We start from the raw sequence: 57,671 nt of genomic DNA, 5'->3' as shown, positions 1-57,671 counted from the left end.
ACAACATTCTTGGCTGAGATGGATGAAACCCGCATCGATCTCAGCATTCGCCGACATGACGCAATCCTGAATGCTCTCGAAAAACGCGATGCCTCCAAAGCACGACGCGCTATGGTTGAATATATGCTTGAGAAGGGAGAATTCGTCGTCTCCTGGTTCGAGAATCACGCCAAGATTTAGAGCATTCGATGGGTGATCCGATTTGTGGTATCAAGCAACCTTTGTATACAAATGAAAACGTTTTGGCCGTTTGCTCCCGATATCGGTGATTTTCCTTGATTTTGCCCAAGGAGAGGTCTCTGTAAGGCCTCCAAAAGGGAGATGCGGGGGACGTGCCGGATATAAGCCAGTATGCGTTTTTCGCGCGCATCCTGGATTCCATCGACATCGCTGTATGCCTGTTTGATTCAGAGGAATGTGCCGTCCTCTGGAACAGCGCCTTTTTGCGCTTTTTTCCCGAGCATGACGGCCACGTCCATGCCGGCGAACCCTATCGCGACAACCTCCGCCGCTTCTACAACGACCGCCTGACGGACGACGAGAAGCAGAGCATCGATCATTTCATCGATGAGGGCATCGACCGTCACCGCAACCAGACCCGGCCGTTCGTGTTCAGCCATCGCGGTCGGCGCCTGCGCGTTGCCTCGCTCCCCACCGCAGACGGCGGGCGTATCCGCCTGTGGCAGGATCTGGCGGTGGACCCAACCGGCGCCGAAGCGGCGCCAGCGTGGAAGACCTTTCCCATCGACCTACTGGACCTGATCGCCGACGGCGCCATGGTGCTGGACCAGCATGACAAGATCATCGCGGTCAACAAGGAATTCCACGTTCTCTACAATGTCCGGCCCGGAACCTCGGTCATTGGCGCCACGCTATCGGACGTCGTGAGCGACGCCTGGGTTTCCGCCGGCCGGCCGAAAAACGCCACTCAGGGTCTGCACTTGCAAGAGAGCATGCGTTTTGCCGGCGCGCCGTTCGAGATCGAATTGCCGGGCGACCAGTGGCGCCGGGTGATCGCGCGGCGCATGGAAAACGGCATCAGCTATTTCAGCCACTCCGACATCACCATACTCAAGCGCCAGCAGCATGACATGCTTGCCGCCGAACGGCGCGCGCGCGAGGAGGAATATCGCTACCGCCTGCTGGCCGAGAATTCCAACGACGTCATCATCGCGCTCGGTGCGGACCTGCGGATCTATTTCCTCTCCCCCGCGGCGCATCGGGTGCTCGGCTGGTCGAACGAACAGATGGTCGGGTCATTGCTCGCAAGCATGATCCACGAGAACGACAAGGGGGTGTTCTCGCTGCTGGGACCGGACGGGGGCCGGCCGGGACGACGGCATGCCAACTTCACCTGCCGGGTCCGCAACGCGTCCGGCGGCTGGGTCTGGATGGAGGCGTCAGTGGGCGCCCTGCCAACGGTCTCGAACGATGACCGGGCCATCGCCTTCGTCTGCAGCTTCCGCGATGCCACCGAGCGCGTGCTCGCAGAAACCGCCCTGAAGCTCGCCCACGATGAACTCTCCTCCATCGCGGCCACCGACGGCCTCACCAGCCTCGCCAACCGGCGCCGTTTCGACACGGTGTTCGAACAGGAATGGCGGCGGGCGGGGCGTGAAAAACATCCGGTCGCCTTGCTGCTGATCGACGTCGACCATTTCAAGTCCGTAAACGATGGGCACGGGCATGTGGTGGGCGATGCGTGCCTGCGCCGTGTCGCGCGCCTGATCCAGCTCAGCGTGCACCGCCCCGGCGATCTGGTGGCACGCTATGGCGGCGAAGAATTCGCGGTGCTGCTGCCCAATACACCGGAAACCGGCGCCGCCGCCATCGCCGAGAAGATTCTCGCCGCCATGGAGCAGGAGCCGTGGGGAGCAATCCATCCCGCCTTGGCGCCCATCACGGTCAGTATCGGCGTGTGCAGTACGGAGGCAACCGAGGGCTTCAGCATGACGGAAATGATCCGGGTTGCCGACGAAGCCCTGTATCGCGCCAAGAATAATGGCCGCAACCGCATGGATGTTTGCCGGCTACGCTGAGAAGTGCTGTTTGGCCTCGGGCGAGGGTGTGGTGCCGCCAGGATCACCCACTCTTCACCAAACGGAGAGATGTGCCCCACCCTGCCCTTCTCCTCAAGGACGGAGGAAAATACAGAGAGGGGCACCGAGAAATTGTCTTATTGCAATGGCTTAGATACAAAGTGTACGGCGCACGTTCATCTGCCTGTTATGTTTATGTAGCATTCCTGGGGAGAGCGAGCCGCCGCCGGCCTATCCTGAGACACGGCCGGCTGGGATCCGAGGAGCCATGATGAACCGCCGCCATCTACTTGCCGGGGCCGCAGCCATGGGCGCCCTCTCGGCTTTCGGGGTCTCGCCGGTTCCAGCCCAGGCCCGCACCAATTTCACGTTCTGGCACGCCATGGCCGGCCCGCTCGGCGACGAGGTGAAGAAGGTCTGCGACGCCTTCTCCGCATCGCAGGGCGAATTTTCTGTCGAGCCGGTGTTCAAGGGTTCCTATTCCGAGACCATGACGGCGGCGGTCGCCGCGTTCCGCGCCGGGAAGGCGCCCAATCTGGTTCAGGTGTTCGAGGTTGGCACGGGCTCGATGCTCGGGGCCGGCGCGGCGGTGAAGCAGACTTGGCAGCTCAGCCAGGACACCGGCCTATCCATCGATCCCAATTCCTACATGGCGGCGGTGCGCGGCTATTACAGCCTGCCCGACGGGCGCATGGCGTCGATGCCGTTCAACTCGTCCACCCCGGTGCTGTGGATCAACAAGGACATCTTTGAAAAGGCCGGGCTCGACCCGGAGCGGGCGCCGGCAACCTGGCAGGAGGTCGTGAGCGCGGCAAAAACCATCAAGGCCAAGGGCGCGGCGAAGGTGCCGATGACCACCGCCTGGCCCACCTGGGTGATGATGGAATGCTACGGCGCGATCCACAATCTGCCCTATGCCACCAAGGCCAACGGTTTCGAGGGCCTCGATGCGGACCTGGTGTTCAACACCGCGCCCTATGTGAAGCAGATGCAGCGGCTGCTCGACATGGCCAAGGACGGCACCTTCACCTATGGCGGGCGCGGTGCCAGCGGCGACCAGATTTTCCCGGCGGGGGAGACCGCCATGTCGTTCAACTCCTCCGGTTCCCGCTCGGCCTTCGTGCGCGACGCGCGGTTCCGCTTCTCGGCAGCGCTGCTGCCCTTTGACCCCGAGGTGAAGACGACCCCCAACAATTCCATCATCGGCGGCGCCAGCCTGTGGGCGATGACGGCGCCGAGCCGCCCGGTCGCGGAATACAAGGCGGTGGCCGCCTTCCTCAAATTCATCGCCCAGCCGGAGAACGACGCCAAGTGGTCGCAGGCGACCGGCTATGTGCCCGTCACCCTGGCGGGGGCCGGCGTCTCGCTCGCCCAGGGCTATTATTCCCGCAATCCGGGGGCGGACATCGCCATCCAGCAGCTCAATCGCGGCACCGTCACCGAAAATTCCAAGGGGCTGCGGCTCGGCCGCCTGCCGGAAATCCGCAACATCATCGAGGAAGAGTTCGAGGCCGCGCTCCAGGGCCGGCAGAATGCGCAGGCGGCCCTTGATTCCGCGGTCGCGCGCGGCAACAAGGTCTTGCGGGAATTCGAGAGGTCGATGCGCAGCTGACGCGCGGGCGACCGGCCCGGGCTGGAACCTGCACGGGGTAGAACCTGCACGGGATGGAATGAGCGAGCGGCGGACCACCTTTGCGGGCGTGCGGCTCCCGGTGCTGCTGGTGGCACCGCAATTGCTGCTGACTTTTTTCTTCTTCCTCTGGCCGGCGGCCGGTGCGCTCTATGCCAGCCTGACGCGGGGCGACCCGTTCGGCCTGTCGGTGCGGTTCGTCGGCATCGAGAATTTCACCGACCTGTTCACCGACCCGCTCTATCTCGCCACCATCGGCCGCACGGTCGTGTTCTGCGCGGCGGTCAGCTTCATCTCCATGGCGGTGGCGCTGCTGCTGGCGGTGTGCGCCGACACGCAGATCCGTGGCCGCGCCATCTACCGCACCCTGCTGATCTGGCCCTATGCGGTGGCCCCGGCCGTGGCGGCGGTGGTGTGGATTTTGCTGCTGCATCCGCAGATCGGCTGGCTGTCCGCCGGCCTCGCGCGCCTCGGCATCGCCTGGGATTACCGGCTGAACGGGACGCAGGCGATGGTGGCGGTGATCCTCGCCTCCGCCTGGAAACAGGTGAGCTACAATTTCATCTTCTTCCTCGCCGGGCTCCAGTCGATCCCCCGCGCGGTGGTGGAGGCGGCGCGGATCGACGGCGCCGGGCCGCTGCGGCGCTTCACCACCATCCTGTTCCCGCTGCTCGCCCCCACCACCGCCTTCCTGCTCACGGTGAACATTGCCTATTCCGCGTTCGAGACCTTCGGCACCATCGAGGCGCTGACGCGGGGCGGACCGGGACAGGCGACCCAGACCCTGATGGTGAAGGTGTATCGCGACGGCGTGGTCAATCTCGACCTCGGCTCCTCCGCCGCCCAGTCGGTGGTGCTGATGCTCGGCGTCATCGTGCTGACCAGCCTCCAGTTCCGGTTCCTGCGCGGCCGGGGGGAGACCGCGTGAACCCCGGCCGCCTCTTGACCCATGGGGTGCTGATGCTCGGCTGCGCGCTGTTCGTGCTGCCGGTGTGGCTGGTGTTCGCCGCCTCCACCCAGGAGGTGGGCGCGATCAATCGCGGGGAACTCAGCCTGATCCCGCGCCTGTCCGGCCTCTCCATCTATCCCCAGGTGCTGGCCGGCACCGGCGAGGGCGCGCAGAATGGGGCGGTGTGGCGCATGCTCGCCCTGTCGTTCGCCATGTCGCTCGCCATCGCGCTCGGCAAGATCATGGTCTCGATCCTGTCCGCCTATGCCGTGGCGTTCTTCCGCTTCCCGCTGCGCATGCTGTGCTTCTGGACCATCTTTGCCACCCTGATGCTGCCGGTGGAGGTACGCATCATCCCCACCTTCGAGGTGGTGGCGAACTTCGGCATGATCAACACGTTCGGCGGCCTGGTGGTGCCACTGGTGGCCTCCGCCACCGCCACCCTGCTGTTCCGCCAGACCTTCCTCGCGGTGCCGGACGAACTGATGGAGGCGGCGCGCATGGATGGCGCGGGTCCCTGGCGGTTCCTTAGGGATATTCTCATCCCCACGTCCGCCGCCAACATCGCCGCGCTGTTCGTCATCCTCTTCGTCTATGGCTGGAACCAGTATCTCTGGCCCCTGCTGGTGGCGACCGATCCCGGCCTCGACACCATCACGGTGGGCATCGTCAAGATGATCGGCACCGAGGGAAACACCTATTGGAACCGGGTAATGGCCACCGCCATGCTGGCCATGATCCCGCCGGTCCTGGTGGTGCTCGCCATGCAGCATTGGTTCGTCAAGGGCCTGACGGAAGGCGATAAATGACCGCGACCTTCAAATGACCGCGACTCTCGCCATCGAAGGCCTGCGCAAGAGCTTCGGGCGCACCCCGGTCCTGCACGGCATCGACCTTGCCATGACGCCGGGCGAAATGCTGGTGATCGTCGGCGCCTCCGGCTGCGGCAAGTCCACCCTGCTGCGCCTGGTCGCCGGGCTGGAGACGCCCGATGCCGGCCGCATCCTGATCGCGGGGCGGGACGTGACGCGGCTCGATCCCGCCGCGCGCGACATCGCCATGGTGTTTCAGAACTACGCGCTCTACCCGCACATGAGCGCGTTCGACAACATGGCCTACGGCCTGCGCATCCGGGGCCTGTCGCGCGCCGAGATCGCCGCCAAGGTCGCCGAGACCGCCGCCCTCTTGGGCATTTCCGCGCTTCTGGACCGCAAGCCGCGCCAGTTGTCCGGCGGGCAGCGCCAGCGTGTCGCCATGGGTCGGGCGATCGTGCGCGAGCCCAAGCTGTTCCTGTTCGACGAGCCGCTCTCCAATCTCGATGCCACCCTGCGCCTCAACACCCGCGTCGAGATCAAGCGGCTGCAACGCCGGCTCGGCGTCACCAGCCTGTTCGTGACCCACGACCAGGTGGAGGCGATGACGCTTGGCGATCGCCTGCTGGTGATGCACGAGGGCCGGGCGGTACAGATCGCGACGCCCATGGAGGTGTTCCACCGGCCGGCGAACCTCTATGTCGCCGGCTTCATCGGCGCCTCGCCGATGAATTTCCTGCCCGCGACCCTCTCCCACGACGGCACCGCCGCCACCCTCTCGGACGGCCTCGTCCTGCCGTTCGCGGACGGGCGGCGGCTGGGGAGCGCCGGCCGCGCGCTCACCATCGGCATCCGCCCCGAGCATGTGGAGGCGGCATCCGAGGGACAGATGCTCAGCGTGGAACTGGTCGAGCCGCTGGGGTCGGAATGCGTCGTCATCGGCCGCATGGCGGACGGACAGCTCCTCTCGGTGCGGCTGGCGGGTGCCGCCCCCGAGGGGGATCGCATCACCCTGCGCTTTCCCTCGAAGCATCTTCATGTGTTCGACACGCAAACCGGGCTGCGGATCGATCCCCAATGAGCCGCCGCGTTGATCTCAGGGCGGCATTGGTTTAGTCGAAGCAGCGCACATTCGGGCGCGGCAAAGAACCAGGAGGCGGGCATGACGGGCAAGGTCGCGCTGATCACGGGCGTGACCGGCCAGGACGGCGCGCATCTCACACGGCTGCTGCTCGGCAAGGGCTATGTGGTCCATGGCGTCAAGCGGCGCTCGTCCTCGTTCAACACCGGGCGCCTCGACGATCTCTACGAAGACCCGCACGCCGACAATGTGCGCCTGTTCCTGCACTACGGGGACATGACGGACGCGACCAACCTGATCCGCATCGTGCAGGAGGTCCAGCCGGACGAGATCTATAATCTCGCCGCGCAGAGCCATGTGCAGGTCTCGTTCGAGACCCCGGAATACACCGCCAATTCCGACGCGCTGGGCACCCTGCGCCTGCTGGAGGCGATCCGCATCCTGGGGTTCGAGAAGAAGACCCGCTTCTATCAGGCCTCCACCTCCGAGCTTTACGGCAAGGTCCAGGAAACCCCGCAGTCCGAGACCACGCCGTTCTATCCCCGCTCGCCCTATGCGGCGGCGAAGCTCTACGCCTATTGGATCGTGGTGAATTACCGCGAGGCCTATGGGATGCACGCCTCCAACGGCATCCTGTTCAATCACGAAGGGCCGATGCGCGGAGAGACCTTTGTCACGCGCAAGATCACCCGCGCGGTGGCGGCCATTGCCAAGGGCGTTCAGGACCAGATATTCCTCGGCAACCTCGACGCCAAGCGCGACTGGGGCCACGCCCGCGACTATGTCGAGGGCATGTGGCGGATCGTGCAGCAGGACGTCGCGGACGATTACGTGCTCGCCACCGGGGAAACCCATTCGGTGCGTGAGTTCGCCGAGCTGTCCTTTGCGCAGGTCGGCGTGACGCTGGCGTGGGAAGGCGAAGGCGCCGCGGAAGTCGGCCGCGATGCCGCCACCGGCGCGGTGCGCGTCAGCATCGACCCGCGCTATTTCCGCCCCACCGAGGTCGACCTGCTGCTGGGCGACCCGAGCAAGGCGCACCGTGTTCTGGGCTGGCGCCACACCACGAGCTTCCGCGAGCTTGTGAAGGAAATGGTGGACGCCGACATTCTCGCCCTGGAACAGGAAACCTGGCGCAAGGACCGCTCCGCGCGGTAGGGACACCCCATGACCAGCCTCATCCCCTCCCCCACAATTTATCCGCTTCTCGGCAAGCGGGTGTTCGTCGCCGGGCACCGGGGCATGGTGGGCGCGGCGCTGGTGCGCCGCCTTCAGGCCGAGGGCTGCGAGGTCCTCACCGCCTCCCGCGACCAGGCGGATCTGCGCGATCAGGCCGGTGTGCGCGCCTATTTCGCCGCGGAGAAGCCGGACGCGGTGATCCTCGCCGCCGCCAAGGTCGGCGGCATCCTCGCCAACGACACCTATCCCGCCGATTTTCTCTACGAGAACCTGGTCATCGAGACCAATGTGATCGAGGCGGCGTATCGCTCCGGCGTGGAGAAGCTGCTGTTTCTCGGATCCTCCTGCATCTATCCGCGCCTCGCGACGCAGCCGATCACCGAAGACGCGCTGCTGACCGGCCCGCTCGAAGACACCAACCAATGGTATGCGGTGGCCAAGATCGCCGGCATCAAGCTCTGCCAGGCGTATCGCCGGCAGCATGGCTGCGACTACATCTCCGCCATGCCGACCAATCTCTACGGGCCGGGCGACAATTACGATCTGGAGAAAAGCCACGTCATTCCCGCCATGCTGCGCAAGGCGCATGACGCCCGCGCGCGGGGCGATGCGGCGATGACGATCTGGGGCAGCGGCACGCCGATGCGGGAATTCCTGCATGTGGACGATGCCGCCGACGCCTTGGTTCACCTGCTCAAGACCTATTCGGACCCGACCCATGTCAACGTGGGCTCGGGCACCGACGTGACGATCCTGGAACTCGCCCATCTGGTGGCTGAGACGGTCGGCTTCACCGGCCGCATCGAAACCGACCCGTCCAAGCCGGACGGCACGCCCCGCAAGCTGCTCGATGTCTCGCGCCTGAAGGCCCTGGGCTGGGAGCCGCGCTTCGACCTCAAGACCGGGCTCGCGGACGCCTACGGCTGGTTCCAGGCGCATCTAGCGAGCGGCGACGTCCGGCTTCAGGTGCGCTGACGCACGCCTCTTTTAAGACGACCCATCCCGCGTGGGGGCGCGGGATCGACACCTCCGGTTGGCTGACAACGAAGAAAAGAGACCATCCCATGTCGCTGGACCCGAAAGCCGTTGAAACGCTCCGCGCCATCTCGACGGCGACCATCACCACCATCCTGCTCAAGAAGGGCCTTCGCAACGTGTGGCTGCGCGGCACCCATCCGCTGAAGCCCGGCCAGGGACGCATCGTCGGCCCGGCCTTCACGCTGCGCTTCGTTCCGGCGCGCGAAGACCTCGCGACCCCCGCCTCCTGGGCCTCCCCCATCTCCACCCGCGCCGCCATCGAGGCCATGCCGGAAGGCTGCATCGCGGTGGCTGATGCCATGGGCGTCACCGACGCCGGCATCTTCGGCGATATTCTGTGCGCCCGCATGCAGCAGCGCAAAGTGGCGGCGCTCGTCACCGACGGCGTGCTGCGCGATCTCGAAGGCTGCCTCGGCACCGGCCTGCCGATCTTCTGCCGTGGCGCGGCGGCCCCGCCTTCGGTTGCCGGTTTGACCTTCGTATCGTGGCAGGAGCCGATCGCCTGCGGCGGCGTCGCGGTGTTCCCCGACGATGTGATTGTGGTGGACAACGACGGCGCCGTTCTGATCCCGAAGGCGCTGCTTCCCGAAGTCCTGGCCGAGGCGCCCGAGCAGGAGCGCATGGAAAACTGGATCATGGACCAGGTGCTCGGCGGCGCCTCCCTGCCCGGCCTCTACCCGATGAATGCCGAAACCAAGGCCCGCTACGAAGCCTCAAAGAAGGCCTGAAGCAGCGTGAAGCTTTGAGCCGGCCCGCCGCGCCTCGGCGGGCCGCACCGGCGAGGCGGCTTTCCTTGCACGCGCGCCGTGGTATTGGACACAGTCCTGTGGCGCAGTCACGGTGAGCTTTCTCAGGGGCGTCCGATGCACGGTCTTACCGATCCCAACCCTCTGGTCACGAAGCTCGAAAAGCGCGATGCGATCTCCGAGGACGAGCGCAAGCTGCTCCAGCGCGCCATCAGTCGGGTCAAGGAATACAAGCCCGGCGAGGATGTGATCCGCCAGGGCCATAGGCCCACCGAAAGCGCCTTGGTTCTCTATGGCCTGACGGGGCGCTATCGGATGCTTCCGAGCGGCGCGCACCAGATCACCTCGATCCATGTGCCGGGCGACTTCGTGGACCTGCACGGCTTCCTCCTGAAGCAGATGGATCATTCCGTCACCGCCCTGACGCCCTGCAAGTTCGCCATGGTGCCGCATGAGACGCTGGCTGAGATCACGGAAAAATACCCCCATCTCACGCGCCTGCTCTGGCTCGACACGGTGATCGACGCCGCCATCCATCGCGAATGGCTGGTGGTGCTCGGCCGCCGGCAGGCGATCGGAAAGGTGGCGCACTTCCTGTGCGAAATGTACCTGCGCCTGGGCAGCGTCGGCTTGGCCGACCAGACCTCCTTTCGGCTGGGACTGCGCCAGACCGACCTGGGCGATGTGCTCGGCCTCTCGGTGGTGCATGTGAACCGGGTGGTCCAGTCGCTGCGCAAGCAAGGGCTGATCACCTGGAAAGGCGACGTCGTGACCATCGAGAAATGGGACCAATTGGTCAAAGTCGGCGAGTTCGAGCCCTCCTACCTCAACCTGATCTTCGAGCCCCGTTAAGGGCTTACGCGTCGCGACGTCGCGGCAAACACGTCGTGGAAGCGGTGCTGTGATTAACCTGGATTAATTTGCGCCGCGCAATCGCGCACTAGGCTTTGCCCTCTTGATCAGAGGGAAAGATGGACGAAAAACCGAAATCGCGCCGTGGGTTCGCCTCCATGGACCTCGCCAAGCGGCGCGCGATCGCCAGCCTCGGCGGCAAGAGCGTTCCACCCGAAAAGCGCAGTTTCTCCACCGACAAGAAGCTCGCGGCCGAAGCCGGCTCCACCGGCGGAAAGCATGTGGCGAAGGAAAAGCGCTCGTTTTCCGCCGACCGCGAACTTGCGGTGCGGGCGGGCAGGGAAGGCGGACGACGCGCCAAGCCGCCAGAGGAAACCTGACCTTCACCGGACGCGCGCGCACCGCCCGTGATAGGCTCGCCGCGCCTGGTCCGGAGATCGTCCATGAGCCTAATCGATACGCGGCGACATCAGATGTTCCCGGTGCTGGACACCGCGCAGATGGCGGTCGCGCGGCGCTTCGCCAGTGCTGAGGCCAAGACGTTCCCGGCCGGCGCCACGGTCTATGATGTCGGCGCTTCCGACACCTCCGCCTGGCTGATCCTGGACGGCGCCATCGACGTGGTCCGCCGCGACGGGCTGGGCAACGAGCGGCCGATCGCCCTCATGGGGGTCGGGGAACTCACCGGCGAGATCAGCCAGCTCGCGGGGCGGGCCTCGCTCGCCGCGGGAACGGCGGGGCCGGAGGGGTGCACCGCGATCCCGTTCGACGGGCCGCATCTGCGTGCGCTGGTGATCGGCTCGGCAGAAATCGGCGAGATCATCATGCGCGCGCTGATCCTGCGCCGGGTCGGCCTGATCGAGGGCGACGGCTCGGGTTCGATCCTGGTGGGGCGGCCGGACCACCCCGATCTGGTGCGCCTCCAGGGCTTCCTGGTGCGCAACGGCTATCCCCACACCACGCTCGATTCCACCAGCGACGAAGAGGGCCGCGCCATCGTCGAGCGGCTGGGCATCCACCCGGAGGACCTGCCGCTCATGGTCTGCCCCACCGGCGAGGTGCTGAAATGCCCCACCGATGCGGAAGCCGGCGTGTGCCTCGGCATGATCCCCGACCTCGACCCGGCGAAAATCTATGACGTGGCGGTGGTCGGCGCGGGGCCCGCGGGCCTTGCCACCGCCGTCTATGCCGCGTCCGAAGGGTTGAGCGTTCTGGTGCTGGACCAGCGCGCCATCGGTGGACAGGCGGGCGCGTCGGCGCGCATCGAGAATTACCTCGGCTTTCCCACCGGCATTTCCGGGCAGGCGCTGGCGGGGCGCGCTTATGTCCAGGCGCAGAAATTCGGCGCGGAACTGGCAATCCCCCTGAAGGTGGAGCGGCTCGACTGCGGCCCGGACGCCCAGGCCGACGGCGCGATCCGCCTGCATCTGTCGAACGGCGAGGTGGTCAGAGCCAAGACCACGGTCATCGCCTCCGGCGCCAGCTATCGCCGCCCGGAAATCCCGAACCTCTCGCATTTCGAGGGCAACGGCATCTCCTATTGGGCCTCCCCGGTCGAGGCGAAACTCTGCGCGGGCGAGGAGGTCGCCCTGGTGGGCGGCGGCAATTCCGCCGGGCAGGCGGTGGTGTTCCTGGCGCCCAAGGTGAAGACGCTGCACCTCATCATTCGCGGCCAGAGCCTTGAAGCCTCCATGTCCAGCTATCTGATCGAGCGCATCGCCGCCCTGCCGAACGTGGAAATCCACACCGGCACCGAAGTGTGCGGCGTGGAGGGGGACAAGACCAGCGGACTGAGCGGCGTGGTGTTCCACGACCGCACCTCCAACACCGAGCACACCTGCCCGGTGCGGCACCTGTTTCTGTTCATCGGCGCCGACCCGAATGCCGACTGGCTGGGCGGCTGCGTGAGCGTGGACCCGCACGGCTTCGTTGTGACGGGCGCCGGCGAAGGCCACCGGGAGAGCGGGACCGCCCTGCCGCTCGAGACCGACCGGCCCGGCGTGTTCGCCATCGGCGATGTCCGGGCCGGCTCAACCAAACGCGTGGCGGCCTCCGTCGGCGAGGGTGCGGCCGTGGTCTCGCAGATCCACGCCTACCTCGCCGCACAAGCCTGACGCGGGATCACCCGACGTCGGGCAGCCGGTCGAGATACTTGTCCAGCGTGATCGGGTAGTCGCGCACGCGCACCCCGGTCGCGTTGTAGATGGCGTTGGCGATGGCCGCGCCGACCCCGCACAGGCCGAGTTCGCCCACCCCCTTCGCCTTCATCGGCGAGGAGATCGGGTCGGTCTCTTCCAGGAAGATGACATCCTGGTGCGGGATATCGGCGTGGACCGGCACTTCGTATCCGGCCAGATCGTGGTTGACGAAGAAGCCGCGGGTCTTGTCCACCGCAAGCTCCTCCATCAGCGCCGCCCCGACGCCCATGGTCATCGCGCCGATCACCTGGCTGCGCGCGGACGTGGGATTGAGGATGCGCCCGGCGGCGCACACCGCCAGCATGCGCCGCACGCGGGTTTCCCCGGTCGCGGCGTCTACCGCCACCTCCACGAAATGGCTCGCGAAGGTGGACTGCTGGTATTTCTTGCCGAGATCGCCGTATTCGATCAGATCCTCGGCCACCAGGCCGTCAGGACCCGCCGCCTCGGCCAGGGGAATGGCGCGATTGCCGGAGCGCACCTCGCCGCCGGTGAAGGCGACATCGCCGGAGTTGAAGCCGACCCGCTGGGCCACCGCATCCCGCAGCTTCACGCACGCGGCATAGACGCCGGCGGTGGAATTGTTGGCGCCCCACTGCCCGCCGGAGCCGGCGGAAACCGGGAAGGACGAATCCCCGAGGCGCACCACCACCTTGTCCATGGGCACGCCCATCATCTCCGCCGCCGTCTGGGCGATGATGGTGTAGCTGCCGGTGCCGATGTCCGTCATGTCGGTTTCCACCGTCACGACCCCGCGATTGTCGAGCTTCACGCGGGCGGCGGACTTGGTGAGCAGGTTGTTGCGGAAACCGGCGGCGACGCCCATGCCCACTAGCCAGCGCCCCTGCCGCACCTGTCCGGGCGTCGCGCTGCGCTTGCTCCAGCCGAAGCGATCCGCGCCGGTCCGCATGCACTCGATGAAGTGCCGCATGGAGAACGGGCGCTCGGGGTTCTCCGGATCCACCTGGGTGTCGTTGAGAATGCGGAATTCCACCGGGTCGATCCCCAGCTTTTCCGCCATCTCGTCCATGGCGATTTCAAGCGCCATCAGGCCGGGCGCCTCGCCGGGCGCGCGCATGGCATTGCCCTCGGGCAGATCCAGCGTGGCGAGCCGCGTTGTGGTCATGCGGTTCGCCCCGGCATAGAGCAGGCGTGTCTGCTGCACGGCGGTTTCCGGCTTGCCGCCGGCAAGATCGCCGGACCAGCTTTCATGGCCGATGGCGGTGATCTTCCCGTCCTTGCCCGCGCCGATGCGGATGCGCTGGATGGTCGCCGGGCGATGGGTGGTGTTGTTGAAGATCAGCGGCCGCGTCAGCGCCACCTTCACCGGCCGCCCCGCCGCGCGCGCCCCCAGCGCCGCGAGAACGGCGTCCGAACGCACGAACAGCTTGCCGCCGAAGCCGCCGCCGACGAACGGCGAGATCAGCCGCACATTGTCCTTAGGCAGCCCCAGGGTCTTCGCCACATCCCCGACGCTCCAGGCGATCATCTGGTTGGAGGTCCAGAGCGTGAGCTTGTCGCCGTTCCATGCCGCGATCGAGGCGTGGGGCTCCATCATCGCATGGGCTTGGTCCGGGGTGGTGTAGGTGGCGTCGAACTGCACCGGCGCGGCAGCGAATGCCCCGGCAAAATCGCCAGACGCCGTGTCCGGCCCACCCTTGCTTGGCTTTACCGCAGTGTCTTTTGCCAGCGCCAGATCGTACACGCCCTTGGCCGCTGTATAATCGATGCGCACAAGCTGGGCCGCCGCGCGCGCCTCCTCGAAGCTCTCCGCGACCACCAGCGCAACCGCCTGATGGTAATGCTCGATGTCAGGGCCGCCGAGCAGCCTGGCGGTGTTGTTGTTGCCCTTGGCGAGCTGCCCGGCATTCTCCGCCGTGACGATCGCCAAAACGCCTGGCGCCCGCTTGGCGGCGGAAAGGTCGATGGACGCGATCCGCCCCTTGGCGATGCCGGCGCCGACCACATAGCCATAGGCGGGGTTCGCCCCCACCTCCTGCTGCTCATAGGCGTAGGTGGCACTGCCGGAGGTCTTCTGCGGTCCGTCGATCCGCGGCAAGGCGTGGCCGATGATCTTCAACTGGTCGATGGGATTGGTGGTGGCGGGGGTGTCGAATTTCATGGCGTCAGGCCCTCGCTTCGACGAGCACACTGGCGAGCGTGCGCTCAACCAGGGTCAGCTTGAATGCATTGTCATGGGACGGCTTGGCGCCGGCCAGCAGGCCCTCAGTCACCGCCTTCGCACCGCGCGGCATCTGCGCCTCGGCGGCTTCGACACGCCACGGCTTGGGCGCGACGCCGCCCAGCGCCACCCGTCCGGTGCCGTCCCGCTGCACGATGGCGCCCACCGAAACCAGGGCAAAGGCATAAGAGGCGCGGTCGCGCACCTTGCGATAGATGTGCGTGCCGCCCACCGGCTTGGGCAGGCTGACCGAGGTGATCAGCTCCCCCGCCGCCAGCGCGGTCTCCACCTGCGGAGTGTCTCCCGGCAGGCGGTGGAATTCGGCAATGGGGATGCTGCGCGTGGCGCCATCCGCGCGCACCGTCTCCACCGTCGCATCGAGGGCGCGCATCGCCACCGCCATGTCGCTGGGATTGGTCGCGATGCAGGCATCGCTCACACCCACCACCGCAAGGCTGCGGCTGAAGCCGCCGATGGCAGCGCATCCGCTGCCGGGTTGGCGCTTATTGCAGGGCTGATCGGTGTCGTAAAAATACGGGCAGCGGGTGCGCTGGAGCAGGTTGCCCGCAGTGGTCGCCTTATTGCGCAACTGGCCCGAGGCGCCGGCAAGCAAGGCCCGCGACAGCAATCCGTAATCGCGCCGCACCCGCGGGTCCGCGGCGAGATCGGCGTTGCGCACCAGCGCCCCGATGCGCAGGCCGCCCTCCGGCGTCACCGCGATGGTGTCGAGCGCCAGACCGTTCACGTCGATCAGGTGCGCCGGGGTTTCGATCTGAAGCTTCATCAGGTCCAGCAGATTGGTGCCGCCGGCGATGAATTTCGCGCCCGGCGTGCGGGCAGCAGCGGAAGCGGCCTCGGCCGGGGATTTGGCGCGTTCGTAGGTGAAGGATTTCATGCCTGCCTCCCGGCGACTTCGGTGATCGCTTCGACAATGTTGGAGTAGGCACCGCATCGACAGATGTTGCCGCTCATGCGCTCGCGCACCTCATCCACAGTGACGCCCGCAGAGGCGTTGAGGTCGGCCGTCACATGGCTCGGCATGCCGGACTTGATCTCATCCAGCACCGCCACGGCAGAGCAGATCTGCCCCGGTGTGCAGTAGCCGCACTGATAGCCGTCATGCTTCACGAAGGCGGCCTGCATCGGGTGCAGGTTTTCCGCCGAGCCCAAGCCTTCGATGGTGGTGACGCTGTCCCCCTCGTGCATCACGGCCAGCGTCAGGCAGGAATTGATGCGCCGCCCATCCACCATCACGGTGCAGGCGCCGCACTGGCCGTGGTCGCATCCCTTCTTGGTGCCGGTGAGATGCAGATGCTCGCGCAAAGCGTCGAGCAGCGTGGTGCGCGTATCCAATTCGAGATCGCGGGCCGCCCCGTTCACCTTGAACGAGACTTTGGAAAGAACCGGACTGACTGACATGCTGGATGCGCCTGTGGAAAGGGCCTGCGCCCCCGCAGACCCTGAAACGATCGTTCCCGCAACGGAGGCGGCGCCGACGATCAGCAGATCGCGGCGGGTTATTCTGAAATCGCAGGAGTTTTCCATATGGGGTCCAATCTCGAACGGTTCCAGTCTCAGTTTTGAATGCACGAAGCCGCATCGCGTTCCCCTGGGAACCGCGATCTCTTGGCAACGCGCGTGGAAGTGAACGCTGGCGCCTCAGGCGAAGGGCGCCGGCCCGCCTAGCGGGCGCCGACCTTTGGCGGCTTGGCGCCATATTGCTGGTCGCTGACCTGCTCCAGCCAAACGACGCTGGTGCCGTCGAGCGCCTCGGATATGGCGATATGGGTCATGGCGGATTTGAGGGTGGCGCCATGCCAATGCTTCTCGCCCGGCGGAATCCAGACCACATCGCCGACGTTGATCTCCTGGAGTTCCCCGCCCTCTTTCTGCACCCAGCCGGCGCCTGACGTGACGATCAAGGTCTGGCCGAGGGGATGGGTGTGCCACGCGGTGCGCGCGCCGGCCTCGAAGCTGACGATGCCGCCGCCGATGCGCGCCGGCAGGTCGCGCTGAAAGCGAGAGGCGATGCTGACCTTGCCGGTGAAGTAATCCGCCGAACCGGCGGTCGCGGGTTGCGAACCCTGGCGCAGGATATCCATGGTGTTTTTTCCCTCTGGCTTGGGGGCTGTGGCGACGGGGACGGGAGAGGCCAAGGGCTTGGCCCCATCGGGACCCGCCTCGCGCGCATCAAACACCGCCTTGGCCACCGGGATCGCGGACATGGCCTTGGGCCAGCCGGAATAGAATGCGAGATGGGTGATGATCTCCGACGCCTCGGTGCGGGTCAGCCCATTGTCCATTCCCCGCTTGAGGTGAAACGACAATTGGTCGGCCTGCCCGCCGGCGACGAGGGCACTGATGGTGACGAGGCTGCGATCCCGTGGCGAGAGGTCCGGGCGGCGCCACAAATCCCCGAACAGCACCTCATTGGTGTATCCAGCCAAAGCCGGTGCGATGCCGCCGACCATCGCCGCGACCGCAGCGGAGCGTTCAGCCTCCAACTTCGCGTCGAGGGCAATCGGCGCGCCGCCCTCCGGTGCGATCTGCGCCGGCGCGATCTCGCGCGTCTCGAACACTTCCTTCGCGACCGTCACGGCGGACATGGCGTTCGGCCAGCCGGAATAGAACGCCAGGTGGGTGATGACGGCGGCGATCTCGCTGGGCCGGACACCATTGTCGAGCGCGCGGTTAAAATGTCCGGTCATCTGAGCGGTATGCCCGCCTGCGACCAAGGCAGCGACGGTGACCATGCTGCGGTCGCGCGGCGACAATTCCGGACGCCGCCAGACATCGCCGAACAGCACCTCGTCGGTGTAGGTGCCAAGCGCCGGGGTGGTGGCATAGACGATGGCCGGCGCCACACGCGGAAATGACTTGGCGGGCTCGGCCTCGACCGGCGTGGCCAGAGAAAACACCGCAAGCGTGGCAGCGGGCAACTTCATGGTTCGGATCTCCGGTCTCTGCGCACGGGCAGCCCGGACGCGCGCGCCGCCGGACCGGCAGCGGCAGAGCTTCCCCCTCCCGCTACGTCATGAAGATAAGCCCGGCGGGACACAGAGATTAGAGGCGATAAAGCGCATGAACCTATATCTCAGGTTCATGAATGCGGAGCAGGATCAACTCGGCAGTCCCGGCTGTCGCCGCGAAACATCGGCTGGCCGGCATCTTTGTCGAAAAGCATGTCGTTCAAGGTGCTCGACATGGCGTTCGTCGATACCGCCATGGCGGTAGATCTGCCTGATGTCGGTGCCGATGTCGACTAAACGGCTGGGAAGGACTTGCGCTTTTCGGCGACTGGCCGCACCACCTCCTCGCGCAGCGTTTCGTATCGGCACAGTTCATTGGACGCGTAAATTTCATGTCCCAATCCCCCGCTTCCACCACCCCCTCCCCCTTGCCAAATCAGCGTGGAAACATCGTGCGGCTGGTGATGGCGCAAGCCCTGGCGGGGGCGAATGCGGTGGTCATCTATGCCACCGGCGGGATCGTCGGGAATGTACTGGCGCCCAGCAAAGCATTGGCAACGCTGCCTCTTTCCATTTTCGTCGTGGGCATGGCCGCCTGTACTTTGCCGGCGGGGGCGATCGCTCAGCGCCACGGCCGCCGCGCCGCCTTCATGTTCGGCACCGCCGGCGGTGTGCTGGCGGGACTGCTCGCGACGATCGCCGTTCTGCAAGGTTCCTTCTGGCTGTTCTGCGCCGCAACCTTCCTCGGCGGCGCCTACGCCGCCGTGGTGCTCACCTTCCGCTTCGCGGCCGCCGATTGTGTCCCCCTAAGCCAGCGCCCCCGTGCCCTCTCTTTGGTCATGGGGGGTGGGGTGGTGGCCGGGGTGATCGGCCCGCAGCTCGTCACCCATACGATGAACCTTTGGCAGCCCTACCTTTTCGCGCCCACTTTCCTTGCTCAAGCAGCGGTCGCGGCGCTCTCCGCCCTCGTACTTTTCGGCGTCCGACTGCCCATGCCGACCGCCGCCGACCTCGCCGGAGGCCGCCCGCTGGGGCTCATCGCGCGGCAACCGCGCTTCATTGGAGCGGTCGTCTGCGGCGTCGTCTCCTACCTCTTGATGAACTTCCTGATGACCGCGGCGCCGCTCGCCATGAGGCTTTGCGGCCATTCCCAGGAAACCGCGAACCTCGGCGTGCAATGGCATGTCATCGCCATGTTCGGCCCAAGCTTCGTGACCGGCCGCCTGATTATGCGCTTCGGCGCGATCAGGGTCGTCGGCTGCGGTCTGGCATTGATCGCCGCTGCCGGCGTCGTCGGCCTGGCGGGTGAGGACGTGGCCCACTTCTGGGTGATGCTGGTGTTGCTGGGCGTTGGCTGGAACTTCGGCTTCGTTGGCGCCTCCTCCATGGTTCTGGAATGCCACCGGCCCGAAGAACGCGCGCGGGTTCAATCGCTTAACGACTTCATCGTGTTCGGAACCATGGCCTTCGGCTCCTTCCTTTCGGGAAGCCTACTGACAACCTACGGATGGAACACCGTCCTGTGGCTGTCCTTCGTGCCGCTGGTTCTTGCGGTCACCACCCTCGCCGCTATGGCCACTTCGGCAAGGCGTAAAGCCCTTTAAACCGGCAGGGTCGCGAGAAGGCGTGCGTTGCGGGTAAGCCAGCTGCCGAGATAATCCGCATAGGACGCATCCACCAGCAGGTGGAACCCCTCCGCGCTGCGCCGAAGCAGGATCGCGACCCGGGCGAGCTGCACCGATGCGACGGCCCCAACCGCGAAATGTGCGGGCGAGAGATCGATCGCGATCCCGCAATTGAGCAATTCCGCCGCGCGGCGGCCCGAAAGCCTGAACCACACCCGCCCATCGCCCACGTCATGGACCCTGATAAGTCCCCGCTCGCGCATGGCGGCCAGCTCCACCGTGACCACGGCACGACGCACGGTGCTGCAAGCGATCAGAACGCGGTTGGGCGCGATCAATGCGGCGCCGGGATCATCGCCGTTCCATCGCCCGGGCAACGATGGCCAGACAAGGCCCGGCAATTCCACCTGCCCCGCCGCTTCGGCATCGGGACGCACGGAAATCAGAAAGGTGCCGCCGGCAGGCACCTGTTCCACCCTCAGGTCATCGGATGCCATGTCGGCAAATCGGGTCATGTCAGGCACGCAGACGCTCCCCGGCCGGATCATAAAACACAGGCTCGCAAATGGTTGCCCGACGCGATGTGCCCGCGTGGTGGACCGCAAGCGTCTCTCCCATGCGGGCGCGACCGCCGCGCACGAGGCCGAGCGCGACCGGCGCATCCAAGATTTCGCTGAAGCAGCTTGAGGTTACGCGCCCCTCGATGGGCGCCGGCGGGCTCAGGCTCGCGTCGTGAAGGCAACCGCCGATGGGCAGCGGCACACGCCCGTCGGCGCGCAGCCCCACGAGTTGGAAACGATCCGGCGCCATCATGGCGGCGCGCGTGAGCGATCGACGCCCGATGAAATCGTCTGCCTTACGGGCAATGGCAGCGCCAAAGCCGATGTCCTCGGGAATGGTCGTCCCGTCCGTGTCGCTGCCGACGTGGAGATACCCCTTCTCCAGGCGCAGCCGAAGCCAGGCTTCGAGGCCGATGGGCGCCATCGCGAACGGCGCGCCGGCCGAAAGAAGCGCATTCCAGGCAAGGGTTGCCTGCCGAGCCGGCACCTGCACCTCATATTGAAGCTCGCCCGAAAAGCTCACCCGCATTACCCGCGCGGCGATGCCGGCGACATGGCCCTCGCGACAATGCATGTGCGGGAAGGCCGGCGAGGACAGATCAATATCCGTGCCGGCCGCCGCCAGGACATCGCGGGCATGCGGCCCGGCAATGGCTAACGCGGCCCAAGCGGTGGTCAGGTCGAAAATCTCAACGTCCAGGTCGGGATATTCGCACTGACGCCATTCCTCCATCCAGGCGAGGATGCGGTTCGTCGCCCCGCTGGTGGGGCTGACCAGGAAGCGGTCTGTGTCGAGGCGCACGCAGACGCCGTCGTCGATCACGACGCCACTCTCGTTCAGCATCAGGCCATAGCGGATCAGGCCGGGACGCAGCTTCAGGATTTCGTTGGCGTAGATGCACTGGAGGAATACGGCGGCGTCGCGGCCCTCCACGGCAATCTTGCCGATGGTAGAACTCTCGAACAGCCCCACCCCCGCGCGCACCGTCCGGTGCTCGCGCACGACCGCGGCCTCCCGGCTTTCACCGGCGCGCGGGTAATAATCCGGCCGCTGCCAGCCGCCGAATTCGTCGAACACCGCGCCCAGCGCCATATGGGCGGCATGGGCCGGCATGTAACGGCGCGGCGCGTAGAGGTCGCCCACCATCTCCGCCGCGAGCGCGCCCATGGCCACCGGCACGTAGGGTGGACGGAAGCGCGTGGTTCCGACCTCCTGGGGCACACGGCCGGTGGCTGCGCCGAGCAGACCAAGGGCGTTGACGTTGCTGGTCTTTCCCTGGTCGGCAGACATGCCGGTGGTGGTGTAGCGTTTGAAATGCTCCACCGAGATCATGTTCTCGGCGCTCGCCTGCGCCACGTCCTTGTGGGTCACGTCGCTCTGGAAATCGATCCACTGGCGTCCCTTGGCGCCGGGTGTCACCCAGAACGGCGCGATGGCGTATGGCGCTGTGACCTCAGACGTAACAGGCGCGGCAAGATCCAGCATTGCGGTGCCGGCGCCCGCCAGATGCCCCTGTTGGAGACATTCCATGAGAGCGAAGGCGCCGTTCGCCGAGCCGGCGGATACCTCGTCTTGAACCGAAACATCGGGGACGAAGCAGAGTTGGTTCTCATCCCACCGCAAGCGGCCGCCGGACTGCGAGAACAGATGCACCGTGGGCGACCACCCGCCCGACATGGCGACAAAATCGCAGGCGAGCCATTCGCTTTTGCCATTCGATAGCGTCGCGAGAACACCGGTGACCTGCTGCCGCCCACGGGTGGCGGTGATCGTGGCACCGGCGAGACAGCGCACACCCAAGGCCCGCAGTTCGTCCGCCCCAGCGCACGGCCTGGTGCGCACGTCGAGGATGGCGGCAATGCGCACACCAGCAGCGAGCAAATCACGCGCGGCGGCATAGGCGCTGTCATTGTTGGTGATGAACACCCCGCACGCGCCCGGCGCGGCGGCGTAGCGCAAGGTGAATTGGCGCGCGGCGGAAGCCAGCATGATGCCCGGGCGGTCATTGTCCGGAAACGGCAACGGGCGCTCGATAGCGCCGGTGGCGAGAACCACGCGGCCCGCGCGGACTTGCCAGACCCGCTGGCGCGCCCTGCCCTGCCGCGCCTCGGGCGCGAGATGGTCGGCGCACCGCTCCACGGCAAGCAGGAAATTGTGATCATAATAGCCCAGCACGCTGGTGCGCTGGAGCACCGTGACGCTGGCGGCCTTCAGGTCGGCAACCGTTTCGCTCGCCCAGGCGTCGCCTGCGACGCCGTCAATCTCGCCCGCCTCCCAAAGCAGGGAACCGCCGGGCTCGGACTGATCGTCCATCAGGATCACCCGCGCGCCCGTGGCGGCGGCGGCGCGGGCGGCGGCGAGACCGGCAGGCCCAGCTCCCACCACCAGCACATCGCAGAACGCATGACGCCTGACGTACTGATCATCATCCGGCGCTTCGGAGAGCGCGCCCAGCCCGGCGGCCCGGCGGATCAGCCGCTCGTAGAACGGCCAGCCGGGAAAGCCCATGAAGGTCTTGTAGTAGAAGCCCGCCGTTAGAAACCGGCTGAAGAGATCCGCCACCGCGCCGAAATCCCAGCGCAGCGAGGGCCAGCAATTCACCGGGTGAGCGTCCAGCCCCTCGTAGAGATCCTGCCGGGTTGCCTTGGCATTGGGGTCCTCGTGGTTGCCGGAACCGACGCGGACGATAGCGTTCGGTTCGTCATCGAACGCACCGAGCAGGCCGCGAGGTCGGTGATACTTGATGCTGCGCCCCAGCAGCAGCACCCCGTTCGCCAGCAAGGCTGAGGCTAGGGTATCGCCCGCAAAGCCTTGGTAGGTGCGGCCATCGAAACTGAAGGAAATGGGCCGCGCGCGATTGATGCGCCCTCCCTTGCTCAGGCGCGGCATCAGCCGACCTCCGGCGCGCTGGCGCCCATCGGATAGGTTGCCTTGAATTCGTGGGTCACGGTATCGCGCACGGCATTGAACCACTGGCCGCATCCGCCCCTGTGGTGCCAGCGTTCGCGCGCCAGACCCTTGGGATTGTCGCGGTAATAGAGATATTGCTCCCACTCTTCGGCCGAGACGGAAGCGGGCGGACCGGGGCGCGCGATATGGGCTTGCCCACCGCAGGCGAATTCCAGTTCGGCGCGCGGGCCGCAGAACGGGCAGTCGATCAGGAGCATCCGCGCCTCCTCAATGGGGAATGCCGGCCGCTGCGGCCTCATCCACCAGCGCGCCGGTGGAGAAGCGGCCGAGACCGAACGGGGCGGCAATGGCATGGGGGCTGCCCTTCGCAAGCTCCCAGGCGAGCATGTATCCGCCCACGGGAATCGCCTTGAACCCGCCGGTTCCCCAGCCGCAGTTCAGGAGCAGGCCATCCACCGGCGACCGGCCGATGATGGGCGAAGAATCGGGCGACACATCCACGACGCCCGCCCATTGGCGCAGCAGCTTCAGCCGCGACAGGGCGGGGAACATGGCGACGGCGCTCGAAACCACGCGCTCCGTCACCGGGTAATTCCCGCGCTGGGCGTAGGAATGATAGAGGTCTAGGCCCGCCCCGAACACCAGCTCGCCCTTGTCGGACTGGCTGAGATAGAGCCCCGTCGCCAGGGATATGGCAACCGTATCGAAGAACGGCTTCACCGGCTCTGACACCATGGCCTGTAGGGCATAGCTCTGAAGCGGTAGGCGGAACCCGGCCATACCGGCCAGAACCGAGGTGTGCCCGGCAGCGGTCAGCGCCACCTGTTTCGCGCGGATGGTGCCGCGTGTGGTCTCGACACCCACCACCGCGCCATTCGCGCCGCGCAGCAAGCCGGTGACTTCGCAATTCTGGATGATATCGACGCCGCGCCGGTCGGCCTCGCGGGCATAGCCCCACACCACCGCATCGTGCCGCGCGACACCCCCGCGACGCTGGATGAAGCCGCCCCACACCGGGTAACGCGCCTTGGGCGAAGCGTCGATGAACGGGATCAACGCCTTGACGTCGGCAGCCGAGAGGATGTCGGAATCCACCCCGTTCAGACGCATGGCGTTGGCCCAATGGGTGCAGGATTCAAGCTCGTGCTGATTGTGCGCAAGCATCGCAACGCCGCGCTGGCTCAGCATCACGTTGTAGTTGAGATCCTGCGACAGGCCCTCGTAGAGGCGCAGCGCAAAGTCGTAGAGGTGGGCACTTTCCGGGAACAGATAATTGGAGCGCACAATTGTTGTGTTGCGGCCCGAATTGCCGCCGCCGATCCAGCCCTTTTCCAGCACCGCCACATTGGTGATGCCGTGCTCCTTGGCGAGATAATAGGCCGTCGCCAGCCCGTGCCCGCCGCCGCCGATGATGATCGCATCATAGGCCGGCTTCGGCTCCGGCGCGCGCCACATAGCCGGCCATGGGGTGTCCGGCGAGAGGCCCCGGCGCAGGAGCGAGAAGACCGAATAACGCTGCATCGGAACCCTTATCGACCCCCAACGCCAAGTCTCAGCCGAAGCCGGCTCATAGCTGAAAGTGGCAAGCCATTTCCATACAGTACTGTACTGAATATGGAGTTGCGCCGCAAGACGGAAGGGGCGCGGCCTTGTGCCTTTGCGGTCGGCGCATCAGATGGGATAGCCTGAGGATGCTCGAATTTCGAGCGCGTGCGGGAGACGACGGGTGGTGCCGAAGAAAAAGGAAAGGGCTGCGCCGGCAGTCCGGCTCGATCGGGACAGCTGGATCGACGCTGCGCGGCAGAGTCTGGTCCGCGAGGGGATCGAGCGGGTGAAGGTGGACCGCCTCGCCGATCAGCTCGGCGTTTCGCGCGGCAGCTTCTACTGGCATTTCAAGAACCGCGACGACCTGCTCAACGCGTTGCTGCAATCCTGGCGGGCGCAGAACACCGAGCCGTTCCTTCATGTCCTCGACCATGATGTGGGCCAGCCCGGGGTGCAGTTCCGCAACTATGTCAGCATCTGGTTCAGCCCGAAGATCTTCGATCCCGACTATGATTCCGCCGTCCGCGACTGGGCGCGCAGCGTGCCCAAGGTCAAGCGGCTGGTGCGCGAGAGCGATACCGCGCGCATGGCGGTGCTGGAAAAAATCTATGTCGCCATGGGCTTCGAACCGCTTGAGGCGGAGGTCCGCGCGCGCATCACCTATTATCACCAGGTCGGCTATTACGCGATGCGGGTGAAGGAGAGCCGGGAGGTGCGCGCGGCCCTGCTGCCCATCTATGTGGCGGTGCTCGCCGGCGCGGTCGGCACGGCGGCTTACCAAAAGGATGGCGCCTGAGTCAGATGCCGAGATAGGCTTCCCGGACCCGATCGTTGGCGAGAAGATCACGCGCGGGGGAGGAGACGGCAATCGTGCCGCTTTCCAGCACATGCCCCTCGTCCGCCACCGCCAGCGCGAGGGCGGCATTCTGCTCCACGATCAGCACCGTAACGCCCTGCTTGCGGATGTCGCGGATCAGCCCACCCATCTCTGCGACAATCCGCGGGGCGAGCCCCATGGAGGGCTCGTCCAGCAACAGCAGCTTTGGCCGCGCCACCAGTGCCCGGGCGAACGCCAGCATCTGCTGTTCGCCGCCGGAGAGCGTGCCGCTCATCTGCTTGCGCCGTTCTGCAAGCCGGGGGAACGCCTCGAACATGCGCTCGATATCCTTGGCGACGAGGGCCTTGTCGGCATGGATGTAGCCGCCCATTAGCAGGGTCTCGTGGACCGTGAGATTGCGGAACACCTTTCGGCCCTCGGGCACCTGCACCACGCCGAGCCGCACCACCTGCTCCGGCGTCATCCCGTTGATGCGCGCGCCTTCGAGCAGGATCTCCCCGCGCACCGGCTTCAGCAGCCCGGAGATGGTGTTGAGCGTGGTGGATTTTCCGGCCCCATTGGCGCCGATCAGTGCGGTGATGGCGCCGGTCGGCACGGTGAGCGAAACGCCGCGCAGGACGCTGATCTGGCCGTAGCCCACATGAAGGTCGTTCAGCGCCAGCATCAGATTTCCGCCCGTCCGAGATAGGCTTCGATCACCGCCGGGTCACGCTGGACATCCTGCGGCGCGCCGGCGGCAATCACCTGTCCATGATGAAGCACGGTGATGCGTCGGCACAGGCTCATGACCATGCGCACATTGTGCTCGACCAGCAGCACGGTGATGCCCTTCTCGGCGATGCGCTCGATCTGCGCCATGAGTTCGCGCGTCTCGAACGGATTCATGCCGGCCGCCGGCTCGTCCAGCATGAGAAGCTGGGGACCGGAGGCGAGCGCACGGGCGATTTCCAGCAGCCGCTGATGGCCATAGGAAATGGCGCGGGCGCGTTCGCCGGCAAGATGGGAGAGGCCGACGAAGGCCAGCCATTCCTGCGCCGTGGCGCGCAACTGAGCTTCCTCCGCGCGTACGGACGAGGTTCGCAGCAAGGCGCCGAAGACATCGGCCTTGCCGGTGCGGTGCGCCCCAACCATGACGTTCTCAAGGACCGTCATGTCATGAAACAACTGGATTTCCTGGAACGTCCTGGCGAGCCCGAGGCGCTGCCTTCGGTCCGGCGTCGCGCCCTGGACCTCTTCACCCCGGAACACGATCCGCCCGCTGTCGGAAGGAATGACGCCCGTGACCACGTTGAAGAAGGTGGACTTGCCCGAGCCGTTCGGCCCGATCAGTCCCGCAACCGCACCCGGCGCGATCTCCACCGAGACATTGTCGAGTGCGGCGAGGCCGCCGAAGCGTTTGGAGACGCGCTCTACCTGAAGGAGCATCAGACCGTCTCCTTCGCCTTGCGCGGTGCCAGCAGGATCGCCGCTGCGCGGCGGCCCAGTTCGGCCAACCCACCCGGCAGGAACAGCATGAACACGATGATCAGCCCGCCGTAGACCACGAGGCGGAAATCGGCGAGCACCCGCAGAAGCTCCGGCAGAAGCGTCACGCCGAATGCGCCGATGATGGCGCCGGGCAGCGAACCGAGTCCGCCGATCACCACCATTGTCACCATCTGCACCGAAACCAGGAAGGAGAAGCTCTCGGGGCTGATATAGGCGAGGTAGTGCGCATAGAGGCTGCCGGCGAGCCCCGCGCAGCCGCTGCCGATGACGAACGCCTTCACCTTCTGCCGATCCGCCCGAATACCGCAGGCGATGGCGGCGAGTTCATTCTCACGCACCGCGATCAGCGAGCGTCCGAAACGGGAATGCTGAAGACGCACCACGCCCCAATAGACCAGTGCGAGGACAGCTGAGATGAGGATGAAGAACCCAACCTCGCTCTCCACCTCATAGCCAGCGAAGCTCGGCAACGGAATGCCATAGAGCCCATAGGCGCCGTTGGTGATGAACTTCAGGTTCAGCATCAGCAGGACGATGATTTCGCCCAGCGCCAGTGTCGCCATGGCGAGGAAATGGCCGCTCAGCCGCAGGATCGGCGCGACCACCAAAGCACCCAGCCCGGCCATGATGCCGGCAAGCGGCAGGCCGACCCAGAACGGCAGGCCCAGCTTCATGGTCACCAATGCCGAGGTATAGGCGCCGATGCCATAGAACCCCGCCTGGCCGAACGAGAACTGGCCTGTGAGACCGACGATCACCTGCAGCCCCAGGGCGGCCAGCGCCGCGATCAGCGACATATTGACGATGCGCAGCAGGTAGGCGTCGCCGAACCATCCGATGGCCGCCCACACCGCCAGTAGAACCACGGCCAATGCGATCCTGCGGCTGGGGGCCGCAAACAGGGCGGACACGTCGCTCACGGACACCTTCGCCGCATCTCCCGCCGGCCGGCCCTTGGGAAGGCGCGGGCGGAAGAACAGCATCAAAATGGCGATCAGCAGCGAATAGGTGACGATATTCTTGTAGTCGGAGGAGATAAGCCCGGCCGTCAGGGTCTCGATGACACCCAGCGCCAAACCTCCGACCATGGTCCCGACAATCCCGAACCCGCCCAGGGCGGTCGCGGCGAAGGCCTTGATGATCAGCGAATGTCCAAGCCCGAACGAGGCGAAGAAGAGGGGTGCGATCAACACGCCGGCGGCCCCGCCCAAAGCGGCGCTAAGGCCGAACGTAAGTGCCACATTGCGCCGGCGCCCGACGCCATAGAGCGCCGCCGTGGTGGCGTCCAGCGAGGCGGCGCGCCATGCGATGCCGGTCATCGTCCGCTGGAAGAACCATTGCAACGCCGCCATGGCGACAAGGCTAAGGCCCATGATCCAAAGCTGGAGCGGCTGCACGCGAAGCCCGAACACCACAATCGGCTCGGACGAGAACAGGTCTGGATAGGCGATGGGCTCGCGGCCCCACAGAATGATGGCGAGGGCCTGGAGCGCGATAGACAGGCCGAGCGTCGCGATCAGCAGATTGAGCTGCGGTGCCTTGCGCACCATGATCGGCCCGAGAATGAACCGCTCGATGACGATGCCCACCACCCCGGTGGCAAGCGCGGCGATGATGACCGCCCCGACAAACGGAACACCGAACCAGGCCGTCAGCATGAGGCCGAAGAAGGCCCCGAGCATCACCATCTCGCTGTGCGCGAAATTGATGAGGTCGGTTGCCTTCAGCGTCAGCGCAAACCCGAGGCCGATCAGGCTGTAGACGCAGCCGATGGTCAGCCCGGAAATGACCAATTGCGCGATCGTATCAAGATTCATCTTTTGACCGCACCATCTCGGCGTGTCTGAGGGATGCCGGGCCGCGCATTGCCGGCCCGGCTCGCGATAGACGCCCTCAGCGCCCGACGATCACCTTCTGACCGGACTGGATTTCCACCTTGTAGAGGGGGAACTGGGCCTCGCCGGTGGCATCGAAAGTCCACTGCCCGAGAATGCCGGTGTAGGGATTTCCGGGCGTCAGGCTGGCCGCATAGTCGCGCACCGCCTGCCGATCGACCTTCTTCGCCTTGACCACCGCGTCATAAATGATGCCGACGGCGTCATACATCTCGGCCACCCAACCGTCCGGATCGCGGCCATACTGGGCCTTGTAGTCCTTCACGAACGCCTGGATCTTGGGGTCTGGATCGACCGGCGTGAACGGCTCCATCACCAGCGCGCCTTCCACCGCGTCGCCGCCGAGTTCGATGTATTTCGGCGTGGCGTTTCCGGTGTCGCCGAGCAGCTTCACCTTCATGCCAAGCGCCTTGGCCTGCTTTGCGATGAGCGCGGAAGCGGTATAGGCGCCGACCGCATAGAGCGCGGTGGCCCCGCCGTCCTTCGCCTTGGTGAGCTGCCCGGTGAAGTCCTGATCCGAACGCGGGAAGCTCTCGAATGCCACCGGCTGAACGCCGAGCGCGGCGAGCGCCGTCTTGAAGCCGTTCGCCATGGACGAGCCGTACTCGTCATCCGAATAGAGCACCGCGATCTTCTTCAGGCCCAGCTTGTTTACGGAGAAGTCGGCAAGCGCCTTGGTCTGCCCATCCGCGCCGACCGCCGTGCGGAACACGTAGTCCGACCCCTGCTTGGTGATCGCGGCGCCGACGCCGACGGTGAACTGGGGCACTTTGTAGCGTTTGGTGATCGGCACCATAGCCAGCGAACACGGGCTGTTGAGGGCGCCGAGGATCGCCACGACATTCTCGCGTGTGACCAGCTTCACGGTGGCGTTCACGGACTGATCGCAATTGCTCGCGTCGTCTTCCGACAGAAGCTCGATCTTGTACGGACCGCCCTTGGCATTGATTTCCTTGGCGTGCATCTCGGCACCGGTGATCTGGCTCTGCCCAGCGGCGGCAAACGCCCCGGTCAGAGGACCGACCACCCCGATCTTGATGACCTGCTGCGCCTGTGCTCCGCCGGCGCCGAGCGCCATTGCGAGGACCAGTGCAGCGAACATGTCAGCGTGCTTCATGAACCCCTCCGCTCGACGTACGAGACAGCATTATTGCCCTTATGACGCTAGACGATAAATCAACGATCACAAGCTGTCACGCTGCATTACCAAGCAGTAGTGCACATTTTCCATACAATGATGTATGTTGACGGACGCGTCCCGATGCCGAGAATGCGCACCTGCGGTTCGCGCATGAAATGTCCGGCGGGATGGTGGCGTATGATCAGGATCGGCGTGGATATCGGCGGCACCTTCACCGACTTCGCACTGTCGGGCGGAGCGGATGGCCGTCTTCATCTCCACAAGCAGCTCACGACACCCGCTGACCCCTCTTCAGCGGTCGTCGAGGGCATCCAAGTGGTGCTCGAAAAGACCGGCCTCTCCATCGCGGACGTGGGTGAAATCATCCACGGCACCACACTCGTGACCAACGCCATCATCGAGCGGCGCGGCGCGCGCACCGGCATGCTGGTCACTGCCGGCTTCGGCGATCTCCTGGATATGGGTCTGGAGCAGCGTTACGACCTGTTCGACCTGCGCATCCGGTTCGCCCCGCCGGTGGTCGAGCGCGCCTGTCGGGCGGAAATCAGCGAGCGGGTGCGGTACGACGGGTCTATCGAGACGCCGCTGGATGTTGAGAACGTGAAGGCGCGGGTCTCTTCGCTCATCGAGCGAGAGAAAATCGAGGCGCTCGCCATCTGCTTCCTGCACGCCTACGCCAATCCGGCGCACGAGCAGGAAGCCAAGCGCATCGTCGAAGCGGCCTTTCCCGACCTCTACGTCTCCACCTCCGCCGACGTCTTCCCCTATCTACGCGAATTCGAGCGGTGGACCACCGCCACCGTGAATGCCTATGCCCAACCTCTGTTCGATCGCTACCTCGACCGGCTCGAGCGCAGCCTGTCCGGGCTCGGCTTCAAGGGGCGGCTCTACATCATGTCATCCAGCGGCGGCACCGTGACCACCGACACGGCGCGGCGCTATCCCGTGCGCATGCTGGAATCGGGACCGGCGGCTGGTGTTCTCATGTCTGCCGAGCACGCCCGGCGGCTCGGCATCGCCGATGTGCTCGCCTTCGATCTCGGCGGCACCACGGCGAAGGGCGCGCTGGTGCGCGACGGCTTGGCGTTGAAGAAATACGAGATGGAGGTCGCCCGAACCTACCACCACAAGCGCGGCAGCGGATTGTCCCTGAAGCTGCCGGTCATCGACATGACCGAGATCGGCTCCGGCGGCGGCAGCATCGCGGCTGTGGACGAGCGGGGCATTCTCAAGGTTGGCCCGCGCTCCGCCAGCGCCTTCCCCGGCCCCGCCTGCTACGGACGCGGCGGCACCTCGGCGACCCTCACCGATGCCAACCTCGTTCTCGGGCTGCTGGATCCCGCCTTCTTCCTGGGCGGCAAGATGGCGCTCGGCATCCAGCAGGCGGAAGCGGCCATAGCCGCCAATGTGGCGACGCCGCTCGGCATCGACCTCTACCGTGCCGCCTGGGGCATCCACGAGGTGGTCAACGAGGATATCGCGCGCGCTTTCCGCATCCACGCCATCGAGCGTGGCTTCGACTGCCGCGCGGCGACCATCATCGCGTTCGGCGGCGGCGGCCCCATCCATGCCACTGGCGTCGCACGCAAGCTGCGGGCCTCGCGTATCGTGCTGCCGCCGGGCGCGGGCGTCATGTCGGCGCTAGGCCTGCTGGCGAGCCCGCTCTCGTTCGAACTGGCGCGTTCGCATCTGGTGGAGATCGGCCGCTTAGATGCCGATGGCTTCGCCGCCATCCTTGATGCGCTGGTGGAGGAAGCGTCCAGCTTCCTGCTCAAGGCCGGCATCAAACCGACGGACATCGTTCGGGACCTTCGCGTCGATGCGCGCTATCGCGGGCAAGGCCACGAGATCGAGCTGATCCTGCCCGACCGCCCGCTGCGAGAGGTGTTTGACGAACTGCCGGGGATGTTTGCCGAGCAATATCGCGCGGCATTCAGGGTCGATGCTCTGACGGAGCCGGTAGAACTGGTGAGCTGGAAGGTGGAGGTGCGCGGCCCAGCCCCCTTCCTGGCGTCGGAGATCGGCGCTCCGGTTGCCGCCGGCACCCCTCTCAAGGGACGCCGGCGCGCCTATCTTCCCGAACAGGGCGGCTTCGCCGAGATCGATGTCTATGACCGCTACGCCCTCGCACCCGGCATGAAGATCGCCGGCCCGGCGGTGGTCGAGGAGCGCGAATCCACCTGCCTGCTGCGGGTGGGAGATGTCGCCAGCGTCGATGCCGCGTTCAACCTCGTGGTGGAACTCGCCGCCGCGGCCGATGCACAAGGAGAGGTCGCATGAGCAACACCGTGACCGGGATCGATCCTCTCAGCCTCGGCATCATGTGGGACCGGCTGATCTCCATCAGCGACGAGATCGTTGAGACCCTGGTGCGAACCTCATTCTCCACCATCGTGCGGGAGGGCTACGACCTCTCGGTGATGCTGTTCGATCGCGAGGCCCGCATGATGGTGCAGGGCACGCGCTCAATCCCGGTGTTCGTCGGTACCGCGCCGGTGACGTTGCGCCATATGCTGGATCGCTTCCCACCGCACACGCTAAAGCCCGGCGATGTCGTGGTGACCAACGACCCGATGATGGGAACGGGTCACCTGTTCGATATTTCCGTGATGCGGCCGGTGTTCCGAAACGGCGCCCTGGTGGCCTATTCCATGAGCGTCACCCACCTGCCCGACATCGGCGGAATGGGGTTCTCGGCTGTTGCGACAGAAATGTACCACGAGGGCCTGCTGCTGCCGATCTGCAAGCTCTACGACGACGGCGAACTGAACGCGCTTCTGGTGGAGATCATCCGCACCAATGTGCGGGTTCCAGAGCAGGTCCTGGGCGATATCTTCGCCAATGTCAGTTGCACGGAAGTCGGCGCCCGGCATCTGGTGGAGTTCATGTCGGAATATGGCGTGGACGATCTGGTGCCGCTCTCGCGCGCAATCCAGGCGCAGTCCGAGCAGGCCATGCGGACCCGCATTCGCGAAATCCCCGATGGCACCTACCGGAACAGCGTGGATTTTGAGGGTGTCGATGGCCCCCTACACCTTGCCTGCCGCATCGAGAAAACCGGCGACTCCATCGCCATCGATTTCGATGGGTCGAGCCCGGCGGTGCGCGCCGGCATCAATGTGCCGTTCTGCTACACCCGCGCCATGGCGCTGTTCTCGATCAAATGCCTCACCGCGCCTTCAATCCCCAACAACGAAGGCTCGGTTGCGCCCGTCACTGTCAGAGCACCGGAAGGCTCGATCCTCAACGCCGTGCCGCCCATGGCCACCGCCGGGCGCCACATCGTCGGGCACTTCGTGACACCGCTGATCTTCGGGGCCCTTGCCGAGGCTCTGCCGGAGCGGGTCCAGGCCGATTGCGGGATGATCAACATCGTCACGTTCCAGGGTCGTCAGCCCAACGGCCGCGAGATGTCCGCGCTGTATTTCGCGGCCGGCGGCTTCGGTGCGCAATCAGGGCTCGACGGCTATTCAACCACGCCCGGCCCTTCGAACATGGGCTGCGTGCCCGTGGAAATCTGGGAGAACCGGACCGGCCTCACAATCGAGCACAAGCATCTTTTGCAGGATTCCGACGGTGCCGGAGCGGCGCGTGGCGGGCTTGGTCAGGAAATCCAGTTCCGCAATGACACCGGCTCCGATGTGGTGGTCTTCTCCATGGCCAACCGCACGGAATTCCCCGCCAAGGGCCTTGGCGGCGGACGCGATGCCACGCGGCGCGAGCATCTGATCAACGGGCACAAGGTGGACCCGCGCGGACGCCATGTCCTGGCGCCCGGCGACCGGATGACCTTGCGCGAAGCGGGTGGCGGCGGGGTGGGTTCGCCGCTGGAGCGCGACCGCAGCACCGTGCGCGAAGACGTTCGCGCCGGCTATATCAGCGCCGAGCGGGCGAAGGCGGTCTACGGGCTTTAATTCGCTTTTGGGCGGGACGTCAGAGACAGGCTTCCCGCCCCTAACCGCGATCATGGTTCGCGCGCTCGCCCGCTTGGAACCTGAGGAAAAACACGGCGTTCCCCCCATGGAAAATATGGGTATCGAGCGTGTCCCGCGGAAATCACCGTCATAATTTGCAAGATGCGCGCGGCATCCCTGCGAACCTGCCGCCCATGGAAGCCGTGGTCGCCATTCCGGTCCGTGACGAGGAGATCGTCCTCGGCGCTTGCCTCGATGCTTTGTTGCGACAAACCGATCAGCACGGCACGCGGTTAAGCCCCTTCGCCTTCGGCATCGTGCTGCTTCTGAACAATTGTACGGACGGGTCGGCTGACCGGGCCAGGGCATGCCTCGCGCAGTCCGATGTGCCGTTCGTTCTCGCCGACGTGCGCTTGCCCCCCGAACGTGCGAACGCGGGAGCGGCCAGGCGTCTCGCCATGGACATCGCGGCGCTTTGGCTTGAGCGATCCGGAATGGGGAATGGCCTGTTGCTCACCACCGATGCCGACAGCCTCGTTCCCCGAGATTGGGTGGCACGCAATCTTGAGGCGATCCGGCGCGGTTCCGGCGCGGTTGCGGGGCGCTTTTCCCTAGACACCGAGACGCAGACATCGCTGCCCCTGGCGCTGCTGAAGCGGCTGCGGCTGGAGCAAGCCTACGAGGCACGGCTGGTCCGACTGGCTGCACAGATCGACCCGCGCCCGCACGACCCCTGGCCGAACCATCGCGATGCCTCCGGCGCGAGCTATGCCGTGACCCTTGAGGCATATCGGGCCATCGGCGGCCTGCCGGAAATTCCGTGCGGAGAGGATCGCGCTTTGGCGCAGGCGCTGGACTGCCACGACATTCCGATCCGGCACGCGCCCGATATCGTGGTGGTCACGTCGGCTCGCCTGAAAGGAAGGGCAAAGGGCGGCTCGGCGGAGACATTGAGGGCGCGCTGCGAGGAGCCCGACATGCCGGGAGATATCACGCTGGAGCCCCTGGCATTGGCCGCGCATCGCTTTTCCTGGCGGCGCCGGTTGCGGGCCATGCACGCCTCACAGATGGGCAGTGAAACCGCGTGGTGGAAAAGCCTCCACCTTCCGGCCGAAGCGTCAGGCTGGACCTCCGAGCCCCATTTTGGAGCGTTCTGGGCGAAGGTGGAGACCGCAAGCCCACTGCTCAGTGCACGCGCCCTGAGGCCCAGCGAGATGCCCGCGCAGATCACCGCCGCAGACATGATGCTGTCTCGAAACAGAGACCCATCAATGTAGCTCAGCCTGACAGGGCTTCCAGACAGTCCAGGCGATATCGGTCGGTGCGGGCCTTTTGCACCTGACGCGCCACGCCTTCCATATGCGTGATGAAAAGCTCAGACGCTTCATCTCCGCTGAGGGGATAGTCCGTATCGCCGATCCAGTGCACGAGAAGGACATGGCCCCCGGCCCGGAGCGAGCCTTTTACCCGGTCCGCAAGCCTGCCGATATCCGCTCGGTCGAGATAATAGATAACCTCCGACAACACGATGAGATTGAATTTACCATCGGGCCATTCCTGCGGCACCCTCCCCCGCGCAAAGCTAATGTTCTCAAGCCCCTGGCATCGACGGCGCGCCGATTTCAGCGCCCCCTCGGCGGCATCCAGCGCCATCACGCCATCACAGCGTTGTGCGAGCTGCTGCGTGAGGACGCCGATTGAACATCCCACCTCCAATGCCGCCGCGTATCGGGCACGGGGAAGCGCGTCCAGGGTCGCCTGGTACTTGGCATCCTCGTACGCGCTGGTCGCGAAGCTCCAGGGATCCGGATCGCGGCGATAAAGCGTGTCAAAATATGCAGCCGGGAGGGAGGTGGCCGCCCGTGTCATGTGCTCATCTCCAGGTAAATTTCATAAGGTGCATCAAAAAGCGCCAGCTGATCCGGCGTCAGCCTGAAGCCGTTAGGGTCGTCCTCGATCAGGTTCGATGTCTGGGACAGATGCGCCGCAATCGCCTTGCGCTTGGCCGCCATTTCGCCTTCCACGTTCAAGCGGAAACCGTGGGAGATAGCCTTTACCGGCGCGTCCGGCGGCAGAACGCGACCCCAGATTGGATAGGCGAAAAGCCGAGCGGAACTCTTGGCACATGCCGCGCGGGCGAGGGCGGCGGCAGCCTTGTGATCGCAATGAGGATCCTCGCCCCAAGTCACGGCGACAAAATCGCTTTCGCTGACCCGGATGATCTCGTTCAGTATATCAACCGCCGCCTCCGCTGACGGCCCGTCGCTGGGGACGAAGCGGTCCGGCAGGCGCAGGAAATGGACATTGTCCTGGGGAACACCAAGTTCTGTCGCAGCAAGGCGTGCTTCGGTCTCTCGAAGCGCCCGCAAGCCGTCCGCGGAATAAGACGGCGAACCGGGATGGGAGCCGGTCCCATCGCTCACGATGACGATGCCCACCGGAATGCCCCGGTCCCGAGCGGCGCGGATGAGGCCGCCGCAACCGAGACTTTCATCGTCGGGATGGGGGGCGATAATGGTGATGCTTCTCGCCTTGATGTCCTCAAAGCGGAACAGCGGAAGATCCTCCATGGCGGCCAGAGCCTGGGCGGCTGTCGTCTTGCTCAACGCAGGCGATCCTTTCAAAGCTGGTGCCGCGCCATGACGGCACGCGCACCTTCCACGAGGGCACGATCCGGGCCCGGCTGACGCAAATAAGTGGAGAGATCCCGGCTGATCCGCTCGACCGGGTGAGGCGCCAGGAAACCTGCGAGCCCCACCGACCTGTTGACGTGTTCAAGCAGATCGAGGCCCGCGCGCTCCACCGCACAACGCGCCAGATTGACGTAGGCAACGGCGGCTTCATCGGGGGAAAGCTCGGCACGCTCGGCGGCATGGGAAACCCACAGGCGGGCTGTTTCCACAGCGATGACGGCCTCGCCCATCCTCGAAAGCTGATGCGGATCCTCCAGTCGGTTCAACGACACGAGATGTGTGCGCGCTTCATCCAGCAGGCGCTCCATTCCTCCCAGCTGTACCGCAAGGAAACGCCATGCACCGGCGGAGAAGGTCGGCTGGCGTTCATAATCGCCAACTTGGCCGATGAGGTCATCCTGGCGCACAATGAGGCCCGAGAATTCAAAACGCCCGGTCGCCGAGGCGCGCATTCCCGTGGCGGTCCAGCTTGAAAGGTCCGCCCGCGCCTCAAGCTCTTCGGTGGGAATGCGCGGCAATACCAGTTGCACCTCACCTTGCGGTGTCCGGGCCGTGACCAGCGGGCGCTGCAGGAACCCCGCCCCCGACGCAAATGTCTTGGCGCCCTTCAAATGAGAGACAGAGCCTTCAGAGTACAACTGGAGGCCGTCGGCACCCTGGGTGTTCCACACCCCGAAAACCTTTCCCTGCGCGGCCTCGCGCGCCGCGTTCCGCGTCTGCTCGGCGGTGCCATATCGGCTGATGAGGTGAAGGGCATTCACATGGCCCTCGAACAGGCGGCCGAGCGGCAGGCTGGCATATCCGAAGGCACGCAGGAGGCGGACCAGCAAGGGCGCCCCGAGGCCGGTCGTTCCCGCACCCAGCCCACCATGAGAGGGTGGCAGAGGGCTCAACAGGACGCCGGTCGATACAAGTTTTTCAAACTCCTCCCGCATGACGGCACCGCATCGATCAACCGAGGCGGCATGGCCCTGTGCAAATGCAAGCGCGGGCGCAAGCGATGCCATAACGGCGTCCTCAGCCGCGCCCCGGTGGGAGAAGCCGGTTTCGTCGATCTTTCTCGGGGCGAACGACAACGACATATGGGGCTCGCGGATTTACGTCAGGGCAGTCACGAGAAACCCCGCCCTGAGCAGCCCGGTTCCAAAGGGAAGCGCCGCGAACCGGGAACTTTGCCACGCGTTCGGCTGATAACGGAAAAGGTGTCGGCCATGTTGTTTGACACCCCAAGGCCGATCTGCCACCACGGCTCATGCTCCCTGGCCGATCCCTCAATGTATCGCTAAGCCCCGAACTCGAGGGTTTCGTCAATGACTGCCTAGCTTCCGGTGTCTATTCGGACGCGCAGGAACTGGTCCTCGTCGCCTTTGGTGCTCTGCAGACAGGGCGCGAGCCGGCTGCCCATGTGACCGCCGCCCATGTGCCGGCGGGATGGCCCATCGGCGGCGGAGAATGTGGCGCGTTCATCCGCGACAAGGATTGGCGGGGAACCGACCTTGGACCCGTGGAGAAATGGTCGGTCGGCCTGAGAAGCACGGTCGCGAACATCGTCAATTCGCCTGTGGCGAAGGTGCTCATGTGGGGACCAAACCATGTGATGCTCTACAACGATGCCTATCGTGAAATCGCCGGCGCGAAGCATCCGGCCGCGCTTGGCGGGAAGGTCGCGGAAATCTGGGCGGAGATCTGGGACTGGAACCGCCAGATGCTCGAGGCGGGCTTTCGTGGCGAACTCCGCTCCTATCGGGACCAGCCCATGGTCTTGGTACGCGATGGCGAGGCGCGAGAGTTCATCTTCGATCTGTTCTACACCCCGGTCTACGAAGCCGACGGCACGATCGGCGGCGTCATGTGCACGGTGGTGGACAACAGCGAGCGCAAGGCGATAGAGGGCCGACTGGCCTCCAGCGAAGCGGAACTCCGCAGGGTTACGGATGCCGTGCCCATGCTGGTTTCCTACGTAGACCGCGACCACATCTATCGGTTTGCGAATGCGGCTTATTACGAATGGTTCGGCAAGAAACCCGGCGACTTTCTCGGCCGCCACGTCGCCAGTGCCATAGGACAGGCCGCCTATGACAGCAGATTATCCGCGATTGATCGCGCGTTCGCCGGCGAGACGTTCTCAGCCGAGGCGGATGTTCCGCGTCACGACGGAGAAATCCGCCGCCTTGAGGTGCGTTATGTCCCGCGCATAGAGGCGGATGGATCGGTGCCCGGCATTTATGTGCTGGGAATCGATATTGCCGAACGGGCGGAGCGCGAGGCCGCGCTTGCCATCAGCAATGCACGCTTTCGCACCGCCATGGGCGCTGTCCAGGGCGTGCTCTGGACCAACAGCGCCGAGGGGCGGATGGCGGGCGAGCAGGCCGGATGGGCCGCACTGACCGGCCAATCCAAGGCTGAGTATCAGGGATTTGGATGGGCCGATGCGGTCCACCCGGACGACCGGGCGACTTCGGTCGTCGCGTGGCAGGCGGCGGTCGACGCCAAGTCGATGTTCATTCACGAGCACCGCGTCCGCCGCCATGACGGGGAATGGCGTCAGTTCTCGATCCGCGCGCTGCCGATCCTGGACAGCGCGGGCGTGATCGCCGAATGGGTCGGTGTCCATACCGATATCACCCACCAACGTGCGGCCGAGGCCTCGCTGCGGAAACAGGCGGACGCCCTGGTCCGCCAGGTGAAGCATCGCGAACGGGCGGAGGAGCAGCTTCGCCAGTTAAACGAGACGCTCGAGGCACGGGTGATGTCGGAAATCGCCGAGCGGCAGGAGGCCGAGGCGAAACTCGCCCAGGCGCAGAAAATGGAAACCATCGGCAAGCTCACCGGCGGCGTCGCGCACGACTTCAACAACCTTCTTCAGGTTGTGTCGGGCAATCTCCAGCTTCTGACGCGCGATGTCGCCGGCAACCCACGCGCCGAGACACGGATCGCCAACGCGCTGGCAGGCGTCTCGCGCGGCTCGAAGCTTGCCAGCCAGTTGTTGGCGTTTGGTCGCCGCCAGGCGCTGGAGCCGAAGGTCGTCAACATCAGCCGTTTCGTGCGCGACATGGACGACATGATCCGGCGGGGCCATCGGCGAAGCCATCGAGGTGGAGACCATCTTCTCCGGCGGTCTCTGGAACACCTTCATCGATCCGGCGCAGATCGAGAACGCGCTGCTCAATCTCGCCATCAACGCGCGCGATGCGATGGATGGCCGTGGCAAGCTCACCATCGAGCTTTCAAATGCCCATCTCGACGATGCCTATGCGCGCACCCACGACGAGGTCACGGCCGGCCAATACGTCATGCTAGCCGTGAGCGACACCGGGTGCGGGATGCCCGCAGACATCATCGACAAGGTGTTCGAGCCGTTCTTCTCGACAAAGGCCGAGGGTAAAGGCTCCGGCCTTGGACTCTCCATGGTCTATGGGTTCGTGAAGCAGTCCGGCGGCCATGTGAAGATCTATTCCGAGGTCGGCCACGGCACCACGCTCAAGCTTTACCTGCCACGCGCGATGCAGGCGGAAGATGTCGAAGTCGTCGTCGAGAACGGCCCGATTTCCGGCGGGACCGAGACCGTTCTGGTGGTTGAAGATGATGCAGACGTTCGGGAGACCGTCATCGCGATGCTGTCCGACCTCGGTTATCGCGTGCTGAAGGCGGTGGACGCGGCGAGTGCGCTGACCGTACTGGACAGCGGCATTCCCATCGACATTCTCTTCACCGATGTGGTGATGCCCGGGACCCTGAAGAGCCCCGAACTGGCGCGCAAAGCGCGCGAGCGACTTCCTGAAATCGCGGTGCTGTTCACCTCCGGCTATACTGAGAATTCAATTGTTCACGGGGGGAAGCTGGACGCAGGCGTCGAGCTTTTATCGAAGCCCTATACACGCGAAGTCCTGGCCCGCAAGCTTCGCCACGTACTGGCAAATCAATCCCAGCGGACCGTAAAGACCATCCGACCAGCCACAATCGGGACGGCTGAAATGCCGCCAGTCACAACAATAGAACCCCCTCAAAGGACCGTACTCCTGGTCGAGGACGATCCGCTCATCCGTATGAATACCGAAGAGATGCTCAAGGACGCGGGCTTCATCGTGGTTCAGGCGGCGACTGCCGAAGAAGCGATCAAGGCGCTTCAGACTTTTCTGATCGATATCCTTGTCACCGACATCAATCTGTCGGGCATGTCGGGGCTAGACCTGTCTCAGCAGGCGAAAGCACTTCGGCCATCGATCGTCGTCATATTTGCAACTGGCGACCCAAGCGCGGCACGCGGCGAACCGGATGCGCTCATCCTGGCCAAGCCGTATGACGCGGGCTCGCTGGCGATGGTTATCGAAACCGCACTGAATGGTCGTCGCTGAACCACTGCCGACCATGCGTTATTGAGCGGCCGCCTGGGCCGCTCAATAACGCACAATGATGCCGTCAGGGCGCTGACGCCCCCTCAATGAGCCGCACGATCTCCGCCGGGCTGACAGGATGGGAGGCAATTCGGACATCGAAGGGCGCCAGAGCGTCCTCGATTGCGGCGATGATCGTGGGCGCGGCAGGGATCGTCCCGCCCTCGCCTGCCCCTTTGACGCCCAGGGGATTGAGCGGCGAAGGGCTTTCCATGTGAACGATGGAGATGTGCGGCATCTCGCTGGCGAGCGGCAGCAGGTATTCGCCGTAATTCATGGTGATCGGCTGGCCTTCCCCGTCAAACATCATGCGCTCGTAAAGCGCATTGCCGATGCCGTGCACCACGCCCCCGACGATCTGACCATCCACCAGCATGGGGTTGAGCAGGGTGCCGCAGTCATGGCCGACGCTGTAGCGCAGGATCTTCACGTCGCCGGTCTCGATATCGACCTCCACCTCGGCGACATTCGTGCCGTTGGCATAGGGCGTCTTGGTGCCGGGAGAGAAATAAGCCGTCGCCTCCAGCCCGGCCGAGAAGGCGCCCGGCAAGGCAACGCCCGGCGAGGAGATCAGCTTATGGGCGATCTCGGCCAGAGTGACCTTGTGGCCCGGAATGCCCACCACCGAAACCGCGCCATCGCGCAGCTCCAGATCGATCTCGGCCGCTTCCAGTATCTCCGCAGCAACCTTCAGTGCCTTCTCGCGCACCTCGCCTGCCGCCTGGAACACCGATGAACCGGCAGTGACCGCGATGCGGCTCCCGATCGTCCCGATGCCCATGGGAAAGCGCCCTGTGTCGCCGGATTCCACCTCGATCTGCGAGAGGTCCACGCCCAGTTGATCGGCGCAGATCTGCGCGAAGATCGTGGCATGGCCCTGCCCCTGGCTGGCGGCGCCGGTGAGGATCACCACCTTGCCATTGCGCTGTACCCGCACCGTCGCGCCTTCATAGGGGCCGATGCCGGTGTCTTCGATATAGCTGCCGATGCCGATGCCGAGATACCGCCCCTCCCGGCGCGCGGCCTCCTGGCGTGCCCGGAAGCCCGCGTAGTCAGCCAGTTCCAGCGCCATATCCAGGCACTTGGGGTAATCGCCGCTGTCGTAGCTGATGAGCGAGCCATCGCGATACTTCATGCCGGTCTGGTAGGGCATCTGCTCCGGCCGAACCATGCTGCGCCGGCGCACCTCGGCCCGGTCCAGGCCGAGCTTGATGGCAATGAGGTCGATCGCCCGTTCCAGGATGAAGGCGGCATAGGGCCGGCCTGCCCCACGAACCGGAGACGTCGGGACAGCGTTTGTGTAGACCACGTCCACCGTCAGGTCGATTGCCTCCAACGCGTAGGGACCCGGCATCGGGGAGAGCGAGGTCAGAGGCAGCAGCAGCCCGTATGGCACATAGGCGCCATTATCGTGGATCACATGGCCGCGCAGACCGAGCATCCGCCCGTCCGCGGCTGCGGCGATCTCCACGTCCCATATCTGGTCGCGCTGCTGGGTGGTGGACAGGAAATGCTCGCGCCGGTCCTCGATCCATTTCACCGGCCGCCCGACCGTCATGGCCGCGAGAGAGAGGGCGATCTCCTCGGGATAGACCGCCGCTTTCGGGCCGAAGCCACCGCCGACGTTCGGCGCGATCACACGCGTGCGGTTCTCGTCGCGCCCGAGATAGTCCGCGACGAACCGCGAGACGGGATAAGGCGATTGGGTGGAGGACCAGACTGTGAGTTGATCCTCGTCCGCCTCGTAGCGCGCGATCACGCCCCGGCATTCCATGGAATGACAGCCCCCGCGATGCAGGGTGTAGCGTTCCTGAAAGACATGGGCCGCGCCGGCAAACACCCTTTCGACATCGCCGAACTTGCCGGCGATCCGCCCCGCAATGTTGTCGGGTGCGCCGTCATGGACCCTCGCAGCCCCAGGGACTGCCGCCAAAAGGCAATCTGCCACCGCAGGCAGCGCGTCATAATCCACCTCGACCAGCGCCGCCGCGTCCTCGGCGATGTAGCGGTTGTCGGCCAGGACGAGGGCGATGGCTTCGCCCACGTAGCACACCTCATCCTGCGCCAGCGGATACTGAACCCGCCCCTGTTTCAGCAGGGGATGGGGAAAGGTCTGCGGCATGCGCTTCCGGGCAAACTCCGGCCCGAAATCATCCATGGTGAGGATCGCATGGACGCCGGGAAGCTGTTGCGCTGCCCGCACATCAATTCCCGATATGCGGGCATGGGCGAGGCTGCTTCGGACAAAGGCGCCGTGCAGCATGCCCGGCAGCTTGATGTCGTCCACATACCGTCCCTTACCTGTCAGGAGACGCTTGTCCTCAACCCTCTTGACCACTTGGCCGATCTGTCGCGCGCCCATCACGCTTTCTCCCTGGCCGCCATAACAGCCGCCGCTTCGAGGGCCGCCGCAACGATGGATTGATAGCCGGTACAGCGGCAGATATGGCCGGAGATGGCATCGCGTATTTCTTCCTCGTCGCGGTGCGGATCATCCTCCAGCAATGCGATCAGGGTGGCGAGCATGCCCGGCGTACAGAAGCCGCACTGAAGGCCATGATTGTTCCAGAAGGCTTCCTGAACCGGATGCAGCGTCTTTTCGTCGGGTGCGAAGCCCTCGATCGTCCGGATGTCCGCACCATCCGACTGCACCGCCAGCATCAGGCAGGAGCGCACTGCGCGCCCGTCGATGATGACCGTGCACGCGCCGCAGACGCCGTGCTCGCAACCGATATGCGTGCCGGTGAGGTCAAGTTCGTGGCGCAGGAAGTCGCCGAGATGCATGCGCGTTTCAACCGTGCGCGAGATGCTCTCACCGTTGATGGTTACGTTGATCTGCCGCATGTCAGGCATCGGTTGCCTCCCTGGCGCGTGCGGTGGCACGGGTGATGGCGCGCTTAAGAAGGGCCTGCGCCAGGCGGATTCGATAAGGGCCGTCGGCATAGGCATCGCCGAGGACCTCCAATGTGGCGAAGGTGCCGGCCGCCGCTTCGATGCTTGCGTCCGATAATGGAGCACCGCGCAGCGCATCCTCCGCGCCGGTGCATCGCACCGGCCGCGTGTCGAGCCCGGCAACGACGATGGTGGCGCCGGACACGCGCTCGCCTTCGTCGAAGTTCAGAAGGCAGGCAACGCTGGCGAGGGCAAAATCCCCCTTGCGCCGGGCGAATTCCAGGAAGCCGTACACCGGCTTGGGCGCCGGGATCGGATAGCGGATCAGCCGCAGTAATTCCGTCGGCGCTAGGTTCGGCGTCATGTAGCCGAGAAACCAGTCCTCAATGGGAATCTCACGATCACCATCCGGGCCGGTGGCAACCAGCGTGGCGCCGAGCGCGAGCGTTGCCGAGGGAATTTCAGCTGCCGGGTCCAGGTGACAAAGGCTACCCCCTACTGTCCCGCGATTGCGGGTCTGAAGATGCCCGACGTTCGAGAGCGCCTCCGCCAGAAGCGGCACATGCGTGCGCACAAGATGGGACGTGAGCACTTCGTGCTGGCGCGTCATGGCGCCGATCTCCAGCACGTCGCCCGCAAGAACAATGCCGGCGAGGCCCGGCACGCGGTTGATGTCGATAACCAGGTCCGGCTGCACATAACGCATGTTCAGCATGGGCATGAGGGACTGGCCGCCGGCGAGCAGGCGGGCGTTGTCGCTTTGGCCGAGCAGGCCGACGATCTCATCGAGGGTGCTTGGCGCATGATAGGTGAAAGGGGCTGGCTTCATGGCTTCCTCCCCTCAACCGCGCTCGTGCCGGGCGACCCAGTCGAGGATGACCGCGTTCGCCTTGTCCTGCTCTTCCATCAGGAAGAAGTGGCTGCTGTCCTCGAACATCTGCACTTCGGCGTGAGACGCCTCATCACTGAGCCAGCGGGTGGTCAGCGGCGAGCAGATGGGATCAAGGCTCCCCGCCATGATCAGGATGGGGCATCTGAGATCGCGCAGCCGGCCGACCGTGTTGGAGGCAAGGCACGCATTGGCGAGGTTCACATAGGAGGTGCGATCGCGGTTCTTGTCGCCGATGATGCCTTCGAGCCGTGCCAGACGCTCCGCGTCGGCGAGGAAGAAGTCGGGCGAAACGAAGGTGAAGGAGAATTGCCGCGTCCAGGCCACCCAGTCCGGATTGATCTGGATGTAATCGCGCATGTTCTCGATGAGACGGGTGCCAAGCGCATCCAGCTTCGCGAACGAGCCGGCGAGCGCGAGGCTGGTCACAAGGCTTGGGTTTGCGATGGCCAGTTCCTGGGCGATTGCACCGCCCATGGAGCGTCCGACGAAATGAGCGTTGCGGATGCCGAGGCCTTCCAGCAGCCGGGTGACATCGGCCGCGATTTCCTTGAGCGTGGTGGGCTCCGTGACCTTCGCGCTCAGGCCCGAGCCTGGATTATCCAGAGCGATGACCCGATAGCTCGGCTTCAGCGCCGCGATCTGCGGCAGCCATGCCCTATGGTCCCCGGCGAGGCCGTGCAACAGCACCACGACCGGCCCTGAACCCTCATCAATATAATTCAGTTCCCACCGGGTCCCTTCGGCCTTCGGCATACGATCCTCCCCATTTTATTGCTTGGTTATTGTGGTGTTTCCGGCTTCTGCTTCTGATTTTTCGTCGTTATCGCTTGAAGGAAGATTTCAGGGCACCAATTCCGACGGCAAGAGCGGACAGTGGCGCGTTCGCGTCGGGTGTCGCCTCGCCAGTTTCGCCATTTGCTTCCCGCTCAAGCAGTTTCTGAAGATTGGTCGAGAATTGCCGCACGATCTCATTCGCGATCGACTTGATGAGCCCTTCGGCACGGCCGTACTGGGCAACTGTGCCGGACAACATCAGGTCGGTCGCGACGTTCACGCGGGTGCCGTCCGCCTCGTCCGCGAGTGAAAACCGAACCGTGGCGGCGGCATTGCCGCGCCCCTTCTTGTCAGCACCGCGCGCCGCGAGTTCGGCTGTGTGATTTTCCGTGTCGAGCGCGGTGAATTCCGCCTCACCCGCGAACAGCAACTGAATCGGCCCGATCTTAACCGTCGCCTGGCCGCGATATTTGCCTTCGCCGAGATCCTCGGTCAGGCTCGCGCCCGGCACACACGGCACAATCCGGGGAACGTCCAGCAGCAGTTCCCAGGCGCGGTCGCGCGGCAAGGGAACTATGAAACTGGTCTCGATGCGCATCATGTCCTCCCCAAGCGGGAATGGAAGCGCGATGAGCCGTTCAACATTCTGAACGCTTCGCATGGAAAGGCTTCAGAAAGCTGGCAACCTCAAGTGCGTATTCCTTATCCCTAGGCATTTTTGATTTGTTATGATCATAATATTAAGCACGCTTGAATGGTTCCCGCAATCCGCTATGGGTGGGGTGGATCGAATTTTGACCGGGCCTGAAGTCAGGCGGAGGCGCTGCCGTGGATGACGCCGATTTCGACGTGGGGGCGCGACTGAGAGAAGTGCGACTCGCGAGCGGAATGTCCCAGCGCGAGTTGGCGACCAAGGCAGGCGTGCCGCATGCACTGATCTCCATCATCGAGCGCAACATCAGCAGTCCATCAGTCTCCTCGCTGCGCAAGATCACGGGTGGCATTCCCATGACGCTCGGCGAATTCTTCAAGGAGGAGCCGGCGCGGCAGGACCAGATCTTCTTCCGCGCGGCGGACTTCGTCGACCTCGCGTCACACATTCCGTGGGCGGAAGACAACAACCCCGGCAAGATCGAGCTGTTTCAAGTGGGCAACCCGCAGGCGTCCAATTTGCAGCTTCTCTTCGAGCGGTACCAGCCCGGCGCCGACACCGGCTCCACCATGTTTCAGCACGAAGCCCATGAAGGCGGCATCGTGCTGCGGGGCACCCTGGAACTGACGGTGGGCGATCGGGTGGGCGTGCTGAAGGCGGGCGACGGCTATCTGTTCGATAGCCGGACGCCGCATCGTTTCCGCAATATCGGCGGCGACATCCTCGAGTTCATCGCCGCTGTAACGCCGCCCTATCTGTAGTTCGCAATCTGCATTCGCAACGCGCCGGTCCAGCTAACGAGACCAGCCCGCATTAAAGGAGAAGACGCCATGGACAAGAGCCTCGCCGACAATCGCGTCAGCGTCCGGATCATTGGGAAAGGCCCCCTGCTGGTCCTGTTTCATTCATTGCTGTCGGACCGGGGAAGCTTCGCGCGCATCGTTCCCGCGCTTTCCGAGCATTTCACCGTGGTGGTTCCGGAACTGCCCGGCTTCGGCGGCTCGGAGGCGGTGAGCGGCGGCCTCGCGGCGGTGGCGGACCGCATGGCGCAGGCCATCGCAGAACTTGCGGGCGACGAGAAACCCATCGTATTGGGCAATGGCTATGGCGGCTTCGTCGCTCTGCAAATGGCCCTGCGCCATCCCACGCTCGCCAGCCGGTTGGTGCTGGCCGATTGCGGCGCATCTTTCTCCGATGCAGGCCGCGCAGCATTCCACGGCATGGCGAATGCCGCTGCCGAAAAAGGGCTTCCCGGCATCGCCGATGTCGCCATGCGGCGCCTGTTCGCGCCGGACTTCCAGGCGGCGAATCCAGAGATCATGGCGGACCGCCGCGCGGGCTTCCTGAAGACCGATCCGGCTGTGTTTCGCGAAGCCTGTCTCTCGCTGGCGGCGCTCGATCTCTCGCAGGAGCTGGGTGGACTGACACTGCCCGTCCTAGTGCTGGTGGGAGAGCATGACGAGGCGACGCCGGTGGCCATGTCGGTGGCGTTGGCGGAGGGCCTGCCGAACGCCACCCTCAAGATTCTACCGAACTGCGCCCATGTCCCACAGCTTCAGGCACCCGAGCTGTTCCTGGACGCCCTGTCGGGCTTCCTGCCGGAGCTGGAGCGCATGCCGAGCGCCTGAACGAAAAAGGGCGGCGCCATCGACGCCGCCCCCATCGCTTCGGGATGCGAAGCGGCCCGCCCGCCTCAGACGTTCTTCTCGATCCAGTCCGCGATGTAGTCGATGCCGGTGGGTCGGAAGTCGATGGAGCAGTGCTCCGCGCCGCCTTCCTCGGTGGAGAAAATCTTGATGGTCTTGTTGGTCGATCCCACCGCCTCGTAGAGCAGGTGCGCGCTCTCGACAGGCACCAGGCGATCGTTGCCACCATGGGTGACCAGGAAGGGCTGGGTGATGTCCTTCGCCAGATCCTTCAGGGTGAACTTCTTGGCGATCTCGATGGCCTCTTCCGGCGTGCTCGCATTCACCACCCACTGCCATTGGAAATTGGACTGGGCGATGCTCTTGGGATTCGCGCGGGTACGGTCGAGAATCTTCTGCTGCCACGCGGCGAGGTCCCAATGCAGGGCGCTCATGGCGACGCAGGCGGCGTACCGCTTGTCCTTGGCCGCGATACGGCCGGTATAATAGCCGCCGAAGCTGTAGCCCATGACGACCACCCGCCGGGGATCCACGTCGGGGCGCGTGAGCAGGTAGTCGTAGGTGGCGATGCCGGCGACCTCGAAATCATAGCGGGCAGGCACGTCGCGCAGACGCCGCATTTCCCCTTGCCCCGGCCCGTCCACGCAGATCGTATTGAAGCCGCGCTGGGAGAATTCCGTCCCGGCGAAGACGATGCTCATCTCCTTGCAATTGTCCATGCCGTTGTAGACCACGACGGTCGGCGCGGGCCCGGAGACATTCGCAGCGGGGAAGAATAGCGCCGGCAGGCTGGTGCCCTCATAGGGGATCTCGACGAACTCGATCTGCGGATAGCGCCTGCGGATGCCCGCGTGGAAGCAGTCGAAAGACTTCTGGGAGGCCGCCTTCTTCTCCGGTCCGGGCGGCATGAAGCGCTCACCCGTGTAGTAGTAGTGCGCGGCGCGCATGTAGAGGGAGCCGGCGGTGCGCTGACGGTCCTCGGCGACCGCCTCCTCGGCGCGGGCCTCGACGGCGCGGCCCATGGCGTTCCACTCTTCCCACCACGCGGCCGGCTCACCCTCGCGGGTGCTGAGCCTCTCGCAGACCCGGTCGATCTCCTCGGCGGAAACCACCCCATACGGCACCATGCCCTTGATGATGATGGTGGCGTTCGACCACAGGAAATTATCGGGGAAGTGGTCGATCCATCCGCCCATGGCGTGTCCTCCTGCTGAATCGGGTCACGCAGAGCGCCCGCAGACATCTGCCGAGCGGCCGCGCCGTGATTATTCGTGTGCGCAAGGCAGGTCGGCCGAGCCGCGATCACCTCGCCCCAAGATCGGCAATCTACTACATTGAGGTTTTCATTTTCGCAATATGCGATAAAGATCAGAACCATCCCAACCCGACACAAGATCGGAAACGCCAATGGGACGTCTCGCCGGCAAGGTTGCCCGCATCCCGGGAGGGGGTACAGGCCAGGGCGCTACCGCATCTGAAGCGGTTGCAGCCGAAGGCGCTGCTGTGCTTTTTACCGGCATCGGTACCGCCGGTAAAACCCGCGTGGCAGAGCAAGTTCCAGCTGCCACGGGCCCAACCTTTTATCTCCGGCCCGCCGCCATCGACGGGGCTGCGTGGAACCACTCAACATCGTGAAAGCCATATTCAACGATCGGCGGGCGATGAACGCCGCTCTGCCGGTCCGCACCTGATGCCAGCACCTCCCAAACGCACGTCCTGAAGCGCGTGCGCGGCGGAGCAAAAAAATCCTCTGGGAGAGAAACATGATTGCGAGACGTCTCGTCGCCGCGCTGACGAGCCTGATCCTGGTGCAGGCCACCTGCCTGCCGGCCATGGCACAGCAATATCCCACCCGCACCGTGAGGTTCATCGTTCCCTGGCCCCCGGGCGGCGGCACGGACGCGGTGGCGCGTATCCTCGCGAACAAGGCCGGCGAAATCCTCGGCCAGCAGATCATCGTCGACAATCGCGGCGGCGCAGGCACGATCATCGGCATGGACGCCGCCTCGAAGGCGGCGCCGGATGGCTACACCTATGGGTTTCCGACCCAAAGCTTCGCGGTGAACGCCACGCTCCAGCCGACCCTACCGTACAACACGCTCAAGGATTTCGAACCCGTGGCCCTGCTTGGCACCGGCACCTATGTGCTTGTGGTCAATGCCAATTTCGAGCCGAAGACGGTCGAGGAACTCATCGCCAAGATGAAGAAGGAGCCGGAAGTCGTGAATGCCGGCTTCACCGGCTACGGCTCCCCGAGCCACCTCGGCCTGCTTCAGTTCCAGCGCGCCGCCGGGGTGAAGGCTACGGATGTCAACTACAAGGGCACCGGCCCGGCCGTGACCGGCCTCATGGGTGGCGAAATACAGATGATGTTCACGACGCTCGCAGGTGTGCTCGCGAACGTGAAGTCCGGCCGCCTGCGAATTCTCGCCGTCACCAGCGAGGCGCGCAGCGAACTGCTGCCGCAGGTGCCGACCGCCATCGAGGCCGGATTGCCGAATTTTGTCGTGTTCGAATGGTACGGGCTCAATGCGCCCAAAGGCACCAAGCGCGAGCAGATCGACATCATGAATGCCGCGCTGCAGAAGGTGCTGGTGATGCCAGATGTGGTGGAGCGCATGCGCGCCATCGGCGCGGAGCCGGTGGTCGGCAGCAACCCGGAAAAGTTCGGCGCCTTCGTCCAGGATGAGGTCGCCAAATGGGGCAAGCTGGTTCGCGAAGAGAACCTGAAGCCCGAATGATCCTTTCGGCTCGGCACGCAGCACGCGCGCCGGGCCGCTCTGTCCCCAGCAGGAGCCGGTCCATGAGCGGCACGTCCCGTACCATTTCACAGACCCTCGGCGCGTTCGTGGCGGACCTTGATGTCAGCCGCATCGACCTGGCCGTTCGCGATCGCGCGAAGCTGCTGTTTCTCGATTCCGTAGGGGTCGCGCTGGCGTCCTCCTCACTGGACTTCGGCCATATCGCGGCCTCGGCCCTCGCAGCGGTGGAGACGGGCCATTCGCCGGTCATAGGCTCGACACGGCGCCTCACGCTGCGCGATGCGGCGCTCGTGAACGGCATGCTGATCCACGGCATCGACTATGACGACACCTCGATCTACGGCCGCGTCCACCCCAGCGCTAATTGCATCCCCGGCGCGCTGACCCTTGGCGCACATCTGGGCTCATCGGGAACCGAGGTGCTGGCCGCCTATATCGCCGCCCTGGAATCATCGATCCGGCTGGGGGCAGTGGCGAAGGGCGGCTTTCAGAAGCGCGGCTTCCATCCTTCCGGCGTGATCGGGGTGTTCGCCGGCACATTCGTGGCCGGCCGCCTTCTGGGGCTCACGAGCCACCAATTGGTCATGGCCCAGGGCATCGCTTACAGCACGGCGGGTGGAAACCAGGCTTTCACCACCGAAATGGCCTGGACAAAACGCTTCCAGCCCGGCTGGGGCGCTACCGCAGGCATCACGGCCGCCAGCCTCGCCAAGGGCGGCTTCACGGGCCCGAGCGAGCCGTATGAGGGACGCTTCGGCCTCTACCAGCTTTATCTCGGCGAGGTGGAGGGGGGCCATGACTATGCCCTCGCCACCGCCGGCCTTGGAGAACGGTGGGTGCTCCAGGAGATTTCCGTAAAGCCGGTCGCGGCCTGTTATTTCAACATTCCGCTCATTGAGGCCGCCGCAAAAGCCGGGCGTGAGGGCGGGATCGCCGCCGACGAGGTTGCGGAAATCCGGGTGCTGCTGCCGGAGGCTGCCATCAACACCGTGTGCCTGCCCCGCGAAGCCAAGAAGCGGCCGGTAGATGGGTACACGGCGCAGTTCAGCGCCTATTTCTCCACCGCTACCGCCTTCCTTTCCGGGGGCTTCACTCTGGCCGATATCACCCCTGAACGGCTGAAGGATCCGCGCACCCTCGCTCTCGCGGACAAGGTGACGTACGAGATCGACCCCGCCACCTCTTTCCCCAAGCATTACGGCGGCGCGATCGTGGTGCGCGCGAACGACGGGCGCACCGTGACGGTTCGCGAAGACATCGACCGGGGCTCGCCAGAAAATCCCCTCTCGGAAGCCGACATCATCAACAAGTTCCTGGAGAACGCACAGATGGTGTTGAGCGCCGCCCGCGCCCGGCAGATCCGCGATACCATCCTTGACCTTGAAGCACTCGGCGACGTGACGCCGCTCACAGAGCTTCTGGCGCTTCCGGAACCGCGCGAAAGCCGCGCAGCAGGTGCGGGGACGCGATCATGATCTTCATGAGCCAGAGCGGCCTCGCCGTGCCCGAGAAGGAAGCGGATTGGGATGAATGGTACGTCGAGCACCTGCGCGTGATGCGCACCGTGCCCGGCTTCTTTTCAGCACAACGCTTCAAGACCAAAAGCCCCGGCCACCCGCCCTCCCTCGCCATGTATGGCGTCGCGTCCGAGCAGGTGTTTCACGACCCCTATTATCTCAGCGTCAGAGGCATGGGCGAGTTCAAGGCGCTGATCGATACGCGCTTTTACAAGCGCAATCTGTTCGCCGGCGCGGACCGCGCGCCGCCAGTCGCGGTGGATCAGATCCTCATCGTCGCCGACCGGGATCGGCCTGATCCCGGCCTTCCCGACATGCTCTGGCTGGAAGCCGTTGCCATCGATCGATCGACCCCGTTCCGGGGCATCCTCGCGGTGCCTGCTGCCGATGAAAAGGATTGGGCAGGGGTGGGAGATCTCGCCATATACCGCCCGGTCGGGTGAATACCTCGCGGGCATCTAACGCAACGTCAGACAAATGCGATCCGATGCATAAGCACGTTTAGTGCGCATCATGGGATTGAGTACGGCATCGTAAAATTGTTACTCTTCCATTTCACCGCGCGGGTGGGGCGAAAGCTGCCGCGCGCGGCGTGCGCTGGGCTGATGCGCCAACTTCACCCAGCAGAATTTCGGCCCCTCCGCAAAGGCGGGCGCCTTGAACGAACGCTCCAGAAAAAGAGCGACCGGGGAGGACACGTCATGACATCCAAAACTAAATCCGCGACCGCGCGCGCCATGATGCCGGCGCTGCTGATGATGCTGGCCACCGCAACCGCGGCCAATGCCCAGGCACCCGCTGCGGACACCTATCCCAACCGCACCATCCGCCTCATCGTGCCGTTTGCGCCCGGCGCGACCACTGACTTCCTCGCCCGCTCCTTGGCCGAAGCCGCCAATAAGGACTGGGGGCAGCCCGTGGTGGTGGACAACCGGCCCGGCGCCGGCGGCCTGATCGGCTCGGAGTTGCTCGCGAAATCCGCGCCGGACGGCTACACGGTGGGCGTGATGACCGGCGCCTTGCCGATGTATCCCGCGCTCAATGCCAAGGTTCCCTTCGACCCCGCGAACGACTTTCAGTTCATCTCCCTGATCGCCCGCGTGCCGAACATATTGGTGGTGCCGGAAGCTTCTCCCGCCAAGACTTTCCAGGAATTTGTGGCCCTGGCTAAGCAATCTCCGGGCATGGGCTTCGCCTCGTCCGGCACCGGCACCAACACCCATTTCACCGGCGAAATGCTCAAGCTCGCCGCCGGCATCGATCTCCAGCATGTCTCCTACAAGGGTGGCGCCCCGGCGATGTCCGACCTCATTGCCGGGCATGTGCCGGCCATGATCGCCTCGCTCACCACAGCCGTGCCGCAGATCAAGGCCGGAAAGATCCGCGCCCTCGCGGTGTCCTCCGACGCTCGCTCGCCCGTCCTCCCCGATGTCCCGACCTTCAAGGAGTTGGGCTACCCCGATCTTGTCACCTCGGAATGGTGGGCCGTCATTGCGCCGAAGGGCACGCCAAAGAATGTCGTGGCCAAGTGGGAGGCCGAGGCGAAGAAGCTCTCCGAAAGGGCTGACATCGCCGCGAAAAGCCCCGGCATCGAAATGGTCTCGAGCACGCCCGAGCAACTCCAGGCACTGGTCGTCCGCGAGATCGGCACCTGGAAGGACGTCGCCACGAAGGCGAAGATCGCGCTGGAATAAGACAGCGCGAGGCGTGCGCGACGCTGGGCGCCTGCGCACGCTTGCGGCCCAAAATTTGCTGCTATATGAATTTCATTGCGACAATAAGAAATACTCCCGACTCTGGGAGCCACCGGGAGATGTCATGAGTACGGCCTGTGTCCGCGAACGCACGATGCCTGCCGGATGCGAGCGGTGGCGCGCATGAGCGCGCGCGCGGCCCTCGTGGTGGGAGCCACCGGCGTCACTGGCACGCCTCTGTGCGAGCAATTGCTTCACCAGGGCTGGCGGGTGCACGCCTTCTCGCGGCGCGTGCCTCAGTTAAAGGCCGGGACGCCGCTCGGCGCATTCTCGCACCTCGCACTCGACCTCGACGACGTCGCGCGCACCAATGCCGCGCTGGCTGAACGGCCGGACATCACCCACGTCTTCTATTGCGCAAACGCGCCCTCGGCAGACGGCCGCAAGGAGATGATCCGCTCGCTTCTCGGCGGCCTGGAGAATCTGCCCCACTTCGCCAACATCAATTTCATCCAGGGGATGAAATATTACGGCTGCCATCTCGGCGCCTTCCCCACCCCGGCGAAGGAAACCGACCCGCGCGTGCCGGGCTGCGATTTCTATTACACCGAGGAAGACATGATCCAGGAGCGCCAGCGCGGGCGTGACTGGACCTGGACCACGCTGCGGCCGCACTCGGTCTGCGGCACCTCCGCCGGCAACCCGGTCAATGTCGCGAGCGCCCTGGCGGTCTACGCCGCGATGCATCGCGCCTTGGGCGACGAACTCCCTTTTCCCGGAAACGCGCGCACCTTCCACATGCTGTTCCAGGTCGCCGATGCCGACCTGCTGGCGCGCGCGGCGATCCATGTCTCCACCCTGGAGCAGGGCCGCAACCGCGCCTTCAACCTCAACAACGGCGATTGCTTTCGCTGGGAGAATGAGTGGCCCGCAATCGCCGCCTGGTTCGGACTAAAGCCGGGCGCGCCCAACGGCGTCTTCCTTCCCGAATTCTTCGGGCGGGAGCGCCCGGTGTGGGATGGGTTGGTGCGCGAGCACGCGCTTCAGCCGTTTCCCTATGACCGGCTGCCGGGCTGGAGCCTCGGCGAATACCAATTACCGAACTCACGGCTCGCCTGCGAGCACGACGTGATCGGCGACACGGTGCGGCTGCGCCAGACCGGCTTCTGCGAAGCCATCGCGAGTAGCGCCATGTTTCAAAACATCTTCGGGAAAATGAGGGCGGAACGCCTCATCCCCTGATGCAAGAACGAACGGGGAGGAAAAAATGAAAATCTTGAATATCGCCATGGCCTTGGGCCTCTCGACCCTGGCACTCGCCGGGATCGCGGGCGCCGCATGCGCCCAGTCCGCCTATCCCACCCGCGCGGTGCGCGTGATCATCCCCTATCCGCCCGGTGGAGGAGCCGATGCGGTCGGCCGCATCGTGGCGCAGGGGCTCAGCGAGCAGCTCCATCAGCCGTTCGTGGTGGAGAACCGCTCAGGCGCCGGGACCAATATCGGCCTCGACGCGACCGCCAAGGCGACGCCGGATGGCTATACGATCGGCATGGCGACCAGCAATTTTGCCATCAACCCGGCCATCTATCCCTCCATCCCGTTCAATCCGGACAAGGACTTTGCCGGCATCACACTTCTCACCAAGGGCGATTATGTCCTGGTGGTGCATCCCTCCGTGCCGGCGAATACGGTGCAGGAATTGATCACCTATGCGAAAGCCAATCCCGGCAAGCTGAACGCGGCCATCGCCGGCCTCGGCACGCCGGGGCATCTGGCACTTGCGGAGTTCAACAAGCTGACGGGCGCCGATCTGCTGCCGGTTCCCTTCCAGGGTGCTGGGCCGGCCATGACCGCGCTTCTCGGCAACCAGAGCCAGGTGCTGTTCATCTCCATGGCCTCGGCGATCGCCAATGTGAAATCCGGCAAGCTGCGGATGCTGGCGGTCACCAGCGCCAAGCGGTCCCCGGAAATGCCCAATGTCCCCACGGCGGTCGAGGCCGGTCTCCCCGGGCTTGAGATCTATGAATGGTATGGGCTCGTGGCCCCGGCCAAGATGGACCCCGCGCAGATCAACGCGATCTATGAAAAGGCCAAGATCGTGCTGGCCCAGCCCGAGGTCCAGCAGCGCATCCAGGCCCTCGGCGCAGAGGTCTCGCCCATGGCGCCGAAGGCATTCGATGCCTTCCTTAGGGAAGAGACCAAGCGTCTTGGGCAGATCGTTCGGGATACCGGCATCAAGGTCGAATGACCGCCCTCTCCTCCACGCGGGATCAGCCATGACACAGCCCTCCGAAGCAGCACCGCCGCTGCCACAGCGCGTCCTTCTGACCGGTGTCACCGGACGCGTCGGGAGTGTGCTGCGCCGCAAGCTCGCCGGGCGCTATGCTGTCCTGCGGCTGGCGGACATCGTTCCTCTGGAGGCCGGCCCCGGAGAAGAGGTGTGCCGCATCGATGTCCTCGACCCGGCCTCTCTGGAAGCCGCGCTTGAAGGGATCGACGCGGTCATTCATCTCGCCGGCCAGGGCGTGGAATCCGATTGGGAGTCCGTGCTCAACCGGAACATCGCCGGGGTCTACAACCTGTTTGAGGCCGCGCGGGTCAAGGGCGTCGAGCGGGTGATCTTCGCCAGTTCCCACCACGCCATCGGCTTCTATCGACGAGACCAGATCATCGACAACACGGTGGAGCCGAGGCCCGACAGCCGTTATGGCGTCAGCAAAGTGTTCGGCGAGGCCATGGGGCGGCTCTATGCAGACAAATACGGGCTCGCAGTCGCCTCGATCCGCATCGGCGTGTTCCGCGAGCGCCCGGAGGATCTGCGCCATCTGAGCGTCTGGCTGAGCCAAGATGATTTCACCCGCCTCGTCTGCCGCTGCATCGAGGCGCCGCGCTATTCCTACCTCACGCTCTACGGCGTCTCCGCGAACACGCGGGCGTTCTGGAAGAACCCGGACGCCGACAAGATCGGTTATGTCCCGGAGGATAATGCGGAGGATTATGCCGAAGGGATGGAGGAACGGCCGACCGAAAATGCGGCTGTGACCGAGACGTTCCAGGGTGGCTATTATTGCGCTCCGGGCTTCGTCGGCGCCCCCTCGCGGGTGGACTGAGAATGGAAGAGATGACGAACCCAACCACGCCCAGCGAGATCATCCAGGCGGACGTGGTCATCGTCGGCGCGGGAGCCAGCGGCCTTGCGGCGGCGAGCGAGGCGGCAAAGCTCGGCTTGAAGACCATTCTGGTCGAGAAAGCTGGCGAGACCGGCGGCATGATGAACTGGTGCGTCGGCACGGTGACGGCGGTGAACACCCCGTACCAGATCGAGGCCGGCATCAAGGACAGCGTGGAAGCCCATTTCGAGGACCTCGCCGCCCATGCCGGACCGCTTGCGCCGCGCGACAATCTCAAGCTCCGCCGCATCCTGGTGGACCACACCACCGAGATGGTGGAATGGCTGACCCGGCTCGGGATCGTCTTCACCGGCCCCATGCCGGACCCGCCGCACCGCGAGCCGCGCATGCTCAACGTGGTGCCAAGCAGCGCCTCCTTCGCCTATCACATGGAACGCGAATGCCGTCGTCAGGGCGTCGATATCCGCCTCGACACGAAGATTGAGCGCCTCGTCATGGACGATGGCCGCATCACCGCCGTGGATGCCGTAACCGATGGCGTAACCCGCCGGTTCGCGGCACACCGGGCGGTCATCCTTGCCACCGGTGACTACAGCGCCGCCTTCGACCTCAAGCGCGACTTCTCCTCGCCGGCGCTCGCGGCAGTGGACGGCGTCGCCCCCACCTCCACGGGGGATGGCCACCGCATGGCCATACGGTTCGGCGCCGAGGTGCTGAACGGCGACATCATCCGCGGCCCGATCATGCGCTTCGTGCCGCCCGCGAAGGGCAATTTCATCCAGGCCCTGCCGCCGCTGCGACCCATCGCCCATCTCATCGTCTGGGCGACGAAGGCGCTGCCGCAATTCATCCTGCGGCCGTTCCTGATGAAATTCCTCACCACCGTGCTTGGCCCCTCCCCTGCTCTGTTCAAGGAGGGCGCGGTGCTGATCAACAAGGCCGGGCGTCGCTTCACCAACGAGCGCGCGTCGCCTGCCAAGGATTTTGCGGGTCAGCCGGACAAGGAGGCGTACATCGTCTTCGATCAGGCGCTTG

The 57,671-nt window shown here is 65.0% G+C and carries 48 protein-coding genes and 1 pseudogene (1 of these 49 running past the window's edge); 28 read left to right on the top strand and 21 right to left on the bottom strand.

Translation table 11 applies throughout. The features are described from left to right. The 12 genes from ADADO0_RS14960 to ADADO0_RS14905 form a co-directional block, all read left to right on the top strand. Positions 1-180, top strand: partial view of a GntR family transcriptional regulator gene (locus tag ADADO0_RS14960; protein WP_511305969.1) — the 3' end only. The gene continues 741 nt to the left of window position 1, outside the view; the window shows 180 of its 921 coding nt (coding positions 742-921); the start codon falls outside the window, past its left edge; its stop codon occupies positions 178-180. Between the two features lie 152 nt (positions 181-332). Then, positions 333-2,039 (top strand): diguanylate cyclase, encoded by a 1,707-nt coding sequence (locus ADADO0_RS14955; RefSeq protein ID WP_511305968.1) that lies wholly within the window; start codon positions 333-335, stop codon positions 2,037-2,039. A gap of 271 nt (positions 2,040-2,310) precedes the next feature. Continuing rightward, positions 2,311-3,651 carry a sn-glycerol-3-phosphate ABC transporter substrate-binding protein UgpB gene (ugpB, locus tag ADADO0_RS14950; RefSeq protein ID WP_511305967.1) on the top strand — a complete coding sequence of 447 codons (1,341 nt, stop codon included), beginning with the start codon at positions 2,311-2,313 and terminating at the stop codon, positions 3,649-3,651. A 58-nt stretch (positions 3,652-3,709) separates the two neighbouring features. Continuing rightward, positions 3,710-4,597 carry a sn-glycerol-3-phosphate ABC transporter permease UgpA gene (ugpA, locus tag ADADO0_RS14945; RefSeq protein WP_511305966.1) on the top strand — a complete coding sequence of 296 codons (888 nt, stop codon included), beginning with the start codon at positions 3,710-3,712 and terminating at the stop codon, positions 4,595-4,597. Continuing rightward, a complete protein-coding gene (gene ugpE / locus ADADO0_RS14940; protein ID WP_511305965.1) occupies positions 4,594-5,427 on the top strand; it encodes a sn-glycerol-3-phosphate ABC transporter permease UgpE in 834 nt (277 codons plus the stop codon). Before ugpA ends, ugpE begins: the two co-directional genes overlap by 4 nt. Positions 5,428-5,440: 13 nt before the next feature. After that, positions 5,441-6,511: an ABC transporter ATP-binding protein gene (locus ADADO0_RS14935; protein ID WP_511305964.1), complete on the top strand. Its 1,071-nt coding sequence runs from the start codon at positions 5,441-5,443 to the stop codon at positions 6,509-6,511. 81 nt (positions 6,512-6,592) lie between these two features. Then, on the top strand, positions 6,593-7,666 hold the full coding sequence (gene gmd / locus ADADO0_RS14930) for a GDP-mannose 4,6-dehydratase (RefSeq protein ID WP_511305963.1): 1,074 nt from the start codon (positions 6,593-6,595) through the stop codon (positions 7,664-7,666). Between the two features lie 9 nt (positions 7,667-7,675). Further along, positions 7,676-8,662, top strand: a complete 987-nt coding sequence (gene fcl, locus ADADO0_RS14925; RefSeq protein WP_511305961.1) for a GDP-L-fucose synthase — start codon at positions 7,676-7,678, stop codon at positions 8,660-8,662. Between the two features lie 89 nt (positions 8,663-8,751). Next, positions 8,752-9,453, top strand: coding sequence for a ribonuclease activity regulator RraA (locus ADADO0_RS14920; protein WP_511305960.1), 702 nt, complete (start codon positions 8,752-8,754; stop codon positions 9,451-9,453). A 135-nt stretch (positions 9,454-9,588) separates the two neighbouring features. Beyond that, positions 9,589-10,323, top strand: a complete 735-nt coding sequence (locus ADADO0_RS14915) for a Crp/Fnr family transcriptional regulator (protein WP_511305959.1) — start codon at positions 9,589-9,591, stop codon at positions 10,321-10,323. A 119-nt stretch (positions 10,324-10,442) separates the two neighbouring features. Continuing rightward, entirely contained in the window at positions 10,443-10,703 is a 261-nt protein-coding gene (locus ADADO0_RS14910) for a con-10 family general stress protein (protein WP_511305958.1), read from the top strand. Between the two features lie 63 nt (positions 10,704-10,766). Continuing rightward, positions 10,767-12,437, top strand: coding sequence for an FAD-dependent oxidoreductase (locus tag ADADO0_RS14905; RefSeq protein WP_511305957.1), 1,671 nt, complete (start codon positions 10,767-10,769; stop codon positions 12,435-12,437). A gap of 7 nt (positions 12,438-12,444) precedes the next feature. Here ADADO0_RS14905 and paoC read toward each other — a convergent pair whose 3' ends face one another. The 4 genes from paoC to ADADO0_RS14885 form a co-directional block, all read right to left on the bottom strand. Further along, a complete protein-coding gene (gene paoC, locus ADADO0_RS14900) occupies positions 12,445-14,643 on the bottom strand; it encodes an aldehyde oxidoreductase molybdenum-binding subunit PaoC (RefSeq protein ID WP_511305956.1) in 2,199 nt (732 codons plus the stop codon). 4 nt (positions 14,644-14,647) lie between these two features. Beyond that, positions 14,648-15,598: an FAD binding domain-containing protein gene (locus tag ADADO0_RS14895; RefSeq protein ID WP_511305955.1), complete on the bottom strand. Its 951-nt coding sequence runs from the start codon at positions 15,596-15,598 to the stop codon at positions 14,648-14,650. Beyond that, a complete protein-coding gene (gene paoA, locus ADADO0_RS14890) occupies positions 15,595-16,248 on the bottom strand; it encodes an aldehyde dehydrogenase iron-sulfur subunit PaoA (RefSeq protein ID WP_511305954.1) in 654 nt (217 codons plus the stop codon). Before paoA ends, ADADO0_RS14895 begins: the two co-directional genes overlap by 4 nt. Positions 16,249-16,385: 137 nt before the next feature. Continuing rightward, positions 16,386-17,648, bottom strand: coding sequence for a (R)-mandelonitrile lyase (locus tag ADADO0_RS14885; protein ID WP_511305953.1), 1,263 nt, complete (start codon positions 17,646-17,648; stop codon positions 16,386-16,388). A gap of 416 nt (positions 17,649-18,064) precedes the next feature. Here ADADO0_RS14885 and ADADO0_RS14880 point away from each other — a divergent pair, with 416 nt between their 5' ends. After that, positions 18,065-19,276: an MFS transporter gene (locus ADADO0_RS14880; RefSeq protein ID WP_511305952.1), complete on the top strand. Its 1,212-nt coding sequence runs from the start codon at positions 18,065-18,067 to the stop codon at positions 19,274-19,276. Here the strand turns inward: ADADO0_RS14880 and ADADO0_RS14875 are convergent. The 4 genes from ADADO0_RS14875 to ADADO0_RS14860 are packed head-to-tail and all read right to left on the bottom strand — an operon-like array spanning position 19,273 to position 24,289. Next, complete coding sequence (locus ADADO0_RS14875; protein ID WP_511306536.1) at positions 19,273-19,812, bottom strand: sarcosine oxidase subunit gamma family protein; 540 nt, start codon at positions 19,810-19,812, stop codon at positions 19,273-19,275. The genes ADADO0_RS14880 and ADADO0_RS14875 overlap by 4 nt on opposite strands. A gap of 1 nt (position 19,813) precedes the next feature. Continuing rightward, complete coding sequence (locus tag ADADO0_RS14870) at positions 19,814-22,747, bottom strand: sarcosine oxidase subunit alpha family protein (RefSeq protein ID WP_511305951.1); 2,934 nt, start codon at positions 22,745-22,747, stop codon at positions 19,814-19,816. After that, the gene (locus ADADO0_RS14865; RefSeq protein ID WP_511305950.1) at positions 22,747-23,025 is read right to left on the bottom strand and encodes a sarcosine oxidase subunit delta; all 279 of its coding nucleotides are present in this window, start codon (positions 23,023-23,025) and stop codon (positions 22,747-22,749) included. The genes ADADO0_RS14870 and ADADO0_RS14865 overlap by 1 nt, the downstream gene beginning before the upstream one ends. A gap of 10 nt (positions 23,026-23,035) precedes the next feature. Further along, on the bottom strand, positions 23,036-24,289 hold the full coding sequence (locus ADADO0_RS14860; RefSeq protein WP_511305949.1) for a sarcosine oxidase subunit beta family protein: 1,254 nt from the start codon (positions 24,287-24,289) through the stop codon (positions 23,036-23,038). 208 nt (positions 24,290-24,497) lie between these two features. Between ADADO0_RS14860 and ADADO0_RS14855 the strand changes: the two genes are divergently transcribed. Further along, positions 24,498-25,109 carry a TetR/AcrR family transcriptional regulator gene (locus tag ADADO0_RS14855; RefSeq protein ID WP_511305948.1) on the top strand — a complete coding sequence of 204 codons (612 nt, stop codon included), beginning with the start codon at positions 24,498-24,500 and terminating at the stop codon, positions 25,107-25,109. 1 nt (position 25,110) lies between these two features. On the opposite strand, the gene ADADO0_RS14850 is transcribed toward ADADO0_RS14855, so the two are convergent. The 4 genes from ADADO0_RS14850 to ADADO0_RS14835 all read right to left on the bottom strand — a co-directional run bounded on the left by ADADO0_RS14850 (position 25,111) and on the right by ADADO0_RS14835 (position 29,651). Next, complete coding sequence (locus tag ADADO0_RS14850) at positions 25,111-25,815, bottom strand: ABC transporter ATP-binding protein (protein ID WP_511305947.1); 705 nt, start codon at positions 25,813-25,815, stop codon at positions 25,111-25,113. After that, complete coding sequence (locus tag ADADO0_RS14845) at positions 25,815-26,576, bottom strand: ABC transporter ATP-binding protein (protein ID WP_511305946.1); 762 nt, start codon at positions 26,574-26,576, stop codon at positions 25,815-25,817. The genes ADADO0_RS14850 and ADADO0_RS14845 overlap by 1 nt, the downstream gene beginning before the upstream one ends. Then, positions 26,576-28,456 carry an ABC transporter permease gene (locus tag ADADO0_RS14840; protein WP_511305945.1) on the bottom strand — a complete coding sequence of 627 codons (1,881 nt, stop codon included), beginning with the start codon at positions 28,454-28,456 and terminating at the stop codon, positions 26,576-26,578. Before ADADO0_RS14840 ends, ADADO0_RS14845 begins: the two co-directional genes overlap by 1 nt. Positions 28,457-28,532: 76 nt before the next feature. Then, positions 28,533-29,651: an ABC transporter substrate-binding protein gene (locus tag ADADO0_RS14835; RefSeq protein WP_511305944.1), complete on the bottom strand. Its 1,119-nt coding sequence runs from the start codon at positions 29,649-29,651 to the stop codon at positions 28,533-28,535. A gap of 201 nt (positions 29,652-29,852) precedes the next feature. Here ADADO0_RS14835 and ADADO0_RS14830 point away from each other — a divergent pair, with 201 nt between their 5' ends. The 3 genes from ADADO0_RS14830 to ADADO0_RS14820 all read left to right on the top strand — a co-directional run bounded on the left by ADADO0_RS14830 (position 29,853) and on the right by ADADO0_RS14820 (position 34,866). Continuing rightward, complete coding sequence (locus tag ADADO0_RS14830) at positions 29,853-31,955, top strand: hydantoinase/oxoprolinase family protein (protein ID WP_511305943.1); 2,103 nt, start codon at positions 29,853-29,855, stop codon at positions 31,953-31,955. Then, the gene (locus ADADO0_RS14825) at positions 31,952-33,589 is read left to right on the top strand and encodes a hydantoinase B/oxoprolinase family protein (protein WP_511305942.1); all 1,638 of its coding nucleotides are present in this window, start codon (positions 31,952-31,954) and stop codon (positions 33,587-33,589) included. The genes ADADO0_RS14830 and ADADO0_RS14825 overlap by 4 nt, the downstream gene beginning before the upstream one ends. A 128-nt stretch (positions 33,590-33,717) precedes the next feature. Beyond that, entirely contained in the window at positions 33,718-34,866 is a 1,149-nt protein-coding gene (locus ADADO0_RS14820) for a glycosyltransferase family 2 protein (protein WP_511305941.1), read from the top strand. Between the two features lies 1 nt (position 34,867). Here ADADO0_RS14820 and ADADO0_RS14815 read toward each other — a convergent pair whose 3' ends face one another. From ADADO0_RS14815 to ADADO0_RS14805, 3 genes are read right to left on the bottom strand one after another with little or no spacing between them, the layout of a single operon-like run. Further along, entirely contained in the window at positions 34,868-35,458 is a 591-nt protein-coding gene (locus ADADO0_RS14815; RefSeq protein ID WP_511305940.1) for a class I SAM-dependent DNA methyltransferase, read from the bottom strand. Continuing rightward, complete coding sequence (locus tag ADADO0_RS14810) at positions 35,455-36,195, bottom strand: PIG-L deacetylase family protein (protein WP_511305939.1); 741 nt, start codon at positions 36,193-36,195, stop codon at positions 35,455-35,457. Before ADADO0_RS14810 ends, ADADO0_RS14815 begins: the two co-directional genes overlap by 4 nt. A gap of 14 nt (positions 36,196-36,209) precedes the next feature. Next, the gene (locus ADADO0_RS14805) at positions 36,210-37,364 is read right to left on the bottom strand and encodes an acyl-CoA dehydrogenase family protein (RefSeq protein ID WP_511305938.1); all 1,155 of its coding nucleotides are present in this window, start codon (positions 37,362-37,364) and stop codon (positions 36,210-36,212) included. Positions 37,365-37,687: 323 nt separating this feature from the next. On the opposite strand from ADADO0_RS14805, the pseudogene ADADO0_RS14800 reads away from it, so the two are divergent. Beyond that, a pseudogene (locus ADADO0_RS14800) lies at positions 37,688-40,637 on the top strand (PAS domain-containing protein). A 64-nt stretch (positions 40,638-40,701) separates the two neighbouring features. Here the strand turns inward: ADADO0_RS14800 and ADADO0_RS14795 are convergent. The 5 genes from ADADO0_RS14795 to ADADO0_RS14775 all read right to left on the bottom strand — a co-directional run bounded on the left by ADADO0_RS14795 (position 40,702) and on the right by ADADO0_RS14775 (position 45,832). After that, the gene (locus tag ADADO0_RS14795; protein ID WP_511305937.1) at positions 40,702-43,038 is read right to left on the bottom strand and encodes a molybdopterin cofactor-binding domain-containing protein; all 2,337 of its coding nucleotides are present in this window, start codon (positions 43,036-43,038) and stop codon (positions 40,702-40,704) included. Continuing rightward, on the bottom strand, positions 43,038-43,529 hold the full coding sequence (locus ADADO0_RS14790) for a (2Fe-2S)-binding protein (protein ID WP_511305936.1): 492 nt from the start codon (positions 43,527-43,529) through the stop codon (positions 43,038-43,040). The genes ADADO0_RS14795 and ADADO0_RS14790 overlap by 1 nt, the downstream gene beginning before the upstream one ends. Then, positions 43,522-44,397: an FAD binding domain-containing protein gene (locus tag ADADO0_RS14785; protein ID WP_511305935.1), complete on the bottom strand. Its 876-nt coding sequence runs from the start codon at positions 44,395-44,397 to the stop codon at positions 43,522-43,524. Before ADADO0_RS14785 ends, ADADO0_RS14790 begins: the two co-directional genes overlap by 8 nt. A 12-nt stretch (positions 44,398-44,409) precedes the next feature. Then, positions 44,410-45,213 carry an alpha/beta fold hydrolase gene (locus ADADO0_RS14780; protein WP_511305934.1) on the bottom strand — a complete coding sequence of 268 codons (804 nt, stop codon included), beginning with the start codon at positions 45,211-45,213 and terminating at the stop codon, positions 44,410-44,412. Positions 45,214-45,280: 67 nt separating this feature from the next. Further along, a complete protein-coding gene (locus ADADO0_RS14775; RefSeq protein WP_511305933.1) occupies positions 45,281-45,832 on the bottom strand; it encodes an SRPBCC family protein in 552 nt (183 codons plus the stop codon). 230 nt (positions 45,833-46,062) lie between these two features. On the opposite strand from ADADO0_RS14775, the gene ADADO0_RS14770 reads away from it, so the two are divergent. Beyond that, positions 46,063-46,647 carry a cupin domain-containing protein gene (locus ADADO0_RS14770; RefSeq protein ID WP_511305932.1) on the top strand — a complete coding sequence of 195 codons (585 nt, stop codon included), beginning with the start codon at positions 46,063-46,065 and terminating at the stop codon, positions 46,645-46,647. Positions 46,648-46,716: 69 nt separating this feature from the next. Then, the gene (locus tag ADADO0_RS14765; RefSeq protein WP_511305931.1) at positions 46,717-47,514 is read left to right on the top strand and encodes an alpha/beta fold hydrolase; all 798 of its coding nucleotides are present in this window, start codon (positions 46,717-46,719) and stop codon (positions 47,512-47,514) included. 65 nt (positions 47,515-47,579) lie between these two features. On the opposite strand, the gene ADADO0_RS14760 is transcribed toward ADADO0_RS14765, so the two are convergent. After that, complete coding sequence (locus tag ADADO0_RS14760) at positions 47,580-48,728, bottom strand: alpha/beta hydrolase (RefSeq protein WP_511305930.1); 1,149 nt, start codon at positions 48,726-48,728, stop codon at positions 47,580-47,582. A 567-nt stretch (positions 48,729-49,295) separates the two neighbouring features. On the opposite strand from ADADO0_RS14760, the gene ADADO0_RS14755 reads away from it, so the two are divergent. The 8 genes from ADADO0_RS14755 to ADADO0_RS14720 form a co-directional block, all read left to right on the top strand. Next, positions 49,296-50,273: a Bug family tripartite tricarboxylate transporter substrate binding protein gene (locus ADADO0_RS14755; RefSeq protein ID WP_511305929.1), complete on the top strand. Its 978-nt coding sequence runs from the start codon at positions 49,296-49,298 to the stop codon at positions 50,271-50,273. Between the two features lie 62 nt (positions 50,274-50,335). Beyond that, a complete protein-coding gene (locus ADADO0_RS14750) occupies positions 50,336-51,769 on the top strand; it encodes an MmgE/PrpD family protein (protein WP_511305928.1) in 1,434 nt (477 codons plus the stop codon). Then, complete coding sequence (locus tag ADADO0_RS14745) at positions 51,766-52,254, top strand: hypothetical protein (protein WP_511305927.1); 489 nt, start codon at positions 51,766-51,768, stop codon at positions 52,252-52,254. Before ADADO0_RS14750 ends, ADADO0_RS14745 begins: the two co-directional genes overlap by 4 nt. A gap of 258 nt (positions 52,255-52,512) precedes the next feature. Then, entirely contained in the window at positions 52,513-53,505 is a 993-nt protein-coding gene (locus ADADO0_RS14740) for a Bug family tripartite tricarboxylate transporter substrate binding protein (protein ID WP_511305926.1), read from the top strand. Positions 53,506-53,688: 183 nt separating this feature from the next. After that, entirely contained in the window at positions 53,689-54,747 is a 1,059-nt protein-coding gene (locus tag ADADO0_RS14735; protein WP_511305925.1) for an NAD-dependent epimerase/dehydratase family protein, read from the top strand. A 25-nt stretch (positions 54,748-54,772) separates the two neighbouring features. After that, a complete protein-coding gene (locus ADADO0_RS14730) occupies positions 54,773-55,753 on the top strand; it encodes a Bug family tripartite tricarboxylate transporter substrate binding protein (RefSeq protein WP_511305924.1) in 981 nt (326 codons plus the stop codon). A gap of 28 nt (positions 55,754-55,781) precedes the next feature. After that, positions 55,782-56,615, top strand: coding sequence for an NAD-dependent epimerase/dehydratase family protein (locus tag ADADO0_RS14725; protein WP_511305923.1), 834 nt, complete (start codon positions 55,782-55,784; stop codon positions 56,613-56,615). Between the two features lie 11 nt (positions 56,616-56,626). Then, positions 56,627-57,671, top strand: a 1,045-nt coding sequence (locus ADADO0_RS14720; RefSeq protein ID WP_511305922.1) for an FAD-dependent oxidoreductase, incomplete at its 3' end; no start/stop codon positions are given.

Origin of the sequence: Aquabacter sp. (genome assembly GCF_965279295.1) — a bacterium.
In the GTDB taxonomy this organism is placed as follows: domain Bacteria; phylum Pseudomonadota; class Alphaproteobacteria; order Rhizobiales; family Xanthobacteraceae; genus Aquabacter.
The sequence above is the reverse complement of the archived record's forward strand: the minus strand, read 5'-3'. Positions and strand labels throughout refer to the sequence as shown.

Excerpts from the sequence above, each read along its gene's own strand:
- ugpB (WP_511305967.1), top strand. The coding sequence starts at position 2,311 with ATGAACCGCCGCCATCTACTTGCCGGGGCCGCAGCCATGGGCGCCCTC.
- ugpA (WP_511305966.1), top strand. The coding sequence starts at position 3,710 with ATGAGCGAGCGGCGGACCACCTTTGCGGGCGTGCGGCTCCCGGTGCTG.
- ADADO0_RS14935 (WP_511305964.1), top strand. The coding sequence starts at position 5,441 with ATGACCGCGACTCTCGCCATCGAAGGCCTGCGCAAGAGCTTCGGGCGC.
- gmd (WP_511305963.1), top strand. The coding sequence starts at position 6,593 with ATGACGGGCAAGGTCGCGCTGATCACGGGCGTGACCGGCCAGGACGGC.
- fcl (WP_511305961.1), top strand. The coding sequence starts at position 7,676 with ATGACCAGCCTCATCCCCTCCCCCACAATTTATCCGCTTCTCGGCAAG.
- ADADO0_RS14920 (WP_511305960.1), top strand. The coding sequence starts at position 8,752 with ATGTCGCTGGACCCGAAAGCCGTTGAAACGCTCCGCGCCATCTCGACG.
- ADADO0_RS14915 (WP_511305959.1), top strand. The coding sequence starts at position 9,589 with ATGCACGGTCTTACCGATCCCAACCCTCTGGTCACGAAGCTCGAAAAG.
- ADADO0_RS14910 (WP_511305958.1), top strand. The coding sequence starts at position 10,443 with ATGGACGAAAAACCGAAATCGCGCCGTGGGTTCGCCTCCATGGACCTC.
- ADADO0_RS14905 (WP_511305957.1), top strand. The coding sequence starts at position 10,767 with ATGAGCCTAATCGATACGCGGCGACATCAGATGTTCCCGGTGCTGGAC.
- paoC (WP_511305956.1), bottom strand. The coding sequence starts at position 14,643 with ATGAAATTCGACACCCCCGCCACCACCAATCCCATCGACCAGTTGAAG.
- ADADO0_RS14895 (WP_511305955.1), bottom strand. The coding sequence starts at position 15,598 with ATGAAATCCTTCACCTACGAACGCGCCAAATCCCCGGCCGAGGCCGCT.
- paoA (WP_511305954.1), bottom strand. The coding sequence starts at position 16,248 with ATGGAAAACTCCTGCGATTTCAGAATAACCCGCCGCGATCTGCTGATC.
- ADADO0_RS14885 (WP_511305953.1), bottom strand. The coding sequence starts at position 17,648 with ATGAAGTTGCCCGCTGCCACGCTTGCGGTGTTTTCTCTGGCCACGCCG.
- ADADO0_RS14880 (WP_511305952.1), top strand. The coding sequence starts at position 18,065 with ATGTCCCAATCCCCCGCTTCCACCACCCCCTCCCCCTTGCCAAATCAG.
- ADADO0_RS14875 (WP_511306536.1), bottom strand. The coding sequence starts at position 19,812 with ATGACCCGATTTGCCGACATGGCATCCGATGACCTGAGGGTGGAACAG.
- ADADO0_RS14870 (WP_511305951.1), bottom strand. The coding sequence starts at position 22,747 with ATGCCGCGCCTGAGCAAGGGAGGGCGCATCAATCGCGCGCGGCCCATT.
- ADADO0_RS14865 (WP_511305950.1), bottom strand. The coding sequence starts at position 23,025 with ATGCTCCTGATCGACTGCCCGTTCTGCGGCCCGCGCGCCGAACTGGAA.
- ADADO0_RS14860 (WP_511305949.1), bottom strand. The coding sequence starts at position 24,289 with ATGCAGCGTTATTCGGTCTTCTCGCTCCTGCGCCGGGGCCTCTCGCCG.
- ADADO0_RS14850 (WP_511305947.1), bottom strand. The coding sequence starts at position 25,815 with ATGCTGGCGCTGAACGACCTTCATGTGGGCTACGGCCAGATCAGCGTC.
- ADADO0_RS14845 (WP_511305946.1), bottom strand. The coding sequence starts at position 26,576 with ATGCTCCTTCAGGTAGAGCGCGTCTCCAAACGCTTCGGCGGCCTCGCC.
- ADADO0_RS14840 (WP_511305945.1), bottom strand. The coding sequence starts at position 28,456 with ATGAATCTTGATACGATCGCGCAATTGGTCATTTCCGGGCTGACCATC.
- ADADO0_RS14835 (WP_511305944.1), bottom strand. The coding sequence starts at position 29,651 with ATGAAGCACGCTGACATGTTCGCTGCACTGGTCCTCGCAATGGCGCTC.
- ADADO0_RS14830 (WP_511305943.1), top strand. The coding sequence starts at position 29,853 with ATGATCAGGATCGGCGTGGATATCGGCGGCACCTTCACCGACTTCGCA.
- ADADO0_RS14825 (WP_511305942.1), top strand. The coding sequence starts at position 31,952 with ATGAGCAACACCGTGACCGGGATCGATCCTCTCAGCCTCGGCATCATG.
- ADADO0_RS14815 (WP_511305940.1), bottom strand. The coding sequence starts at position 35,458 with ATGACACGGGCGGCCACCTCCCTCCCGGCTGCATATTTTGACACGCTT.
- ADADO0_RS14805 (WP_511305938.1), bottom strand. The coding sequence starts at position 37,364 with ATGTCGTTGTCGTTCGCCCCGAGAAAGATCGACGAAACCGGCTTCTCC.
- ADADO0_RS14795 (WP_511305937.1), bottom strand. The coding sequence starts at position 43,038 with ATGGGCGCGCGACAGATCGGCCAAGTGGTCAAGAGGGTTGAGGACAAG.
- ADADO0_RS14790 (WP_511305936.1), bottom strand. The coding sequence starts at position 43,529 with ATGCCTGACATGCGGCAGATCAACGTAACCATCAACGGTGAGAGCATC.
- ADADO0_RS14785 (WP_511305935.1), bottom strand. The coding sequence starts at position 44,397 with ATGAAGCCAGCCCCTTTCACCTATCATGCGCCAAGCACCCTCGATGAG.
- ADADO0_RS14780 (WP_511305934.1), bottom strand. The coding sequence starts at position 45,213 with ATGCCGAAGGCCGAAGGGACCCGGTGGGAACTGAATTATATTGATGAG.
- ADADO0_RS14775 (WP_511305933.1), bottom strand. The coding sequence starts at position 45,832 with ATGCGCATCGAGACCAGTTTCATAGTTCCCTTGCCGCGCGACCGCGCC.
- ADADO0_RS14765 (WP_511305931.1), top strand. The coding sequence starts at position 46,717 with ATGGACAAGAGCCTCGCCGACAATCGCGTCAGCGTCCGGATCATTGGG.
- ADADO0_RS14760 (WP_511305930.1), bottom strand. The coding sequence starts at position 48,728 with ATGGGCGGATGGATCGACCACTTCCCCGATAATTTCCTGTGGTCGAAC.
- ADADO0_RS14755 (WP_511305929.1), top strand. The coding sequence starts at position 49,296 with ATGATTGCGAGACGTCTCGTCGCCGCGCTGACGAGCCTGATCCTGGTG.
- ADADO0_RS14750 (WP_511305928.1), top strand. The coding sequence starts at position 50,336 with ATGAGCGGCACGTCCCGTACCATTTCACAGACCCTCGGCGCGTTCGTG.
- ADADO0_RS14745 (WP_511305927.1), top strand. The coding sequence starts at position 51,766 with ATGATCTTCATGAGCCAGAGCGGCCTCGCCGTGCCCGAGAAGGAAGCG.
- ADADO0_RS14740 (WP_511305926.1), top strand. The coding sequence starts at position 52,513 with ATGACATCCAAAACTAAATCCGCGACCGCGCGCGCCATGATGCCGGCG.
- ADADO0_RS14735 (WP_511305925.1), top strand. The coding sequence starts at position 53,689 with ATGAGCGCGCGCGCGGCCCTCGTGGTGGGAGCCACCGGCGTCACTGGC.
- ADADO0_RS14730 (WP_511305924.1), top strand. The coding sequence starts at position 54,773 with ATGAAAATCTTGAATATCGCCATGGCCTTGGGCCTCTCGACCCTGGCA.
- ADADO0_RS14725 (WP_511305923.1), top strand. The coding sequence starts at position 55,782 with ATGACACAGCCCTCCGAAGCAGCACCGCCGCTGCCACAGCGCGTCCTT.